The following is a 56,515-nucleotide window of genomic DNA, read 5'->3' as shown; positions in this document are numbered from 1 at the left end:
CGGCTCCTCCCCCGTGTTCCTGCTGGCCTCGGCGACCTCCGCCGAACCCGCTGTCGCCGCCCGCCGGCTGACCGGCCTGCCGGTGGTGGAGGTCGCCGACGACGCCTCCCCTCGCGGCGAGCTGGTCTTCGCCCTCTGGGAGCCCCCGCTCACCGACCTGCACGGCGAGAAGGGTGCACCCGTACGGCGTACCGCCACCGCGGAGACCGCCGACCTGCTGAGCGACCTCACGGTGCAGGGCGTGCGCTCGGTGGCCTTCGTACGGTCCCGGCGCGGCGCCGAGCTGATCTCGGTGATCGCCCAGGAGAAACTGGCCGACGTCGACCGCTCCCTGGTCCGGCGTGTCGCGGCCTACCGCGGCGGTTACCTGCCCGAGGAGCGCCGTGCCCTGGAGCGCGCCCTGCACTCCGGCGAACTCCTCGGCCTCGCCGCCACGACGGCCCTGGAGCTGGGCGTGGACGTCTCCGGCCTGGACGCGGTCGTGATCGCCGGCTATCCGGGGACACGGGCGTCCCTGTGGCAGCAGGCGGGCCGCGCGGGCCGCTCCGGTCAGGGCGCCCTCGCGATCCTCGTCGCCCGCGACGACCCGCTGGACACGTTCCTCGTCCACCATCCCGAGGCCCTGTTCCACCAACCCGTGGAATCCACCGTCCTCGACCCCGACAACCCCTACGTCCTCGCCCCGCACCTGTGCGCCGCCGCCGCGGAACTGCCGTTGACCGAGGACGACCTGGAGCTCTTCGGCCCCGCCTGCGCGGATGTGCTCCCGCAGCTGGAGGCCGCGAAGCTGCTCCGCCGGCGGACCAGCGCCTGGCACTGGACCCGCCGGGAGCGGGCCGCCGACCTGACCGACATCCGCGGCACCGGCGGCCGTCCGGTGCAGATCGTCGAGGCCGGTACGGGCCGCCTGCTGGGGACGGTCGACGCGAACGCCGCGCACTCCACGGTCCACGCGGGCGCCGTCCACCTGCATCAGGGCCGCACCTATCTGGTCCGCTCCCTCGACCTGGAGGACTCCGTCGCCCTCGTCGAGCAGGCCGACCCGCCGTACTCGACGGTCGCCCGCGACACCACGTCGATCTCCATCCTGGAGACGGACACCGAGGTGCCGTGGGGCACCGGCCGCCTGTGCTACGGCTCCGTCGAGGTCACCAACCAGGTGGTTTCCTACCTCCGCAGACGCCTCATCACCGGTGAAGTGCTCGGTGAGACCAAACTCGACCTCCCTCCTCGTACGCTGCGCACCCGCGCGGTGTGGTGGACGGTCACCGAGGACCAGCTCGACGAGGCCCGGATCATCCCGGAGATCCTCGGCGGCTCCCTGCACGCCGCCGAACACGCCTCGATCGGCATGCTGCCCCTCTTCGCGACCTGCGACCGCTGGGACATCGGCGGCGTCTCGGTCCCCCTGCACCCCGACACGCTGCTCCCGACGGTCTTCGTCTACGACGGCCACCCCGGTGGCGCGGGCTTCGCCGAGCGCGCCTTCCACACCGCACGCGCCTGGCTCGCCGCCACCCGCGAGGCCATCGCCTCCTGCGAGTGCGAGGCCGGCTGCCCGTCCTGCATCCAGTCCCCCAAGTGCGGCAACGGCAACGACCCCCTGCACAAGAGGGGCGCGGTACGCCTGCTCACGGTCCTCCTGCGGGGAGCGCCGGAGGAGCAGCCGGAACAGACCCGACCGAGCGAAGAGGCCGGCTGAGCCAACCAGGAGGATTCCGGGCCAGCTGGGCAGAGAGCCGCTGGGGCAGGCAGACCGGTTGAGCCAACGGGGTTCCGGGGCGGCTGGTGCAGAGCCGATCCGCTGCACGCGGACCGGTCGAGCCACCAGGGGATCGCGGGCCGGCGGGGGCGGCAGGTTGACGGGGTCACGCGGACCGGTTGGGCCAACAGGGGCCCGGGGCCGGCTGGGCGGCGCGCCGACGGGCGATGTGGTGCTCGCCGCCCGGGGCTGCCCGGACGGGCCCCAGTGGCTCAGCGGCCGACCCGCTCCGCACGGCCCGGCGCCGAGACCTGGGGCCCGGCCGGGGCGGCGGGTGACGACGCCTGGCGCGCGCCCCGGCCGGCAGGCGGCGGAGGCCGGAACCCGCCCGGCACCGGCACGGCAGACAGCTCGGCCTGTCGTCCGTTCGCCTCGGCAGGCGACACGCCGTGGGGCTCGTCCGGCACGTCAGGGGACTCGGGGGCCGCCGGCCCCACCGGTCCCGCCGGTCCGGCCCTCGCTCTGACCTCCGCTGTGAACGGCCCGCTTCCGGATGCCACCGACACGTCCGACGTCTCACCCAGGATCACGCACCGCACCAGCCGTACCCCCTGGGCCGCCGTCACCCGTTCGGCCCGGCCGCAGGCCGCCGCGCCACCCTCGGCCCAGTGGTCCGCCGCCGCGAGCGCCGCCAGGTCCGCGCCGCCGGCCGCCCGGTGCCGGACGACGACGGCATGCCCGAGTGCGAGGACCCCGCCGAACACCGCCAACAGCACGGCGATCGCCCCCAGACTCCAGACGGTGGCGGAACCCCGGTCGGACTCCCGGCACCGGTCAGGCCTTCCACGCCCACCGCCCCACGCCTTCTCAAGGTGTCTGCGACCCTGCTGCTTCGTCCGCTCCTCGACCCGCGGCGCGGGCGTCACCGCCCACCCCATGACGGCCCGCCGCCGGCCGTCGGCGCACCCCTGCCCGCCCCGGTGTCTCATGGCCCCGCCTCCCCCGCTCCCACCGTGTCCTCGACGAGTGCCACGGCCTCCTCCCGCACCTCGAAGGGCAGCCCGTTCAGCCCCGGTGGCTCGGCCACCACCGTCACGCGGACCCGTTCGCCCTCGTGTGCCACGGTCACCCGTGCTCCTCTCGGCGCCGCCTCCCGGGTCACCGTCACCACCCCGTCGGCCGGATCCTGCCGGGCGGCGGCCCGGGCGCCCGTACGGGCGGCGTCCACGCACTGGATCTGGGCCGCCACGACGAGCAGCCCCCAGACCAGCGCCATCGTGAACGCCACCAGCACGGACAGCACCACGGCCGCCTCCGCGGTCACGAATCCCCGGTCCCCGCCTCGCTCACATTCGCGCACTGAGGGCCTTCTTCACGATGCCCTGTAGCTCCGCCCGGACCTGGCCGCTGGTGACGACCTCGTACAGCAGCAATGCGAACCCGACGGCCGCGATGATGCCCATCGCGTACTCGGACGTCACCATTCCGGTGTCCTGCCGGCACGCCCTGCGCACCCGGACCGCTGCTTTCCTGATCTTCCTGTTCATCTCGACCCCCGTGAAGGTTCCGGTCTGTCCGTCGCCGTTCCCGGCACTTACCTGACATGTGTGTGCTGGCCCGCTCTCGTGCGCCTCATCTCCCTCTCATCACCCCGCCCGCCAGTCCGATCACGACGGGAAGTACGCCGATGGCGATGAAGGCGGGCAGGAAACACAGGCCGACCGGCGCGGAGATCAGTACGGCGGCCCGGCGTGCCCGGGCCGTCGCGGTGCGGGCCCAGTCCGCCCGTGCGTCCGAGGCGAGGCGGGCGACGGGGGCGGCCGCGGGGAGCCCGGTCTCGTCGGCCCGTTCCAGCAGCCGTGCCAGGGCACCGGCGCCGGGCAGCGCGGCCAGGCTGCGCCAGGCATCGGCCGGTTCACCACCGAGCCGTACCTCCGCCGCGCCCCGCGCCAGTGCTTGCCCGACGGGCCCGCCGAGGGCCTCGCCGACCGCCTGGGCGGCGATCACCGGACCGGCGCCGGCCGCGATGCAGGCGGCCAGCAGGTCGGCGGCGAGCGGAAGCCGGCGTGCGGCCCCGGCGGTGTCGGCCACCTCGTCCCGCCCGGTTGCGGCCTGGCGGTCCCGCCACCGCCACAGGACCACACCCAGACCGAGCCCCAGCAGGATCCCGGCGACTCCGCCGACCAGCACCCACACCCCGCACGCCGCACCGGCCGGCGGCAGCCATCGGCGTACGGCCCCCGGGATCGCGAACGATGCTCCGGCTACAGGCGCTTCGAAGCCCAGCAACTCGACCACCCGGCGTCGCGCCAGGCGCCGCCGCCGCGCCAACTCGAGTCTCCGGACCCCCCAGCCGAGCGCCAGCACCCCGGCCACAGCCATCCCCAGCCTGTGGACGACTTCCCCGCTCATACCGCCCGCCCTCTCCCCGTCCTTCGCACCATGTCCCGCATCACGACCACCTCGGACACCACCCCGCCCGCCGCCCGGCCCACCGACAGCCCCTTACCGCGGCCATGGCCACCCACCGGCCCAACCCGGCCTCCACCACCCGCCCAGCCCCCTCACACCGCCTCAGCGCCCCGCACGATCCGCGTCGCCCACCACATCCCGGCCGCCTCGAACACCGCCCCCACCGCCAGACAGCCGAGGCCGGCGCCGCTGTGCAGCAGGACCCGGAGCGGGTCCGCTCCCATGGCCGCGCCGAGCAGCAGGCCGAGGGCGGGCAGGGCGGCGAGCAGCACCGTGGTGGCCCGGGCGCCCGCCAACTGGGCGCGCAGGTCGGCACGCTGGTCGCGTTCGGCGCGCAGGGCACCGTCCAGCCGGTCCAGGCCGCCGGCGAGTCCGGCACCCTGGTCGACGGCCACCCGCCAGCACGCCGCGAGTCCGAGCAGGCCCTCGGCGCCCGGCTGCCGGGCCGCCGCGGTGAGGGCGTCGGGTACGTCCCCGCCGAACCGGGCCGCCGCGACCACGGCCGCCTGCGCGTCACCGAGTCCGTGGAATTCCCGCGCGGCCCGCAGCAGCGCCTCGCCCGGCTGCCGCCCCGCCCGTACCTCCCCGGCGAGCGCCCCGCACAAGGCGATCACCGCATCCGCCCGTCGCTCGCGGGTACGCCGGGCCTGCCGGGCCAGCCGCAGCCGGCGCAGCACCGGTACCCCGGCCGCCCCCGCGACGGCCGGAAGGACCGAGGCACCCAGCAGGCCGATCGCCAGCCCGGCCAGGAGTGCCCACCACTCGGGCCCCCACCGCGCGCGCATCCGCCGCAGTTCCGCGAGCGCCTGCTCCCAGGCGGGCGGCCCGGTCGCCACCACCCGGCCACCGGCGAACAGCAGTCGTGCCCGCCGCATCCCGTAATGCCGTCCGCCGAACAGCCAGGTCATCGCGCCGAGACAGAGCAGCGCCCCCATCGTCGTCCCACCAGTCACCTCGGTCACCTCTCTCGCTCGTCCCCGAACTCGTCCGCCGCACCGAGCAGTTGCCGCAGCTGCTCCCACCCCCGCTCCCGTACGAAGGCCCGCTCGCCCCACCGCAGGGCGGGCACCGTCCGCACCAGCCCGGTGCTGTCCCGGTCCAGCACATGCACCTCGGCGATCCGGCGCCGTCCGGACCTGTCCCGTGCGAGGTGCACCACCACGGAGAGGGCCGCCGCCAACTGGCTGTGCAGGGCGGCCCGGTCCAGGCCGGCGGCCGTGGCCAGCGCCTCCAGCCGGGCCGGTACGTCCGTCGCGGTGTTGGCGTGGACCGTGCCGCAGCCGCCGTCATGTCCCGTGTTGAGAGCCGCGAGCAGATGTACGACCTCGGCCCCGCGCACCTCGCCGACGACCAGCCGGTCCGGCCGCATCCGCAGCGCCTGCCGCACGAGGTCCTCCAGGGTGACGAGGCCGGCGCCCTCCTGGTTGGCGGGCCGGGTCTCCAGCCGGACGACGTGCGGGTGGTCCGGTTTCAGCTCGGCCGAGTCCTCGGCGAGCACGATCCGCTCACCCGGTCCGACCAGGCCCAGCAGGGCACTGAGCAGGGTCGTCTTGCCGCTCCCGGTGCCACCGCTGACGAGGAAGGACAGCCGGGCCGCGAGCAGCGCCCTGAGGATCCGGTCGCCGCCGGGCGGCACCGTGCCGGCCGTGACGAGTTCCTCGACCGTGAAGGCCCGCGGCCGCACCACCCGCAGGGCCAGGCAGGTGCAGCCGACGGCGACCGGGGGCAGCACCGCGTGCAGCCGGGTCCCGTCGGGCAGCCGGGCGTCCGCCCACGGCCGCGCGTCGTCCAGCCGGCGTCCGGCCACGGCTGCCAGCCGCTGCGCGAGGCGTCGTACCGCCGCCGCGTCGGGGAAGGCCACCGGGGTCAGTTCCAGGCCGCCGCCGCGGTCCACCCACACCCGGTCCGGGGCGGAGACCAGGACGTCGGTGACGTCCGGGTCGGCGAGCAGCGGCTCCAGGGGGCCGGTGCCCACGAGTTCGGATCTCAGCTGCTCGGCCGCGCCGAGGACTTCCGCGTCGCCGAGCACCCGGCCCTGTTCACGCAGGGCCTGGGCCACGCGCGCGGGGGTGGGTTCGGCGCCGCTTTCTGCGAGCCGGCGGCGGACGCCGTCGAGGAGGGCCGTCCCGTCGGTCCGTTCCAGTCGGGGGAGGCTCATCGGGCGCCTCCCGCCTCGACCAGAGCGCGCTCCCAGAAGTCCACACAGAACCGGGCGAGCGGGCCGCGTACGGTGGCGCCCGGGGGTTTCGCGCCGCCCTGCGGCCGCAGCAGCGCCGGTTCGACGGGCACCTCGCCGGCCAGCGGCAGGCCGAGCAGCCGGGCCACTTCTTGGTCGTCCAGACCGGGTGCGTACGGCCCGCGGACGGCCACCCGCAGGTCCCGTACGACCATCCCGACAGCGGAGGCGACCCGGCCGGCGGCGGCGACCGCGCGCAGTTCGGCGGGGACGACGAGCACGGCGACATCGAGCTGTGCCAGGGCTTCGGCGACCCCGTCGTCCAGGCGGCGGGGCAGGTCGACCACGACGGTGCCGCCGCGCCGCCGGGCGGCGGCCAGCACCGCGCGCACCGCCTGGGGCGGCACGGCGACGCAGTCACCGCGGTCCCAGCTGAGCACCCGCAGGGAGTGCAGCTCGGGCAGCGACTCCTCCAGGGCGCCACCGCCGACGCGTCCCCGGGAGGCCGCGAAGGCGGGCCAGCGCAGCCCTTCCACGCTCTCGCCGCCGAGGAGCACGTCGAGTCCGCCGCCGAGCGGATCGGCGTCCACGAGGAGGGTGCGCAGCCCCTCACGGGCGGAGGTGACGGCGAGCGCGCAGGCGAGGGTGGAGGCCCCGGCGCCGCCCCGGCCGCCGATCACTCCGACGGTGAGGGCGGGACGGCCGATGCCCTCGGCCACGTCGGCGATACGGTCGACCAGCCACTGCTCGCCGTCGGGGAGCATCAGAACGTGGTCCGCGCCGATCTGGACGGCTCGTTTCCAGACCCCCGAGTCGTCCTGGTCCCGGCCGACGAGCACCACCCCGGGCCGGCGCGCGGCCCCGCGCACCCGGCGGGCGGCGTCGTCACCGACCAGCACGAGCGGTGCCGATTCCCAGTCGTCACCGGATTCCGGTACGCCGTGGTGGACCTCGGGTGTGGCGCCTGCTGCCGCGCACAGGCGCAGCAGGTCGTCCAGCAGGGCGGCGTCCTCGGTGACGATGAGCGGCCGTCCGGGCCGCTCTCCGGTGCCGGGTGGCGGGTCGTGGGTGACGGTTCCGGTCACGGTGTTCCCCCTTCGCTGCGCGGGCCGCGCAGCCCCGTGCCACGCGATTCCCAAAGGTGCGGAGAACCGGCAAGCGGCCTCCCTATGAACGGCCGATAGGAGCCGGCCGTGCGCGCTCGGACAATCGGAACCGGCCAGGAACTCGCCGCGGCCGGAGCGCGCTGCAATCACGGTGCAGCGATCCGCGAAATGGTGGGGATCTTGGTCCAAAACTGTGGACAACGCGGACCCTGTGAATATCTGCGTCACCCATACCGGTGACCACTGTGCTGATCCGCGTGCGGTTTCCACAGCGCAGCGCGACGATTACCCGGCGTGAGCAATCATGGGCGCAGACAGAGCGCGGATACGGCGGCGGGAGGCCGGCCGTACGACCGCGGAAGGAAAGGGAAGGACGGGCAAAATGCGTCCGGACATGCGACGACCCCCGCCGGGGGGGAGAGCGGGGGTCGTCCCCACGGCCGACTCGGGGGGGAGGAGCCGGACCGGGTTAGCACGGTCGCGAACGATCCGTGACTTCCATGGTGTACCCGAGAGGCCTCTCAGGCAAACCCACGCGCCTCACCCTTACGCCGAATGGTGGGCGCCTATGCTCAGGGGCGTGGAAAACCACTCCTTGCCCCGCGCAGCAGCCTTCTTCGACCTGGACAAGACGGTCATTGCGAAGTCGAGCACGCTCACCTTCAGCAAGTCCTTCTACCAAGGCGGGCTGATCAACCGCCGGGCCGCGTTGCGTACCGCATATGCCCAGTTCGTCTTCCTGGCCGGCGGCCTGGACCACGACCAGATGGAGCGGATGCGCGAGTATCTGTCCGCGCTGTGCCGCGGCTGGAACGTCCAGCAGGTACGCGAGATCGTCGCCGAGACCCTGCACGAGCTGATCGACCCGATCATCTACGACGAGGCCGCCTCCCTCATCGAGGAGCACCACACGGCCGGCCGTGACGTGGTGATCGTGTCCACCTCGGGTGCCGAGGTGGTCGAGCCGATCGGCGAACTGCTGGGCGCGGACCGCGTGGTCGCGACCCGCATGGTCGTCGGCGAGGACGGCTGTTTCACCGGGGAGGTGGAGTACTACGCCTACGGCCCCACCAAGGCCGCGGCCATCAAGGAGCTGGCCGCGTCCGAGGGCTACGACCTCGACCGCTGCTACGCCTACAGCGATTCGGCGACCGACCTGCCGATGCTCCGCACGGTCGGGCACCCGCACGCCGTGAACCCGGACCGCGCACTGCGCCGTGAGGCACTCGCGCACGGCTGGCCGGTCCTGGAGTTCCGCCGCCCGGTCCCGCTCAAGAAGCGGCTGCCGGCGCTGTCCGTCCCGCCGCGCCCGGCACTGGTCGCGGCGGCGGCCGTGGCAGCGGCAGGGGCGACCGCGGGCCTCGTCTGGTACGCCAGCAGGCGCCGCGGCACCACCTGACCGACGCCCGATACGCCCCTGTTTGATACAGAAAATAAATAAGTGCGGCCAGAGGTTCCGCTCTGTCCCGGCTTGCAGTACAAAGGAGTCAAGGCCCGCGAGACCAGAGGACATCCGAGAGGATCCCCTACCACTACGCACTTGGCCCTACGGACCTTGCATGAACACCGCGCACCCACGCGACGTCGACCCGTCGATTACGGGCCAGCCGCACCAGGCGAGGGCAAAGTCCCCGGCCTGATGGGCATTTTTCGAGGACGCTTGGTAACCCGGTGAGCATGCCAGCGGCGGTACGAGAATTCGTACCGCCGCAACCCTTGTCCGGGGACGTTTCAGGCCGCGCCGCGTTGCAGCGCCTCGCACACCGCCGTCGACTCGCGGACCCCCAGCTCGACCGCCCGGCCGCAGTGGGCGATCCAGGCCGCCATGCCCTCGGGGGTGCCGGAGACGTACCCGTCCAGGGCGGCCAGGTAGGAGGCGCGGCCCAGTTCGGCGTGGCCGACCTCGGCCGGGCAGACCGCCTTCGGGTCCAGGCCGCTACCGATCAGCACGAGCCGCTCGGCCGCGCGCGCGACCAGGCCGTTGTGGGACACGAAGGGACGCAGTGCGAGCAGTTCGCCGTGCACCACGGCGGCCGTCACCAGGGCGGGTGCGGAGCTGCCGGCGATGATCAGGTCCGCGAGCCCCTCCAGCCGGCCCGACACCTCGGCGGCGTCCGGCAGCGGCAGTTCGACCAGCGGTTCGCCCACCGGCTCACCCGCCTGGCGCGGCCGGCCGACCTCGTCGCCACCGCTCGCAGCGGCCACCAGGTGCAGCCGGGCCAGCACCCGCAGCGGCGACTGACGCCAGACGGACAGCAGCTGTCCCGCCTCGGCGGTGAGCCGCAGGGCCGCTCCCACGACACGCGCCTCGGCGTCGGCACTGAAGTCGGTACGCCGCCGCACCTCCTCAAGGGCCCAGTCGGCGCCGGACAGCGCCGCCGAGCCGCGCGAGCCGCGCAGGGCCGCCTCGGAGGTGATCGCGTTGCTGCGGCGCCGCATGACCCGGTGCCCGTAGACCCGGTCCACGGCTTTGCGCACGGACTCCACGGACTCGGCCACGCCGGGCAGTGCGCCCAGGGCCGCGAGCGGATCGGCGGTCGCGCCTGTCGTACTCATGAGTACGACAGTACGCACCCCACCGGCCGACCCCACGAAGGAGTGGTCTTCTTCACGTCCACCTGACACGCAGGGCTAGTGCACGACTACGCTTGGTGAACATGAAAATTGCTTTCGTCGGGAAGGGCGGGAGCGGCAAGACCACTCTCTCTTCCCTCTTCGTCCGCCATCTCGTGGCCGCCGGCGCTCCGGTGGTCGCCATCGACGCGGACATCAATCAGCACCTCGGGCCGGCGCTCGGCCTCGACGAGCAGGAGGCGGCGGCGCTGCCCGCCATGGGCGAGCGGCTGTCGCTGATCAAGAACCATCTGCGCGGCGCCAACCCGCGCATCGCCTCCGCCGCGACGATGATCAAGACGACGCCGCCCGGCGAGGGTTCGCGGCTGGTGCGGGTCGCGGATCCGAACCCGATCTACGACGCCTGCGCGCGTCCGGTGGAACTCGACGGCGGTGCCGTCCGTCTGATGGTCACGGGTCCCTTCACGGACGCCGACCTGGGGGTCGCCTGCTACCACTCCAAGACGGGAGCGGTGGAGCTGTATCTGAACCACCTCGTCGACGGCCCCGACGAGTACGTGGTGGTCGACATGACGGCCGGCTCCGACTCCTTCGCCTCCGGCATGTTCACCCGCTTCGACATGACGTTCCTCGTCGCCGAGCCGACCCGGAAGGGCGTCTCCGTCTACCGCCAGTACAAGGAGTACGCCCGCGACTTCGGCGTGGCCCTGAAAGTCGTGGGCAACAAGATCCAGGAACAGGACGACATCGACTTCCTGCGCGCGGAGGTCGGTGACGACCTGCTCGTGACGGTCGGACGCTCGGACTGGGTGCGCGCCATGGAGAAGGGCCGCCCGCCCCGCTTCGATCTCCTGGAAGAGGCCAACGCCCGCGCCCTGCACACCCTGCGGACCGCCGCGGACGCCACCTACGAGCACCGCGACTGGGAGCGCTACACCCGGCAGATGGTGCACTTCCATCTGAAGAACGCCGAGTCGTGGGGCAACGAGCGCACCGGGGCCGACCTGGCGGCGCAGGTCGACCCCGGGTTCGTGCTCGGCGAAGGGGTGGCGACGCCCGCCTGAGGCGCTACGACCCGTCCGCCGGCGCCCCGGGCACGCCCTTGGGCGCCGGGGCGGGGCGGCCGGACAGCAGGGACGCCCAGCCCTGCCGGGGAGCCTCCCCCACACTCAGGGTGCGCAGGCGCGCGAGGGTCTGCGGGTCCTGGGCGTCCAGCCAGTCGGCCAACTGGTGGAAGGAGACACAGCGCACGTCGGGCTTGTTGCAGACCTCCTTCACCACGTCCTCGACGGCACGCATATAGGTGCCGCCGTTCCAGGACTCGAAGTGGTTGCCGATGATCAGGGGAGCGCGGTTGCCGTCGTAGGCCCGGTAGAAGCCCTTGAGGAGGCCGTCGCGCATCTGGTCGCCCCAGTAGTCGAACTTGTCCGGGTCGCCCTGGGTCTGGGTGCCGGACTGGTTGACCATGAAGTTGTAGTCCATGGTCAACTGCTCATAGGTGTGGCCCGGGAAGGGCACGAGCTGCATCGACAGATCCCACAGGCCCTGCTTCTTCTTGGGCCATACCTGGTTGTCGACCCCGCTGGAGTCGTAGCGGAAGCCCAGCTGACGGGCGGCCTTCATGAAGTTCTTCTGCCCTTCCAGGCAGGGGGTCCGGGCGCCGATCAGCTCCTTGTCGTAGTCGAAGGGCAGCGGGGCCGCCCGCCTCATGCCGGTGTTGGACTTCCAGGACTTCACGAAGTCCTTGGCCTGGGCGATCTCGCTCTTCCACTCCTCCACCGACCAGGTGCCGACACCGCCGTCGGGGCCGCAGAAGTGGCCGTTGAAGTGGGTCCCGATCTCGTTGCCCTCCAGCCAGGCCAGGCGTACCTGCCTGAGGGTGTCGCTGATGCCCTGCTCGTCGTTGAATCCGATGTCGGAGCGGCCGGACGCGTGCTGCGGCGGCTTGTACAGGTCGCGCTTCTCCTCCGGCAGCATGTACACGCCGCTGAGGAAGTACGTCATGGTCGCGTGGTTCTCCTTGGCGACCTTGCGGAAGTGCGAGAACAGCTTCTGGCTGTCCTCGCCCGCGCCGTCCCAGGAGAACACGACGAACTGCGGAGGCTTCTGACCGGGCTTCAGCCGTTCGGGGCTGGGCAGATACGGCTGGGCACCGGTGTACGCGGTGGATCCGTCGCCGATCAGCCGGAGCACGCTCTTGGGCGCGGGCGCCCCCTTCTGCGGGCCGGGCGCCCCTTCCTTCGTGCCGTCGGAGCCGGTCGCACAACCGGCGAGCGACGCCGCACAGGCCGCGGCGGCCACGGCGCCGACGGCGATCCTCTGGGTGGCGGCCATGTTCCGCCCACCTTCTTCCTTCTCTCAGGCAAACGCTGACGAGGGCCTTTTGTGCTGGTATGCCGGGCTTGTACCGGCAGCGGCGCCAAGGTCCCACGAGGCCGAGAAGGAATTAATACGACAAGCCGATGAAATGACCACTTCACCCTGACGCGCGATGCGCTACGCCATTTGCCCCAGAAAACTATGCCTCGCCTTTACGTGGCATTACGCTTCTTTTACCGACATAGCTCCATCCCGCCGCCGCACGCCGTGACCCACGGCCGCGACCGAGCCCCGCCCATCGCCGCGGGGTCCCATCCAGTCCGCGACCGCGCCGCCCCGGAGGAGACGGGAACATGCCGACCTGCGCACCCCCGAACATCCAGCACCCTCACCCACCGCACGGTCCCGCGCCGAAGCGCCGCCGTTCCACCGTCGAGGGCGCCGACCTGTCCGCGGCCGTCGCGGTCTTCCTGATCGCCCTGCCCCTCTCCCTCGGCATCGCCCTGGCCACCGGAGCCCCGCTCCAGGCCGGCCTCGTCGCCGCCGCGGTCGGCGGAGTCGTCGCCGGACGGCTCGGCGGCTGCCCGCTACAGGTGAGCGGTCCCGCCGCCGGACTCACCGTGGTCACCGCCGACTTGATCCACCACTACGGCTGGCGGGCGACCTGCGGGATCACGGTCCTCGCCGGGCTCGCCCAAGTCGGCCTCGGCTGCCTGCGGGTGGCGCGCGGGGCGCTCGCGGTCAGTCCGGCCGTGGTGCACGGGATGCTCGCCGGCATCGGCATCACCATCGCCGTCGCCCAGCTGCACATCGTGCTCGGCGGCACCCCGGACAGCTCCGTGCTCGCCAACCTGCGGGCGCTGCCCGCCCAGTTGGCCGGTCTGCATCCGGCCGCCGCGGCGATGAGCGTGCTCACCCTGGCTCTGCTGCTGGCCTGGCCGCGCCTGCCCGGCCGGGCCGGCCGTCTGCTGCGTAAGGTGCCGGCCGCCCTCGTCGCCGTCTCCGGTGCCGGCGCGACCGCCGCCCTCACCGGCCTGTCCCTGCCCCGGGTCGACCTGCCGTCCTGGCGCAGCCACGCCCTGGCCGGGCTGCCCGAAGGACCGGTGTCCGGCGTCGTCGCCGCCGTGCTCACCACCACTCTCGTGTGCAGCGTGCAGTCGCTGCTCGGCGCGGTGGCCGTGGACAAGATGGTCGCCGCCCGCCCCGGCCCCCACACCCGGCCCGGCCGCTCCGACCTGGACCGGGAACTGCTGGGCCAGGGGGCGGCGAACCTGATCTCCGGGGCGCTCGGCGGACTGCCCGTCGCGGGGGTGGCGGTGCGCAGCACCGCGAATGTGAAAGCGGGCGCCGTCAGCCGGAACTCCACGGTGCTGCACGGCGTTCTCGTAGTAGTCGCCGCGCTGCTGATGGTCCCGGTCCTGGAGGAGATCCCGCTCGCCTCCCTCGCCGCCCTGGTGATGGCCGTCGGCATCCAGATGGTGTCCCCGCACCACATCCGCACGGTGATCCGTCACCGCGAAGTGCCGGTCTACGCCGCGACCACACTCGGCGTGGTGGTCCTCGGTGTCCTGGAGGGCGTGTTCCTCGGGGTCGCCGTGGCGGTCGCCGTCGCCCTGCACCGCCTCGCCCGCACCCGCATCACCCACGAGGAGAAGGAAGGAGCCCATCACGTACGAGTCCGGGGCCAGTTGACCTTCCTCGCGGTGCCGCGGCTCAGCAGAACCCTGCACCTCGTGCCCCAGGGCGCCCACGCCGTCGTGGAGCTGGACGGTTCGTTCATGGACCACGCGGCGTACGAGTCACTCCAGGACTGGCGCGGTACTCACACCGCCCGTGGCGGTACGGCCGAGCTGGCAGGACGGCGCGGCGGGAGCCGGACCGCCGGGCAGGTCCCGGCAGCCGGGTGCCGGTGCCACCCGTGGACGCCCTGGCGCAACCACCGCTCCTGCTTCACCGGGCCCGCCGCCGCCCCGGCGGGACCGGGGGCCGGCCGGGGCGGCGGGGAACTGGCCCGTGGCATCAGCTCGTTCCAGCGGAACACCGCGCCGCTGGTGCGGGAGGAGCTGGCGCGGCTCGCCCGGGAGGGCCAGCGGCCCTCCCAGCTCTTCCTGGCCTGTGCCGACTCCCGGCTCGTCACGTCGATGATCACCGCCAGTGGTCCCGGTGACCTGTTCGTGGTCCGCAACGTAGGCAATCTGGTGCCGCCGCCCGGCGAGGGGCACGGGGACGACTCGGTGGCCGCCGCCATCGAGTACGCGGTGGACGTGCTCGGGGTGCGCTCCATCACGGTGTGCGGGCACTCCGGGTGCGGGGCGATGCAGGCACTGCTCTCCGCCGGCGCCGGCCAGGGGCTCGGCCCGCTGCACCGGTGGCTGCGGCACGGGCTGCCCAGCCTCGCGCGGACGGCCGGGGACCACCGCGGCCGGCCGGGACCGGCGGGGCGCGTCCCCGCGGACGCGGTGGAGCGGCTGTGCCTGGCCAACGTGGTCCAGCAGCTGGTGCACCTGCGGGCGCACGAGCCGGTCGCCCGGGCGCTGGCCAGGGGCGCGCTGGAACTGCACGGGATGTACTTCCACGTGGGCGAGGCACAGGCGTACCTGCTCACGGAGTCGGAGGGGGAGGTGGTCTTCGAGGAGGTCGAGGGCGGAATCGAGGGAGGTGAGGCGGCGCGCGGGCCGATGTGGGCGCCAACCACCGGACAGGTCTAAACCAATTTTGCCGTCGACCCTTGTCATCGGCCCCCCACGTCTGATGAGCTGTGGCCTGGGACACAACGGACACCCTTGGAAAGGGAGATGTCGTGAGCAACGAAAGCCTGGCCAACCTGCTCAAGGAAGAACGCAGGTTCGCGCCGCCCGCCGACCTGGCAGCGCAAGCCAACGTCACCGCGGAGGCGTACGAACAGGCCAAGGCTGACAGGCTCGGCTTCTGGGCCGAGCAGGCCCGCCGGCTGACCTGGGCCAAGGAACCGACCGAGACGCTGGACTGGTCGAACCCGCCGTTCGCCAAGTGGTTCGAGGACGGCGAGCTGAACGTCGCGTACAACTGCGTGGACCGGCATGTGGAGGCCGGGCACGGGGACCGTGTCGCGATCCATTTCGAGGGTGAGCCCGGCGACAGCCGCGCGATCACCTACGCCGAGCTGAAGGACGAGGTCTCCAGGGCCGCCAACGCCCTGCTGGAACTGGGCGTCCGCAAGGGCGACCGGGTCGCCGTCTACATGCCGATGATCCCCGAGGCCGCGATCGCGATGCTGGCCTCGGCCCGGATCGGCGCCGCCCACTCGGTCGTCTTCGGCGGCTTCTCGGCGGACGCGCTCGCCACCCGGATCCAGGACGCGGACGCCAAGGTCGTCATCACCAGTGACGGCGGCTACCGGCGCGGCAAGCCGTCCGCGCTCAAGCCGGCCGTGGACGAGGCGGTCCAGAAGGCGGGGAACGTCGAGCACGTGCTCGTGGTCCGCCGTACCGGGCAGGACGTGGCCTGGAACGGCGAGCGGGACGTGTGGTGGCACGAACTGGTCGGGCGGCAGTCCGACCAGCACACCCCGGAGGCGTTCGAGGCGGAGCACCCGCTGTTCATCCTCTACACCTCCGGTACGACGGGGAAGCCGAAGGGCATCCTGCACACCTCCGGCGGCTACCTCACCCAGGCGGCCTACACCCACTGGGCCGTGTTCGACCTCAAGCCGGAGACGGACGTGTACTGGTGCACGGCCGACGTCGGCTGGGTCACCGGGCACTCGTACATCGTCTACGGCCCGCTGGCCAACGGCGCGACGCAGGTGATGTACGAGGGCACGCCGGACACCCCGCACCAGGGCCGGTTCTGGGAGATCGTGCAGAAGTACAAGGTCACGATCCTCTACACGGCGCCGACCGCGATCCGGACGTTCATGAAGTGGGGCGACGACATCCCCGCCAAGTTCGACCTGTCCTCCCTGCGCGTCCTGGGCTCGGTCGGCGAGCCCATCAACCCGGAGGCCTGGATCTGGTACCGCAAGCACATCGGTGCCGACCGGACGCCCGTCGTGGACACCTGGTGGCAGACCGAGACCGGCGCGATGATGATCTCGCCGCTGCCGGGCGTCACCGCCACCAAGCCCGGTTCCGCGCAGCGCGCGCTGCCCGGCATCAGCGCCACGGTCGTGGACGACGAGGCGAACGAGGTGCCCGACGGCGGCGGCGGCTACCTGGTGCTGACCGAGCCGTGGCCGGCGATGCTCCGCACCATCTGGGGTGACGACCAGCGGTTCCTCGACACCTACTGGTCCCGCTTCGAGGGCAGGTACTTCGCCGGGGACGGCGCGAAGAAGGACGGCGACGGGGACATCTGGCTGCTCGGCCGGGTGGACGACGTCATGCTCGTGTCGGGCCACAACATCTCCACCACCGAGGTGGAGTCGGCGCTGGTCTCGCACCCGTCGGTCGCCGAGGCGGCCGTCGTCGGTGCCGCGGACGAGACCACCGGCCAGGCGATCGTCGCCTTCGTGATCCTGCGCGGCACGGCGTCGGAGGACGAGGCGCTCGTCCGTGCGCTGCGCGACCACGTCGGCGCCACGCTCGGCCCGATCGCCAAGCCGAAGCGGATCCTGCCGGTGGCGGAGCTGCCCAAGACCCGCTCGGGCAAGATCATGCGCCGTCTGCTGCGCGATGTGGCCGAGAACCGCGAGCTCGGCGACGTCACCACGCTGACGGACTCCACGGTCATGGACTTCATCCAGGCCAAGCTGCCGGCCGCGCCGAACGAGGACTGACCCGTACGGCCTCACGGCGGTGGGAAGGGGCGCCCGGTGCGACCACCGGGCGCCCCTTCCCGTCCGCCCCACGGGCCCCCGGAGTCACAGTCGGGTAAAATTGCAGCTCGGGTGTGCCGGGAAGTCTGGTCGGCAGGGCCGTCGGCGATCCCGCGACGGCCGTACTTCGCCGTACCGACTCGGAGGTCTGTCGTGACCGCGCCGCCCCATCCCCCGAACACACCCCGCAAGGCTCTCGGCCGCCTGTCCCTGCCCGAGCGGAACTTCGTGGCTCAGGCGCTGCGCACCGAGACCACCGGCGGTGTCCTGCTGCTCCTCGCCGCGATCGCGGCGCTGGCCTGGGCGAACATCCCCGCCCTGCGCCACAGCTACGACACCGTGAGCGACTTCCACTTCGGCCCCGGCGCCCTCGGCCTGCACCTCTCCGTCGCCCACTGGGCCGCCGACGGCCTGCTCGCGGTGTTCTTCTTCGTCGCCGGCATCGAACTCAAGCGTGAACTCGTCGCCGGAGACCTGCGCGATCCCAGGGCGGCCGTGCTGCCCGTCGTGGCCGCGCTGTGCGGGATGGCCGTACCCGCGCTCGTCTACACCCTGACCAGCCTCAGCGGCGGCGGCACCGCCCAGGGCTGGGCGGTGCCCACCGCCACCGACATCGCCTTCGCACTCGCCGTGCTGGCGGTCATCGGCACCTCGCTGCCCAGCGCCCTGCGCGCCTTCCTGCTCACCCTCGCGGTCGTCGACGACCTGTGCGCGATCCTGATCATCGCGGTCTTCTTCACCGACCGGTTGAACTTCGCCGCGCTCGGCGGGGCCGCCGCCGGCCTCGTGGTGTTCTGGCTGCTGCTGCGCAAGGGGGTACGCGGCTGGTACGTGTACGTACCGCTCGCGCTCGTCAACTGGGCGCTGATGTACAACAGCGGCGTGCACGCCACCATCGCCGGCGTGGCGATGGGCCTGATGCTGCGCTGCACCACCCGCGAGGGTGAGCGGCACTCGCCGGGCCAGCACATCGAGCACCTGGTGCGACCCCTGTCGGCCGGACTCGCCGTGCCACTGTTCGCGCTGTTCAGCGCCGGGGTGCCGGTGTCCGGCGGGGCCCTGCGGGACGTGTTCACCCGGCCGGAGACGCTCGGGGTCGTACTCGGCCTGGTCGTCGGTAAGACGGTCGGCATCTTCGGAGGCACCTGGCTGACCGTCCGCTTCACCCGGGCCCGGCTCGGCGAGGACCTCCGATGGGCCGACGTCTTCGCGGTGGCGTCCCTCGCCGGGATCGGCTTCACCGTCTCGCTGCTCATCGGCGAGCTGGCCTTCGGCGGCGACGCGGCACTGACGGCCGAGGCGAAGGCGGCCGTCCTCACCGGATCGCTGATCGCGGCGGCGTGGGCGACGGTGCTGCTGAAGATGCGCAACGCCCGCTACCGCGGGCTGTGCGAGGAAGAGGACCGCGACGAGGACCTCGACGGCATCCCGGACGTCTACGAGCAGGACGACCCGGCGTACCACCTGCGGATGGCCGAGATCCACGAGCGCAAGGCCGCCGAGCACCGGCGCCTGGCCGCCGAGCGGGCGGCCGAGGCGCGCCACGGGCTTGCGGAAGTACCGGGTGGGGCAGGCGAGGAGGGCGACCGTCCGGCATGATCTGACGAGACGGTACAAAACAAGACGGCCCACCGAGCACGGCGGCCGGCCGGCCACCCGGACACGTACGGCCGCACCCGGCCGTGCGAGCGCGACGGCCACCGGACACAGCCCGCTTGCGGCACGAGAGACCTTCAAGGGAGAACGCGATGAGCGCACCCGACGGCAGCCCGGTCGGCGCCGAACGCAGCATCGGCCAGTTGTTCGCCTCGGCGACGACCGAGATGTCCGCGCTGGTGCACGACGAGATCGCACTGGCCAAGGCCCAGCTGAAGCAGGACGTGAAGCGTGGCGCGGTCAGCGGCGGCGCCTTCTCGGTGGCGGGCGCGGTGCTGCTGTTCTCCCTGCCGATGCTCAACTTCGCCCTGGCGTACGGCATCCGCACCTGGAGCCACTGGAACCTGGCGATCTGCTTCGTGCTGTCCTTCGCGGCCAACGTGCTGGTCGCCGGCCTCCTCGCCCTGATCGGCGTGGTGTTCGCGAAGAAGGCCAAGAAGGGCCAGGGCCCGCAGAAGGCGGCCGCCTCGATGAAGGAGACGGCCGGCGTCCTCCAGAACGCCAAGCCGCACCCGCGCCCCGAACTGCCCGAGGACCGGGGGCCCGCGGCCATCGAGGCTGTGGCACGCTCGTCGTCATGACGGACCCCGCCGCCCCCTCGGCCGTACGGATCGAAGGTCCCTGGACGCACAGGGACGTCGCCGCGAACGGTGCGCGTTTCCACATCGCCGAACTCGGCGACGGCCCCCTGGTGCTGCTCCTGCACGGCTTCCCGCAGTTCTGGTGGACGTGGCGGCACCAGCTGACCGCGCTCGCCGACGCGGGCTACCGGGCGGTGGCGATGGACCTGCGGGGCGTCGGCGGCAGCGACCGCACGCCCCGCGGGTACGACCCCGCCAATCTGGCCCTCGACGTCACCGGAGTGATCCGCTCGCTCGGCGAACCGGACGCCGCGCTGGTCGGCCACGACCTCGGCGGATACCTGGCGTGGACGGCGGCGGCCATGCGGCCCAAGCTCGTCCGGCGCCTCGCCGTGGTGTCCATGCCGCACCCGCGGCGCTGGCGCGCGGCGATGCTCCGGGACGCCCGGCAGACGGCTGCCGGCTCCTACATCTGGGGGTTCCAGCGGCCGTGGATCCCCGAACGTCAACTCACCGCCGACAGTGGCGCCCTGACGGGCCGGCTGATCCGGGAGTGGTCCGGGCCGCGGCCGCCGGAGGACGCGGCCGTGGAGACCTACCAGCGGGCCATGTGCATCCCGTCCACCGCGCACTGCGCGATCGAGCCGTACCGCTGGCTGGTGCGCTCGCTGGCCCGCCCGGACGGCATGCAGTTCTACCGCCGGATGAAGCGGCCGGTGCGGGTACCGACCCTGCATCTGCACGGTTCGCTGGACCCGGTGGCCCGGACGCGCAGCGCGGCCGGTTCCGGTGAGTACGTCGAAGCCCCCTACCGCTGGCGGCTGTTCGACGGCCTCGGCCACTTCCCGCACGAGGAGGACCCGGCCGCCTTCTCGACCGAGCTGGTCAACTGGCTGAAGGACCCCGAACCCGACCGCTGAGGAGCCGGCGTCCGACCGGTGACCGCGCGGTGAAGAAACGATGCGCGGAGTATCCGGTTTCCTGAACACTTGTCCCCCGAACGGCTCATGCCCACCGCATAGGCCAATTGGGCGGCGCACAGGCGGTTATGGACCTTGGGGCGGGGGCACACGTCCGGGTATGGGCTGGACGCAGGACTACAGTGACGCACCCCGCACCCGCCGCTCGGCCACCGGCCTGAGCACGCCCCGGCGAGGCACCGCGCAGGTCGCGGAGGCGGACCTCCGAGTAGGCATTCCGCGCATCCTGCGCCGTCGGGCCCGCTGGGTCTCCGTGCGGCTGCGTCATCCGCGCGGCTGAGCGGCCGCCGCCCGCCTACAGGGCGCAGCTGTCCGTACCGACCTGCTCGTTCGCCGTGCGCCCCTGTCGGATGTCGGCCCGGATCTCGTCCGCCGTGAGGGCGTAGCCGGTGTCCGCGTCGTCGAGGGACTTGGCGAACACCACGCCGTACACCTTGCCGTCCGGCGTCAGCAGCGGGCCGCCGGAGTTGCCCTGGCGGACGGTCGCGTACAGCGAGTAGACGCCCCGGCGGACCGTGCCGCGGTGGTAGATGTCCGGGCCGTTGGCCGTGATGCGCCCGCGCACACGCGCGGCGCGCACGTCGTAGGCGCCGTTCTCCGGGAAGCCCGCGACGATCGCGCCGTCACCGCCGGAGGCGTCCCGCGCGGAGAACTTCAGCGCGGCCGTCCTCAGGTCCGGGACGTCGAGGACGGCGATGTCGCGCTTCCAGTCGTACAGGACGACCTTCGCGTCGTACGCGCGGCCCACACCGCCTATCTGCACGCTCGGCGCGTCCACGCCCCCGACGACGTGCGCGTTGGTCATCACCCGGCGGTCGGCGAACACGAAGCCGGTGCCCTCCAGGACCTTGCCGCAGCTCTGGGCCGTGCCGGTGACCTTGACGATGGAACGCTGGGCCGCACCGGCGACCGGGCTGCGCGCGAGGGCCGTGTCCGGGGGCTGTACGTCCTTGATCGGCTCGTTGGCGAACGGGCTGAAGACCTGCGGGAAGCCGTTCTGCGCGAGCACCGAGGAGAAGTCCGCGAACCAGGTGTCGGCCTGCGCCGGCAACGCCCGGGAGACGCCGAGGAGCACCTTGGAGCCGCGGACCTCCTTGCCGAGCGTCGGCAGGGTCGTACCGGCGAGCGCGGAGCCGATCAGCCAGGCGACCAGCAGCATGGCGACGACGTTCACCAGCGCGCCGCCGGTGGCGTCCAGGGCGCGCGCCGGTGACCAGGTGATCTGCCGGCGCAGCTTGTTGCCGAGGTGCGTGGTCAGCGCCTGGCCGACGGAGGCGCAGACGATGACGACGACCACGGCGACGACGGCCGCGGTCGTGCCGACGTCCCTCTTCTCGGTCACGGCGTCCCAGATCAGGGGCAGCGCGTACACCGCGACGAGGCCGCCGCCCAGGAAGCCGATCACCGACAGGATGCCGACGACGAAGCCCTGGCGGTAGCCCACCACCGCGAACCACACGGCCGCGACCAGCAACAGGATGTCCAGCACGTTCACCGCTTCAGGCCTCGCCTACTCACTCCGGTCCCCGCGGCCCGGCCGGGGGTCCGGCACGCCACGCAGTGGCTGAGGACACGGCGTCCCCGGAAGACACAGCACGGGATCACCCTGTCATGCGCGCCAGTCGAGCGGGACCTGCTTCTCCCGGTCCCAGGGACGCTCCCAGCCCGCGTAGTACAGCAGGCGGTCGATCACTCCGGCCGTGAAGCCCCAGACGAGGGCCGATTCGACCAGGAATGCCGGGCCGCGGTGGCCGCTGGGGTGCACGGCGGTGGCACGGTTGACGGGGTCCGTGAGATCCGCCACGGGCACCGTGAAGACCCGAGCGGTCTCGTTCGGGTCGACCACGCCGACCGGGCTGGGCTCGCGCCACCAGCCGAGCACCGGGGTGACGACGAAGCCGCTGACCGGGATGTACAGCCGGGGCAGCACGCCGAAGAGCTGCACACCGGACGGGTCGAGCCCGGTCTCCTCCTCGGCCTCACGCAGCGCGGCCCGCAGGGGTCCCTCGCCGTGCGGGTCGCCGTCCTGCGGGTCCAGCGCACCGCCCGGGAAGGACGGCTGACCGGCGTGCGAACGCAGCGAGCCCGCGCGCTCCATGAGCAGCAGCTCGGGGCCGCGCCGGCCCTCGCCGAACAGGATCAGGACGGCCGACTGCCGCCCCGAGCCGTTCTCCGGCGGCAGGAAGCGGCTCAGCTGGAGCGGCTGGACGGTCTCGGCGGCGCGCGCCACGGGATCCAGCCAGTCCGGCAGCCCTTCCTCGCTGAGCGCCACCGAACCGCCCTGCGTGTCACTGGTACTCGTCATCGCCACCCCCGTCGCTCTGCCCACTCCAACGCCCGAGGGGCCCGGGATCGTTCCGTCACGCGGCCCCCAGTGGCGGCGCCGGCCTGCCGCCCGCGTCCAGGTAGGCCTGCGGGGGCTTGAGCCGCTGGCCGGGGAAGCCGCCCTTCTCGTACTTCAGGAGCTTCTTCGCCTTCTCGGGGTCGGTCTCGCCCTCACCGTAGGCCGGGCAGAGCGGGGCGACGGGGCAGGCGCCGCAGGCGGGCTTGCGGGCGTGGCAGATGCGGCGGCCGTGCCAGATGACGTGGTGGGACAGGTCGGTCCAGTCGGCCTTCGGGAAGAGCGCGCCGATGGCGGCCTCGATCTTGTCGGGGTCGCTCTCGTCGGTCCACCGCCAGCGCCGGACCAGCCGCTGGAAGTGCGTGTCGACGGTGATCCCGGGCCGCCCGAACGCGTTGCCGAGGACGACGAAGGCCGTCTTGCGGCCGACGCCGGGCAGCTTGACCAGGTCCTCCAGCCTGCCGGGCACCTCGCCGCCGAAGTCCTCGGCGAGGGCCTTGGAGAGCCCTATGACCGACCTGGTCTTGGCCCGGAAGAAGCCGCAGGGGCGCAAAATCTCCTCGACCTCCTCCGGGTTGGCGGCGGCGAGATCCTCGGGGGTGGGGTACTTGGCGAAGAGCGCCGGGGTCGTCTGGTTGACCCTCAGGTCGGTGGTCTGGGCCGACAGCACGGTGGCGACGAGCAGCTGGAAGGGGTTCTCGAAGTCCAGCTCGGGGTGGGCGTACGGGTACACCTCGGCCAGCTCGCGGTTGATGCGGCGGGCACGGCGGACCAGGGCGGTCCGGGACTCACCGCCGGCCGGCCCTCCGGCGGAGGTGACCTTTTCCGCGGCCGCCTTCTCGGCGGGCTTCTTCACGCTCGCCGTCTTCTCGTTCTTCACGCTCGCCGTCTTCTCGGCGGCCTTCTTGGCGACCTTCTTGACAGGCGCGGCCTTCTTCGCGGCGTCGACAACCTTTTTAGCCGATTTGCCTGTTTTATTACTTTCCTCGGGGACCTGTTCGCCCACGGCGGAATCCCGACGTACAACCACCCGCCCAGCCCCCTTGGCCTGTGCTCTCACCGGCATTTTGGATACCCGACCAGCCTAGGGCCCGGCACCGTGATCCGTCCCGGACCCGGCTCACCGGCCCCCGATTGGACCCCTGACGCTTACCCCGGGACACGTGTGCGGCATCCTTGTGACAGATCACACTGTTTGGACCGTCCGGCAAAACGGGGAACACGGTCCCCTGGCACGCGGGGAGCACCATCCCCTGAGCAGGTCGACAAGGAGATAACTCGTGGACGACGTTCTGCGGCGCAACCCGCTCTTCGCGGCACTCGACGACGAGCAGGCCGCGGAGCTTCGCGCCTCCATGAGTGAGGTGACCCTGGCACGCGGCGACTCGCTGTTCCACGAAGGCGACCCCGGAGACCGGCTGTACGTCGTCACCGAGGGCAAGGTGAAGCTGCACCGCACCTCCCCCGACGGCCGCGAGAACATGCTCGCCGTCGTCGGACCCGGTGAGCTGATCGGCGAGCTGTCGCTGTTCGACCCCGGCCCCCGTACGGCCACGGCGACCGCGCTCACCGAGGTCAAGCTGCTCGGCCTCGGGCACGGCGACCTCCAGCCCTGGCTGAACGTCCGCCCGGAGGTGGCCGGCGCCCTGCTGCGCGCCGTCGCCCGCCGGCTGCGCAAGACCAACGACGCGATGTCCGACCTGGTCTTCTCGGACGTCCCCGGCCGCGTGGCCCGGGCCCTGCTGGACCTCTCCCGCCGCTTCGGCGTGCAGTCCGAGGAGGGCATCCACGTCGTCCACGACCTCACCCAGGAGGAGCTGGCCCAGCTGGTCGGTGCCTCCCGCGAGACCGTGAACAAGGCCCTGGCCGACTTCGCCCAGCGCGGGTGGCTGCGTCTGGAGGCGCGGGCCGTCATCCTGCTGGACGTCGAACGGCTGGCCAAGAGGTCGCGCTGACGCCGGGCTCCGTCCCACAGCCCCGGGGCCCGCTGCACGCGCGGACGGGCCCCGCTGCCGCATCCGGTGCGTGCCGCCCAGCCCCTCGCCCGGGTCCGCCGGACCGGTCGACGGGCGCCCACGCGCGCGTGCGCGGCATGCGGGCCCCACGGCCGGCTAGATCAGCCCGTGCTCGCTGAGGTAGTCCAGCTGGGCCCGCACCGACAGTTCCGCCGCCGGCCACAGCGAGCGGTCCACGTCGGCGTACACGTGGGCGACGACCTCGGCCGGGGCGCGGTAGCCGTTCTCGACCGCCGTCTCCACCTGCGCGAGCCGGTGGGCGCGGTGGGCGAGGTAGAACTCGACGGCGCCCTGGGCGTCGTCCAGGACCGGCCCGTGGCCCGGCAGGACGGTGTGCACGCCGTCGTCCACCGTCAGGGACCGCAGCCGCCGCAAGGAGTCCAGATAGTCGCCGAGCCGCCCGTCGGGGTGGGCCACGAGGGTCGTACCGCGGCCGAGGACGGTGTCACCCGTCAGCACGGCCCGGTCGGCCGGGAGATGGAAGGACAGCGAGTCGGCGGTGTGCCCGGGGGTCGGCACGACGCGCAGCTCCAGACCGCCGGTGGTGACCACGTCGCCGGCGGCCAGGCCCTCGTCACCGAGCCGCAGCGCCGGGTCCAGGGCACGCACGCGCGTACCGGTCAGCCCGGCGAAACGGGCGGCGCCCTCGGCGTGGTCGGGGTGGCCGTGGGTGAGCAGGATCAGGGCTATGCGCTTGCCGGCCTTCTCGGCCGTGTCCACGACGTTGCGCAGATGGCCGTCGTCCAGCGGACCCGGGTCGATCACCACCGCGAGATCGGAGTCGGGCTCGGCGACGAGCCAGGTGTTGGTGCCGTCCAGCGTCATCGCGGAGGCGTTGGGCGCGAGGACGTTGACGGCCCGTTCGGTGGCGGGCCCCGAGAGGACTCCGCCGCGGGGCTGGCCCGGCAGGGCTGCTGCGTCGGTCATGCGGGGCCTCCACCGGTCTTCTCAGCGGTCGTCGGAGCCGTCGTCGCGGCGACCGGGACGTGTTTGGTGAACTCGTCGTGCCCGGGCCAGGAGAGGACGATCTCGCCGTCTCGCAGGCGGGCCCGGGCCAGGACCGGGGTCATGTCGCGCGCGGGAGCGGCGGCGAGCGCCTCGGCGGCGGTGGCGTACGGCAGCAGCTGGCGCAGGGTGGCGATGGTGGGCGGCATCATCAGCAGCTCACCCCCGTCGTACCCGGCGGCGGCCTCCTCGGGGCGGATCCACACCGTGCGGTCGGCCTCGGTGGAGGCGTTGCGGGTGCGCTGCCCCTCGGGCAGGACGGCCACGAAGAACCAGGTGTCGTAGCGGCGGGCCTCGAACTCCGGGGTGATCCAGCGGGTCCAGGCACCCAGCAGGTCCGAGCGCAGCACCAGGCCGCGCCGGCCGAGGAACTCGGCGAAGGACAGCTCACGCGCCACCAGGGCCGCGCGGTCGGCCTCCCAGTCCTCGCCGGTGGTGTCGCCGACGACCGAGTCCGGGCCGGGTCCGGCGAGGAGCACACCGGCCTCCTCGTAGGTCTCGCGGACGGCCGCGCACACGATGGCCTGGGCACCCGCCTCGTCGACGCCGAGCCGCCGCGCCCACCACGCGCGCGTGGGGCCCGCCCAGCGGACCCGGCCGTCGTCGTCGCGCGGGTCGACACCGCCGCCGGGATACGCATACGCGCCTCCGGCGAAGGCCATGGAGGCGCGTCTGCGCAGCATGTGGACGGCCGGACCGGCGACGGTGTCCCGCAGGAGCAGCACCGTGGCCGCGCGCCGGGGGGACACCGGGGTGAGAGTGCCGTCCGCGAGGGCGCGGATGCGGTCCGGCCACTCCGGGGGGTACCACTGACCGTTCGCCATGGCCGGAGGCTATCCCGTGTAGGGCGAATGTTCGAGAGGTACCGAGGTCAGCAGCGCCCCGGCGGGATCACGGGGCCAGCTCGACCTGGATCTCGACCTCGACCGGCGCGTCCAGCGGCAGCACCGCGACACCGACCGCGCTGCGGGCGTGCACACCCTTGTCGCCGAGGACCTCGCCGAGCAGCTCGCTGGCGCCGTTGACGACACCGGGCTGCCCGGTGAAGTCGGACGCCGAGGCGACGAAGCCGACGACCTTCACGACGCGCACGACGCGGTCCAGGTCGCCGGCCACGGACTTCACGGCGGCCAGGGCGTTCAGCGCGCACGTGCGGGCCAGCTCCTTGGCCTCCTCCGGCGTGACCTCGGCGCCCACCTTGCCGGTGACCGGCAGCTTGCCCTGGACCATCGGCAGCTGGCCGGAGGTGTACACGTACACCCCGGACCGCACGGCCGGCTGGTACGCGGCCAGCGGCGGTACGACGTCCGGCAGGGTCAGTCCCAGTTCGGCCAGCCTGGCCTCGACCGCGCTCACGCCTGCTTCTCCCGCTTCAGGTAGGCCACGAGCTGTTCCGGATTGTTCGGCCCGGGCACGACCTGGACGAGCTCCCAGCCGTCCTCGCCCCAGGTGTCCAGAATCTGCTTCGTGGCATGGACGAGCAGCGGCACGGTTGCGTATTCCCACTTGGTCATGGAGCCGACTGTAGCCGCTGTGCCGGAAGGGGCCGGACCTCCCTTATCCACAGCCTCCCGCGTGGTTGTCGGCCGGACTGGTTAGGCTCGAGGACGTGAGCAGGCTCCAGGTCGTCAGCGGCAAGGGCGGGACCGGAAAGACGACGGTCGCCGCAGCCCTCGCGCTGGCCCTCGCGACCGAGGGGAAGCGGACGCTTCTCGTGGAGGTCGAGGGCCGGCAGGGCATCGCACAGCTCTTCGAGACGGAGGCGTTGCCGTATGAGGAGCGCAAGATCGCGGTCGCTCCGGGCGGCGGGGAGGTGTACGCCCTCGCCATAGACCCGGAACTGGCCCTTCTGGACTACCTCCAGATGTTCTACAAACTGGGCGGGGCGGGCAGAGCCCTGAAAAAGCTCGGCGCCATCGACTTCGCCACCACCATCGCCCCCGGCATCAGGGACGTCCTGCTGACCGGCAAGGCGTGCGAGGCGGTGCGCCGCAAGGACAAGAGCGGGCGGTTCATCTACGACTACGTCGTCATGGACGCCCCGCCGACCGGCCGCATCACCCGCTTCCTGAACGTCAACGACGAGGTGGCGGGCCTCGCCAAGATCGGCCCTATACACAATCAGGCGCAGGCCGTGATGAGGGTGCTGAAGTCGCCGGAGACGGCGGTGCACCTGGTGACGCTGCTGGAGGAGATGCCGGTCCAGGAGACCGCCGACGGCATCGCCGAACTGCGCGCGGCGCGGCTGCCGGTGGGCCGGGTCATCGTGAACATGGTCCGGCCGCAGGTGTTGGACGCGGACGACCTGGAACTCGTACGGGACGTGGAGCGTTCATCGGTTGCGCGGGCGCTCTCGGCCGCCGGTCTGGGCGGGGCCCGGCGGGGCGGGAACGCCGAGAGGCTGGTGGACCCGCTGCTGGCGCAGGCCGCGGAGTACGCCGAGCGGTACGCGCTGGAGCAGGAGCAGCGTGCGGCCCTCGGCGAGCTGGGCCTGCCGCTGGACGAACTGCCGCTGCTCGCCGAGGGCATGGACCTGGCGGGCCTGTACGAACTCGCCACCGAGCTGCGGAAGCAGGGGTTGTCATGAGTCCGGACCCGGCCGAGGAGCGGGAGGCCTCCGAGGAGTGGGAGACCTCCGAGGCGCGGTCCTCCGAGGCGCCGGAAACCCCCGGGGGGTCGGAGACTTCCGGGCGGCCGGAGACTTCCGGGCGGCCGGCGGAACCCGAGGGGCAGGGGGCTGTCGGGGTGGCGGACACCGGCCGCCGGCTCTCCCCCGCGCGCGTGCTCGACATCGATCCACTGCTGGACGACCCGAAGACCCGGATCGTGGTGTGCTGCGGCTCGGGCGGAGTGGGCAAGACGACGACCGCGGCGGCCCTCGGGCTGCGGGCCGCCGAGCGGGGCCGCAAGGTGGTCGTCCTGACCATCGACCCGGCCAGGCGGCTGGCCCAGTCGATGGGCATCGACTCGCTCGACAACGTGCCGCGCCGGGTGAAGGGCACGGAGGGCGACGGCGAGCTGCACGCCATGATGCTCGACATGAAGCGCACCTTCGACGAGGTCGTGGAGGCGCACGCGGACTCGGAGCGGGCCGCCGCGATCCTGGCGAACCCCTTCTACCAGTCGCTCTCGGCGGGCTTCGCGGGCACGCAGGAGTACATGGCGATGGAGAAGCTGGGCCAGCTGCGGGCGAGGGAGGAGTGGGACCTGATCGTCGTGGACACCCCGCCGTCCCGTTCGGCGCTGGACTTCCTGGACGCGCCCAAGCGGCTGGGCTCCTTCCTGGACGGTCGCCTCATCCGCCTGCTGACCGCTCCCGCCAAACTGGGCGGACGCGCGGGCATGAAGTTCCTGAACGTCGGCATGTCGATGATGACCGGCACACTGGGCAAGCTGCTGGGCGGCCAGCTGCTGAAGGACGTCCAGACGTTCGTGGCCGCGATGGACACCACCTTCGGCGGGTTCCGTACGCGCGCGGACACCACCTACAAACTGCTCCAGGCGCCCGGCACGGCGTTCCTGGTGGTGGCGGCCCCGGAGCGGGATGCGCTGCGCGAGGCCGCGTACTTCGTCGAGCGGCTGGCCGCGGAGCACATGCCCCTGGTCGGCCTGGTGCTCAACCGGGTGCACGGCAGCGGAGCCGGCGGGCTGTCGGCAGAACGTGCGCTCGCGGCCGCGGAAAATCTTGAGGACGCCCGCATTGTGGATCAGGGGGGCGGGAAAGCTGGACTTCGTAACTCTCCCGACCCGCACGGCAGTTCACCATCTCCCGCATCCGAGACCGCAGCCGCCGCCCCAGCCGCTGCCGCCGAGGAAGGCTCCCCCGCCGACGCGGAACGCTCCGTCGACCAACTCGCCGCGGCCCTGCTGCGGCTGCACGCCGAGCGCATGCAACTGCTCTCGCGCGAGCAGCGCACGCGTGACCGTTTCGCCGCCCGACACCCCGAGGTGGCGGTGGTGGAAGTGCCCGCACTGCCCGGCGACGTCCACGACCTCACGGGCCTGCGGAACATCGGCGACCGGCTGGCGGACGGGCGGCCGGCACACCCGTAGGCACACACGCCGCACCCACGGCAGGAGCACGCGCCGTGGGGGTTCTCGCCTCGCGTACCGAGGTACGCCGGCACGCGTGCGACGGTCGCGGGCGCCGTACGCAGCGCACGTCGTTCGGACATCGTTCGGACGCCGTTGCCGTACGCGACGGGCGTCGACGCCCGGGCACACGGCGGACGGAGGCCTACCGGGCGCGGTTGCCGTGGGGGGTCTGCCGGAACGGTGGATTCCGGATGTGCGCCCGGGGATGCCGTCAGCTCACCGCCGCATAGTCCTCGTAGACCTCGTCGTGGTCGAGGGACACGATCCCGACGCCCCGCTCGTACTCCGAGCGGGCGGTCTCCAGCAGCCTGCGCCAAGAAGTCACGGTGGGCCGCCGGCGCAGCAGTGCGCGGCGCTCCCGCTCCGTCATGCCTCCCCACACGCCGAACTCCACACGGTTGTCCAGCGCGTCCGCCAGGCACTCCGTGCGCACCGGGCATCCGGTGCACACCGCCTTGGCCCTGTTCTGCGCTGCTCCCTGAACGAACAGTTCATCCGGATCCGTAGTGCGGCAGGCAGCCTGCGCACTCCAGTCGGTTACCCAGCCCATACCGGCGCCGTCCTCTCCCGAATCGAGGCTCCCCCACGGCGGCAGCGGCATATGCACCGCCGCCAGTTGAGGACGTTACGGAAGGTCGACACAGCGCAACACCCCCTTCGGGCCCAATCTTGGATGGCCCGAACGGACTATGGGTAAGCGGCAGATCACCCGCGGGAGTGAGCTGGCGACAAGCGCGACCATCCCGGCAAAACGGGACAGCTGCGGTGCGCCACATCGGGCACCAGGTGACACACGAGGCGGTTTCGGGCGCGTCGGCCCCGGAAACGGGCGCGCGCCCTGGTGATTACGGGCTACGACCGGAACGATTCGGGGTCGCCGGACGTCGTACGCGTGTGACCGCATCGCTGTGACAGTCGAGAGCAGCTTAGGCCAACGCCTGCATGCGTGTCCGGCGAACGGGAAGGTGGACATCCCGGTTCGCCGTGTCGTGACACGGTCGCTCCTTAGGAACGCTCAACAGTACGGATTAGGCTGCCCCCATGCCAAAGAAGCGCTCGGGTGGCGGTCTGTCGCCAACGCAGCAGGCCGCCAAGTTCCTCGGTGTCAGTGTGCTCGCCGGAGCCGTGCTGGCGGGCATCGCGCTGCCCGCGGCCGGCGCGCTGGGTCTCGCGGCCAAGGGATCGGTGCAGAGCTTCGACGAGATCCCGGCCAACCTCAAGAGTCCCCAGCTCAGCCAGCGCACGACCATCCTGGACGACCGCGGGAAACAGATCGCGACCGTCTACTCCCGCGACCGCACGGTGGTCGACCTCAAGGACATCTCGCCGTACATGCAGAAGGCGATCGTCGCGATCGAGGACTCGCGCTTCTACCAGCACGGCGCGGTCGACCTCAAGGGTGTGCTGCGCGCCCTGAACAAGAACGCGCAGAGCGGCGGGGTCGCCCAGGGCGCCTCCACGCTCACCCAGCAGCTGGTGAAGAACTACTTCATCGAGGAGGCCGGTGACGATCCGACGAAGGTCGCCGAGGCCACCCAGCAGACCCTCGGGCGCAAGATCCGCGAGCTGAAGTACGCCATCCAGATCGAGGACAAGCTCGGCAAGAAGAAGATCCTCGAGAACTACCTGAACATCACCTTCTTCGGTGAGCAGGCCTACGGCGTCGAGGCCGCCGCCCAGCGTTACTTCTCCAAGCACGCCAAGAACCTGAATCTCCAGGAGTCGGCCCTCCTCGCCGGCATCGTGCAGTCACCGAGCCGCTACGACCCGGTGAACGACGAGGCCGAGGCCACCAAGCGGCGCAACACCGTGCTCCAGCGCATGGCGGAGGTCGGTGACATCTCCCAGAAGGAGGCCGACGAGGCCAAGCAGAAGCCGGTCGAGCTGGACCCCAGCCATCCCAAGAACGGCTGCATCACCGCCGTGAAGGGCGCCGGCTTCTTCTGTGACTACGTCCGCCAGATCCTCCTCACCGACAAGTCCTTCGGCAAGACCCGGGAGGCGCGGTCGAAGCTCTGGAACCGGGGCGGCCTGACGATCCGTACGACACTCGACCCGCAGGCCCAGCGCTCCGTGCAGGCGTCCCTCAAGGATCATGTCTACGAGAGCGACTCCGTGGCCACCGCCGCGACCATCGTGGAGCCCGGCACCGGCAAGATCCTCGCGATGGGCCAGTCCCGCCCGTACGGCGTCAACACCAAGAACCACGAGACGACGATCAACCTGTCCGTGAACCAGGACATGGGCGGCGGCGCCGGCTACCAGCCCGGTTCCACGTTCAAGCCGATCGTCGCCGCGGCGGCCATCGAGGGCGGGAAGCCCGCCACGCAGGAGTACTCGTCGCCGTACGAGATGGCGTACCCCAGCCCCGTGTCCGCGTGCAACGGCAAGACCTGGCACGACGACCCGAACCGCCCCACGAAGCTGACCAACGAGAACGAGTCGGAGCACGGCCCGTACGGTATGAAGGAGGCGACCGCGAAGTCGGTCAACACCTACTACGTGCAGCTGATAAGCGACATCGGCATCTGCCCGGTGATCGACATGGCCCACAGGATGGGCGTGCAGCGCGCGGACGGCCGCAAGGTCCAGCAGGCACCCTCCATCGCGCTCGGCACCCAGGAGATGTCCCCGCTGACGATGGCGAACGCGTACGCCACCTTCGCCGCGCGCGGGATGTACTGCACGCCGGTCGCCATCGACTCGATCACCCAGAAGGTGGGCAGCGAGCAGAAGTCCCTGGAGGTGCCGAAGTCGACCTGCTCGCGGGCGATGTCGGAGAACACCGCCGACACGGTGAGCACGCTCCTCAAGGGCGTGGTCGAGGACGGCACGGGTCAGGAGGCCGGTCTCGGCAGCCGCCCGAGCGCGGGCAAGACGGGTACGACGGACGAGCGCTACGCGGCCTGGTTCGTCGGCTACACCCCGAACATGGCCGGCGCGGTCTGGGTCGGCGACCCGCAGCACAAGCGCCGGATGGTCGACATCACCATCGGCGGCGTCCCGCACGCCAAGGTCTACGGCGGTGAGGTCCCCGGCCCCATCTGGCGCGACATGATGTCCGGCGCCCTGGAGGGCAAGCCCGCACCGGACTTCCATCTGATCGACATCCCCGACGACACCCACAACGGGGGTGATCAGGGAAAAGGGGACGGGGGGACGGACGACGGCAACAACGGGACCGCGCCGGGGCAGGTGACCGGCGGGCTGATCGCCGGTCTGACGGACGGGGGCACGACGGACGGCGGCGCAACGGGTGACCAGGGCACCGGCGGCACCCTGCCGACACCGACGTTCTCCCTCCCCGGCAACTTCATCCAGGGCCAGCTGAACGGCGGCAACAACGGCCACGGCCACGGCGGCCACCGGGGCTAGCCACGGCGCGACAGGGCCGTGCGGCACGTCCGTGCGACAGGACCGAGCGACGTGACCGTGCAGTACGACCACGAGGCCGCACCGGTGTTCCCGGGTGCGGCCTCGCGGTCATGATCGTGGTCGTGGTCGTGGTCGTGAAGCCGAGTGGTCCGGCCACGCGGCAGCGGCTCAGTCCTGCCAAGCGTCTTCCGCCGGCCCAGCCCTGGAGCAGCCGCTTCAGACGGCTCGACGCCGGCGCAGCCTCTCGACTCGGCTCAATCCTTGCGCAGCTTCTTCACGCCGCCGACCTCGCGCGGCCTCTTGACCGGCTCGACCCGGCGCGGCCACTTCACGCGGCTCAGCCCTGGAGTAGCTTCTTCACCGCGGTGGCGACCCGGCCGCCCTCGGCCAGACCCGCCACCTTCGGGTTCACGATCTTCATGACGGCGCCCATGGCCCGCGGCCCCTCGGCGCCGGCCGCCTTCGCCTCCGCCACGGCCTGGGCGACGATCGTGTTCAGCTCGTCGTCGGACAGCTGCTTGGGCAGGTACCCGGCGAGCAGCTCGCCCTCGGCCTTCTCCCGCTCGGCCTGCTCGGCACGGCCGCCCTGCGCGAAGGCCTCCGCGGCCTCACGGCGCTTCTTCGCCTCACGGGCGATCACCTTGAGCACCTCGTCGTCCGAAAGCTCCCGCTTCTCCTCGCCCGCGACCTCCTCCTTGGTGATCGCGGTGAGCGTCAGGCGGAGCGTCGAGGAACGCAGCTCGTCGCGCCCCTTGATCGCGGCGTTGAGGTCGTCGTGCAGCTTCGACTTGAGCGTGGTGGTCATGTGCCCGATTGTCGCAGGTGCCCCGCCCGGTACGCCCGCTCATTTATCCGGTGGCCGTTCTCGCCCCGGCCAACCGGTCTGACACGATGGGGACATGCGCGCGCGATACGGAATCCCCCTGGGCATCCTGGCGGCCGGCTCCGCCGGCCTGGTGTATGCGGCGGGCTTCGAGGCCCGGTCCTTCCGCCTGCGACGGGTCACCGTCCCGGTGCTGCCCCCGGGCATGCGCCCCCTGCGCGTCCTCCAGGTCTCCGACATCCACATGGTCGGCGGCCAGCGCAAGAAGCAGCGCTGGCTGCGGTCACTGGCCGGCCTGCGCCCGGACTTCGTGATCAACACGGGCGACAACCTGTCGGATCCCGAGGGCGTCCCCGAGGTCCTGGACGCGCTGGGCCCGCTGATGGAGTTCCCGGGCGCGTACGTCTTCGGGTCCAACGACTACTACGGCCCCAAGCTGCGCAACCCCGCCCGCTACCTGCTGGAGAGGACGAGCGGACGCCACGGGCTGAACGGCAACGCGCCGGCGGTGGGCGTCATCCACAACCCGTGGGAGGACCTGCGGGACGGTTTCGACGGGGCGGGCTGGCTCAACCTGACGAACACGCGGGGAGTCCTGAAGATCGAGGGCGTCTCCATCGAGCTGACCGGCCTGGACGACCCCCACATCAAGCGCGACCGCTACGCCCGGGTGGCCGGCGGCCCGTCGGGGACGTACGACTTCTCCCTCGGTGTGGTCCACGCGCCGTACCTGCGGGTCCTGGACGCGTTCACGGCGGACGCCTACCCCCTGGTCCTGGCCGGCCACACCCACGGCGGCCAGCTGTGCATCCCCTTCTACGGCGCCCTGGTCACCAACTGCGACCTGGACACGGACCGGGTGAAGGGCCTCTCCACCCACACGGCCGAGGGCCGCACGTCCTACCTCCACGTCTCAGCAGGCTGCGGCACCAACCGCTACACCCCGGTCCGCTTCGCCTGCCCGCCGGAGGCGACACTGCTGACGCTGGTGGGCAAGGAGTAGGGCGAGCGCCGGCCGGGGAGGCCGCCGTAACCCACGGGCGAGCCTCTTGCGGCACCGGATGGAGGACATCCCGCCCCGGGACCACCCGGAGGGACGCACCTCGCGCCTCCGGCGGGAATCGGCAACGCCGGGGAGGGCCGCCGCCGGCCGCCCCAGCCGGGCCGCGAGCCGCGGAGGCGACAGCGGCCGTCACCCACCCGGCCCAGCCCGTCTCGCCGCCCCCCTCCCCCGCTCCTAGCGTGAGGGCATGACCGCCCCGATACCCAGGGACATCCCGGACCTGCCCGCGATCCCGGGCCCGCCCCTGCTGCTGCCCGCCCCGGTCCCGGCCACTGCGGTGGTGGCCCCGGTCCGGCGCCCCCGGGCTGCGGTGTTCCGCCTCGCCACCGCCGCGCTGGCGGCCGGCGGAGTCGCTCTCGAACTCCTGCTGAGCACCCCGGCCCACGGCCTGAGCTACTTCAGCGTCCAGGCCGACGTCCTGCTGGCCGTGGTGATGTTCCTGTCGGCGAGGAGAGCCTGGCGGGGCCGCCGCCCGCTGCCCTCCGCCGTGACAGGCGCCGCCCTCCTCTACGTCCTGACCGCGGCGCTCGTCTACCACCTGCTCCTGGCCCACACGACGCCCCCGTTCTCCATGATCGGCGCGACGACGCCCCCGGAACGCTGGCACGCCCAGTGGGCGGCACTACAGATCCTCCACACGGTGATCCCGGCAGCGGCCCTGCTGGACTGGCTCCTGCTCACCCCCGCGGCCCGGCTGCACCTGCGCCAGACCGCGTCCTGGCTCGTCTACCCCCTGGCCTACCTGGCCTTCTCCCTCACCCGAGCGGCATTCCTCCCGCCCTCCCACCCGGCCCGCTACCTCTACCCCTTCCTCGACGCAGCCGCCCACGGCTACCGCAGCACCCTGGCCAACGCCCTCCTCCTGGGCCTCGCCATCTACGCCCTGTCCGTCCTCCTCGTGGCCCTGGACCACACCCGCCCGACCCCGGTCCGCCACCGCTGCTGAATCGGATTTCGCCTACAGCCACCGGTGGGCTAAAGTAAACGTCGTCGCCGCGAGAGCAGCGACATCGGGGTGTAGCGCAGCTTGGCAGCGCGCTTCGTTCGGGACGAAGAGGTCGTGGGTTCAAATCCCGCCACCCCGACAGCTAAGTAGCAGGTCAGAGGGCCCTTACCGAATCGGTAAGGGCCCTCTGGCTTTGCTGCGTGTCTAACTGCGTGACTATCGATTCCGAGTGTCTACGACCCTCGCGGATCGGTGCCGAAGATCCCGTCCATGACCACGGCGCCGGTCTGAATGACGGGCCGGATCTGCTTCCGGTACACCTCCTCGGTCACAGCGGTCCCAGAGTGCCCGACGAGCCGCGAAATCTCCTCCAGCGGGACCCCCCGGTCGGAGAGCAGGGACACGAAGCTGTGCCGCAGCTCCCGCGGAGTCCACTCATCGGCGTTGATCCCGTCGATGCCCTTGAGCGCCTGGCGGAAGGCGCGGCGGACGTTGGCGGCGTCGAGCGGCTTGCCCACTGCCGAGGAGAAGACGAGGCCGTGTTCCTCCCAGTCGTCACCAGCGGCGAGCCGGTCCCATCCCTGATCTTCGAACTGCTGCCAGAGGGTATCTACGCAGCGCGCCGGCAGGGCAAGTGTGCGCCGGGACTTGCGAGTCTTCGTGTCCCCACTCCGCCGAACCGAGCGCCAGACGGCGATGTGTGGAGGCTGCGGCGGGTCGAGGTCCGGCCGGCCTTTCAGGAAGACGTGATCCCAGGTGAGGGCACACAGTTCCTCGGTGCGGGCACCGGTCAGCAGTGCGACGACGATGTACGCGTACATCGAGGTCCCCTCGGCCCCCTTGAGCACGGCTTCCGCTTGGGCGAACGTGAGCGCCTTGGAAGGACGCCCCGCCCGTCCCTGAGGCACGGAGCACAGCTCCACGACGTTGCGCTTCACCTTGTCCCGCGCCATGGCCCGCTTGACCGCGCGATTGAGACAGGAGTGGATTCCCTGGAGCGTGCGCGTGCTGAGCGTCTTCGCTTTGGTGGCCAGCCAGCGATCCACGTCCTCCGCGCTCAGCTCGCGTAGCTTGCGCGCGCCGAGCGCGGGAATCACGTGCTTCTGGCTGAGGAGCGTCACGGTCTCAACGGTGCTGGGGTCGAGTCCCGCCAGGCCGTATGTCAGCCAGTCCGTCACGGCATCCTTGACCGTGTAGTTGGTGGGCGCGATGGCAAGACCGTCTTCGTGGTCCCGCAGTACCTCCTTGAGCTTGTTCTTCGCCTCCGTCTTGGTCTTGCCACTCCCCCGCTTGACGATCCGCTTGCCGCTCGGATCGAAGCCGAGGTTCGCCGTGGCGATCCACCGTTGTCTCTTCTCGTCCCAGTGCAGGCCGCCGTCACCGCGGCTCCGACGCGTGGTCATCAGGCCGCACGCTCCATCTGTCCCGCGATGAAGTCGCCCAGGGCAGCGGCGGGGATGCGCCGGCACCGGCCGATGGTGACCGAGGGCAGCCGCCGAGTACGCATCAGGTCGTAGACCGTCGACCGCCCGACCTTCAGTCGAGCCATGACCTCGGCCACGGTCAGCAGCTCGTCGTCACGCATGCGTGGGTTCTCCTTCTGTTCCAGGCGCGGGTTCGAGGGATTCGGTCAGCCAGGCTTCGGTGTCGGTGAGGCCACTCCCGGCGTAGACCCAGTGGGCGAGGACGAGGGTCGTGTCCTGCTCGTTCTGCGGGTCGGCGAGAGCTTGCGCGCGGCGCCATTCGGCACGTGCGTCGCGGAGGGCGCCGAGGGTGGTGGAGTAGCGGCGGGACTTGGTGGAGAAGTGGCCGCGGAAGCCGAGCATGTGGGCCCAGGCCCGTAGGCGGAGGTGTTCGAGGTCCTTGCGGGCGCCGAGGGTCCAGGCGGTGCGGACGAGCCGGCGGGCGTGGTCGCTGATGTCGAGCTGGGCCAGTTCGGCGAGGAACTTCAGCGGCCGGTCGAGAGCACCCGTGGCGGTCTCGGCGCCCTTGGTGGCGTACTTGGCGATGTACGCGGCTACGGCCCGCTCGGTCAGCTCCTGGCCGCCGTCGAAGTCGGCCGAGCGGATGGTGCGGACATCGAGTTGGCGGCCGAAGGCGAAGGCGTGCGCCCGGCCGTCGATGACCGGGCCGTCCACGCGGGCGGCGATGGCGGCGGCCCGGACGGCGTCGGTCAGCAGCTCGACGGTGGCCCAGACGGGAGGCGGGGTGTCGCCGCCGCCGGGGCCGTCGATGCGGACGACGGCGTGAAAGTGGACGGCTCCGCGCTTCTGGTACTCGGCCACCTTGGCGAAGGACACCCGGGCGTACTCGCGGAAGGCCCGCTGCGTGAGGCCGGCGCGCTTGGCGACCTCTCGGCGCAGGTAGGTCGAGAAGCGCCGCCACAGCGGACCGGCGTGCGCGTTCCAGAGCACGGCCGCTTCGTAGTCGTAGCGGTCCGGGTCGAGCGGAGTGCCCAGAGCTGGGTCGTCCTGGTCGTGGAAGGCGCCGCAGCGGCAGCGGCGGACCGAACCGGCCGGGCCGGTGGGGCGGTTGTGGACCGGGCCGAAGCTCGGCGCGGTGAAGGTGGCGAAGACGCGCGGGTGAGCGGCGACGCATTCGGGGACTCCCTTGCCACCGCGCAGTCCGGAGGTGATCAGGTGGAAGGTGTCGCGGCGGTAGACCTCGGCGCAGGCCGCGCACCGGGTCGTGCGGCGGTTGTTGCAGCGGACCAGGAGGTGACCGGCCGGGAGGCTGGAGGAGTGGAGGTGGAGGACGTTGCCGATCTCTCCGGTGCGGGTGTTCACGTCGTACTCGGTGCGGTGGCCGTCGAGGCGGATGGGGTGCGTGCAGCCGCCGAGGCCGGCGAGCTGGCGCAGGAGGGCGGGCATGGTGCCGAGGGCGGCCAGTTCGCCGAGTTCGTGGAGCGGAGGCGGAGTGGCGCGGGTGATGATGGCTTTCTCCTTCTGGTTCGGCTGGAGGGAGACAGCCCCCGGGGCGGCGGATGCTTGGCGGTATCGAGGCCGCCCCGGGGGTTCGGTGCGTCAGCGGCGGTGCTGGTCTCGCAGCAGGGAGCGCAGGACTACGGCGGCGACGGCAACGGAGACGGCCGTGACGGCGACGGCGGCCAGGACCGCGGTCAGCACGACACCACCGACGAGGACGGCCGCGACCGCTCCCGTGCTTACGGAGATCTGAGGGCCGGGACGCCGGGCGGGTGCCGGGTCGGCCACGGTGTGGGGGTACGTGGGCGGCGGCGTCGGGCTGTCGGGGTACTTGGGCAGGAACACGGCGAAGCTCTCCTTACCTAGTCGTCTAGTCATGTGAGCCGTTGACGATGTCCACGCCGGAGCGCGTGCCGGACTCGATGGCCGGGGCCATGAACGTGTGCGAGAGCCAGAAGCCGAAGAGGGCGATCAGGACGACGATCCACGTGCGGACGCCGAGGAACTTGACCGCTCCCCAAGCGAAGAAGCCGAGGACGGCGACAAGCGGGAGGCTGACGGTCACGGTTTTCGGATCCCTTCAGCGGACGGGGCAGCGGTGGGTACGGGCGGCCAGCTCGGCGGCGGCCCGGCTGTCGTAGTCGGCGGAGAAGCCGCAGCGCGGGGCCGTGCAGGCGGCGGTGTGCTTCTCCCGTCCGCGACCGTCGTAGGACGTGCCGACCTGGACGGGGCCGATGCGGGTGACGGAGCGGAAGCGGCGGTTGGCGCTCACGTGGGGTCTCCTTTCAGAGCTGGGCGGCGATGGCCTCGGCCATGGGCGGCGGGACGCCGAGGCGGGTGCGCAGGGTCGGGGTGTCGATAGCTGTTCCGGTACGGGCGTGGTGCTCGGCGGCGACCTTGCGGGCGTGTTCGACCAGAGCGGCCGGGACAGCGACGGGAACCGGGGTCGGTAGTGGCTCGAGTGTTGGTGTCACCGGGGGCTCCGGTGCGGGGCCGGGCGCGTCCTCCTCGTTCTCGATGTCCTCGACCTTCTCCTGGCCCACGTCGTCACTGGTCTCGTGGTGCGTGGTCGGCGACGAGTGGACGAGGAGGGTTCCGCCGAGGAAGGCGACCGCGGGCCATCCCGCGACGAGGATGCGAAGCCAGGCCGGCACGTTGTCCAGGTCGAGCAGCCCGGCGGTGGCGACGTTCGCACCCAGGGACGCGGCGAGATAAGGAACCAGCACCACCCAGCCGCTTTGGCCTCACCGGACCGCAGTCGGCGCCAGGCGGCGACGAGCAGCAGGTCGACCGAGACGGGATAGGCCCACGCCTTCCACCCGTCCTGTCCGGCCGCCGAGGCGACGTCGTGCAGGTGGGCGAAGGAAAGCGCGGCGGCGATGACCGCTTGGACGAGCACCGCGTCGACACGGGCCAGGTGGGCGCGCATGCTGCGGCTCCTTCCGGATTCGGGCATGGGAGGGGTGGGACATGGCGCGAGGCGGTCACGCCGACCGGGGGCAAGGCGGGTCGGGTCAGTCGGTCACCGGTCGGGGCCGCACGACCGGGCACGGTGTCTCGACGGGCCGCACGGGAACGTGAGGCCGGAAGCGGTTGAGCGCGGGCAGTTCGGGGACCAGGTGGGCCGATTCGCGGCAGGTCTCGGCCGCGTCACCGAGGGAGAGGTACGGCGTGCGGATACGGGACCAGCCGCCGGAGGTGTCACCGGCCACGGCGAGGCCGGGACGCTCGGGGGCGATGGCACAGGCGGCGGAAACCGCCTCGGGGGCGATGTCGCCCAGTGCCATCTTGGCGGAGGCTTCGTCGTTCACGCGGTGACAGACGCGGCCGGTCAACTGGGCCCGCAGCATGGTCGCGCCCTTGCCCAGCTCGGCGCCGAAGCGCTGCCCGCAGACCTCCAGATAGATGCCGGCGGCCCGACCGAGCTGAGCAAGCCGGATGAGCTGTGTGACCATCTCGTCCCGCCGCTCCTCGTCCTTCCTCGTGGCGACGAGGAACAGTTCGGCGACCTCGTCAACGAACAGCACGACGGGGACCGGGCGTTCGTGCTCGGGCAGGCCCCAGACGTCGGAGGTGATTTCCTCGTCCGGCGTGCTCGGCTCGATGCCCTGCCGGGACTTGATCAGGTCGTAGCGATCCTCCATTTCCTTGACGAGCACGGGCAGCAGCTCGGCGGCCTCGTCCGGGTCGGTGGCGAGCGCGGACAGCCGCGGAGCGAAAGGCGCCAGTTCCACGCCCCGCTTGCAGTCGATGCCGACCAGGGCGACGGGCTGACGGGCGAGCCCGGCGACCAGGTGCCGCAGATACATGGACTTGCCGGACAACGTGGCGCCGAGGGTGAGTTGGTGCGGCACGGTGCGGTAGTCGCGTACGAAGGGAGCGGCGTCCTCCCGCAGCGCGACCGACACCCGGAGAAGCCCCGAGGGCAGCTTTCGCGGCATGCGGACCCGCCGCAGCACGTCGAAGCCGACGAGCCGCAGGTCGACCACGCCCGGCTTGACCGTGGTCACGTATACGGCATGGACGCCCCAGGCGTGCCGTAGCCGTTCGGCGGAGGCGGCCACGTCGGCGGGTTCCTGCCCCGGGGCGAGCCTCAGGCGGACCCGCAGCCCCGTCGTGGTCGGCCGGACGATTCCCCGACGCGGCGGTACGGGCCGGACCTCACGGCGAGTGGCGGCCTTGACCGCCAGGGCCCGCAGCCGGGAGGGGGCCACGGTCAGGCCGCACGCCTCCATGACGGAGCCGTAGGAGCTGAGCAGCCGTACCGTGGACACCGGTAAGCCGACCGCGGACCAGTAGACGCCTGGGTGTCGCGCCCGGGCGTAGGCGGCCCCACCACCGAGTGCGGCGACGGGACCACCCACCTCCAAGAGCGTTGCCAGTTCGGTCATCAGGCCGTGGCCCCCACAGCGGCCGGGAAGGCGGCAGGAGTGACGGCGGCGGCCCGGAAGGCGATGCCGTGGCGCTGCTGCCCGTTGAACACGCTCTCCCACGGCCGGGCGACCAGGCCCGGCAACGAGACCGGGGCACCGAGGGCGAGCCCTTCCGACACCCCGCTCTCCGGAACGGTCACCTTGATCAGGGACGACTCCGCCTCCTCGATGTACACGACGCCGATCGTCATCAGCGCCTCACCGCTGATGGCGTCCTTCGCGATCTCGCCCGACTGCCGGTCGCGGACCTTGGGCTCGGGCGCCTCGGTCAGCAGGATGGTCGCGGCCGAGGTCTCCACACGGATGGTGCGCAAGGCTTCTCCCTATCTACTCGTCTAGACAAGATGCATTCTTCGAACCCGACTTCGCCGGGAACATGAACCACCTTGCCACACGGCTTGCCCACTCGTCTATACGAGTATGCGTGTCGAGGCGTACGAGTCCGAAGAAGTGGCCTCGCGCACCGTCGGTCAGGTCGCCGGAAGTTGGTAGGAGAGGACGTACGCGTCCGCCGCCATCACCGTGTCACAGACCTCCACGGCCCGCCCCGCGGTGTCGAAGGCGGTACGGATCAGGTGGATCACCGGCACACCGGAAGCCAGTTGCAGCGTCTTCACCTCGGACGGCGAGGGCATCCGGGCCCGGATCTCCTCCTCGAAGTGGTCGAGCTGGTGACCCAGCTCTTCCAGGCGGGCGTAGATGCCGCCAGGGCCAGGATTGGGCTCGGCGATCTGTGTACCACGGGCGATGTCGAGCGGAAGGTAGGAGGTGGCGAACTCGACCGGCCGGCCGTCGAGCAGGTACCGGCGACGCCGGGCGAGTACGCGCCGCACGGAACCGAGCCGGGTAGAGATGTCCTGGCTGGCCTTCTCCTCCTTGACCTCCAGGCTGTCGACCTTCGGGTGACCGCCGGCGGCGTCGGCCTCCACGATGAACGCGGACTTCCCCTGCTCACGGTGGCGCCGGGCGAACCGGTCGGAGGCGAGCCGACGCACGGGAGGCCGGGGACGAACGAAGACGCCCTTGCCGTGCTCGGCGTGCACCAAGCCCTCACCCTGGAGGATCGAGAAGGAGTTCCGGACCGTCATTCGGGAAACCCCGTAGTGCTCGACCAGCTCAGCCTCGGAGGGCAGCTTCTCCCCCTCCTTGAATCGCCCACGGTCGATGGCTTCACGCAGTTGGTCGGCGATCTGCCGGAAGACCGCACGATCACTGGTCGGGTCGAGGCCGCCGAGAATGCTCGGTAGGGACGCCATGCGTACTCCTTTAGGTATCTAGACGAGTGGGCGAGTCTTGTTGCTACGGTGGAGAGCCTAGTCAGCCGAGAGGGCCGAGGAACGTGAGCACTGAACGCCCGCACTCCGTGAGCGTCGCCGGGGTCATCATCGATGACCAAGGCCGGGCCCTCCTGATCAAGCGCCGCGACAACGGTAAGTGGGAGCCCCCGGGCGGGGTCCTCGAACGCGAGGAAACCATCCCCGAAGCCCTTCAGCGCGAGGTCCTCGAAGAGACCGGCATCAAGATCGCACTTCCCGCGACCCTGACCGGCATCTACAAGAACATGACGGGCCTGATCGTCTCCCTCGTCTTCCGCTGCCAGGCGGCCGACGGCACTCCGACCACCGGGGACGAGACCCGCGCTCTGCATTGGGCCACCCGCGAAGAAGTCATCGAACTCGCCGACGAGGCGTACGCGGTCCGCGTCCTTGACGCACTCGACGCGGCGTCCCCGCCGGCCATTCGCGCCCATGACGGCGTGAAACTCGTCTAGCCCGAACCCGCTGCACATGGCGGCCTACCAGCACGAAGGAACTTGTATGCACGAGTATACGAGTACAGCCCGGGTCTGGGGACTGTCTTGCCCAGGTTTCCCGGAAGAGGTCAGCCGGGCCCGCCGCTGGACGCGCGACATCCTGCGCGGCTCCCCTCTGGCCGACGACGCCGAGCTGATCGTGAGCGAGCTGAGCACCAACGCGATCCTTCACACGGCCAGCGGCATGCGGTCGGGCAGCTTTCATCTGGCACTCGCGGTCTCGTCGCAGGTGGTCGCCCTGTCGGTCATGGACGAGGGAAGCACCGGTACGGCGCCGAAGGTCGAGCACCAGGACGAGCGGGCCGAGCACGGCCGGGGCCTGAGCATGGTCAGCGCAATCGCTCACCGAGTCGTCGTCCACGACAGTCCCGGCGGGTACACCGTCACCGCGGAACTCTTCCCCCAGGCCCGGCCGGCGGGAGGGCACCCGTGCTGATGCCCGCTCTTCCCGTAGCGCTGAGAAGGGACAGCAGCCCGCTCCTCTGCCAGTGCCGAGCCGCCGCCTACCCGATGGACGAGGTCCGTTCCATCCCGTTGGGGTCACACGACACCACGAGCCCACGCCTGGCGCTGCGCTGGTTACGCGAGCGCACGCGGGACATCACCGACCAGCTCGACGCCCCGTACGCACAGCCGGGCCTGTACTGGCTGACGGACGAGGCCGAACACGAACGAGCCCTCGCCTACATGACCGGCGGCACGGGCTACCAACTCACCCTCTACGACGAGAGCACCCATTACGTGCTGCTGGCCTACCCGGTGGGAGCAAAGTCATGAACGGACCCACCCGCGGGTACTGGTGCGAATGCTGGACCGAGGATGCCGCCGGCACAGAAGGACCGACGCGCCTGGCGTCGTTCGATGCGTACTCGGCGGTCGAGGCGAACAACTGGGTGGCGACGATCCTGCGCACCATCTCACCAGCACTCGACACGGCCGCTTCCCAGGAAGCATGGACGCGACTCCACGACGACCGCATCGACACAAGGCGAGCCCTGTTGCGCCGGGAGCCCTGGACGGTATCCATCACGCACGTCGGCATGCGCATCACATGGACAGTCCGACCAGCACTCTTCCTGCCCCTCGCACACCGTCAGGGCGCTGAACTACCAACCTGCGCCCATACCTTCGTGCCCCACCGCACAGACTGAGTTACAACTTTCTCTACTGGTTCAAGGCGGCTCGCTCCGCTCCCCGCGCGCGGCCCGGCCCCCGGCCGGGCCTGCGCTCCTGTCTCCGCCCCGCTCCAGCCCGGCCGGCGCCCGTGCCGCGCTCACAGCAAGCAGCCGCCTGATGCTAGAGAAGGGGTACGTCTGGCTGGGGCGGTCGGCTCCGCGGCTTTAGGCAGCCACTTCGGCGCGAGCCTCGAAGATCATGGCCCCAACGTCGTGCTTTACCGGGCAGGTCCACAGACTGCCCGACGCACCGAAAGCTTACGGGACCATGATCACTCGCGCCAAAGCAGCGCCACCCCAAAGCCGTTCCGCAGACCTAGGTCTCAAGTTCAGCGTTCCGCCCTCAACGCTCCCAATAGCGATGTAGCATCACGCTCGCACAGCGGGGAGCGCTAGGGGGCAAAACATGAGGATTGCACGACTCACAGCCGAGAATATTGGCGGTTTGCGCGACTGCGATATAGATCTGCCCGACCATTAAATGATTGCGCTCGCTGGAGCTAACGGCACAGGAAAAAGCAAAATGCTTGCCTGCTTGCTTGCCCCATGGACGAGCACAATCCCTACACCAAGGGAACCCTCAGCCAAAAGATCCGTATCCGTCACACTCGAATTCGACGAAGCTGAAGTGACAGCCCTAACCGAATTCATTCAGCAATCCCACGCCGGCTGGACACCAAGTGAATCACTAAGCGAGGTGACATATCAAATTTGGGTGGAGCCGATCGTCGGTTCGGTCAACATTCACACACAGCCGGATATCCCATCCCTATGGAATTGCTTCAGAAACCAAAACTTCCTACAGCGGCATCCAAGCTTCAATCTCATCTTCCTTCCCGCAGAGAGGCGCCTAGTATCCAATCACAGCGCAGCGTTCGATCTGGCACAACTCGCCGAGCAAGTTGCGCTGGAGAAGACCTCCGAGGCGCGCAATACTGCGTACAGTGGACGTTTGGACGATGGAGAGTTTGAAAATTACGCTAAAGCCCTCTGCGTAGCTGGGGCTCTACCCAGTGAGGCGCACGATCAGGAGGATAACGAGGCGTCCAAATGGGACTCTTTCACAAGAGCAGTCAACCTGCTTCTTTATCCGAAATTCTTGATGCCTCTGACCCGTCAAAATCCTGACCGGTTGCGAGTGGGACTTCCTGGAGGCGGATTCCACTCGATTGATGAGCTATCAAGCGGTGAGCGACAGGCATTGGTAATTATCAGCCGCGTGTTCCGAGCAGGCGAAGGTCACAGCATAATCGCGATTGATGAACCGGATGCCTACTTGCATCCCGCATTGAGCACAAAACTTCTCGCGGCACTTAAAGTCGGGCTTCAGGAAGGAGGCAGACTCCTCCTAGCCACTCACAGCCCATCCATTCTGGACAGCATGCCTCCGCAAGCAATTTTTCGCCTTTACCACGACAAACCGCCCGCGATCGTGGAGACGGAGGGCGAAAGAATAGATCTTTATCGAGAAGCCGGCTTCAAAGAAAGTGCACTCACTCAAGCGAGTCTACTTGTTGCGACGGAAGGGGACTTCGATGAAGGAATTCTCCCTCAACTAGTCCCACTGTTGGGTAGTGCCGATATTCGCGGGCGTGGCGGTCGCGCGGAGGTAATCAAGGCGTTGGAATCACTGGCCGACTACGACGTGCCTATCATTGGGGTTGTCGACGCAGATGTTATGGCTCCAGTTCCCAATCAGAACATTGCGCCACGCTGCTTCATCTGGCCGACCGCTGACATTGAGGGCGTACTGCTTAGCGATGAAGCATTTTTGCAATCTGCCGTCGACGGTTGTCTAGTGAAGGCGCCTTTCCGTTCCGTTAAAAAGCTCAAAGAACTGCTATCGAAATTGCTGATCGACGCGAAAGATTCGGCAGTTGCCGAAATTGCCCAACGCCTCCTGAGGTCAAATGATTCTTTTGCCTGGCCCACACCCCGTGGGGATGCCGCTATTGCCAGGCTCCGGAAAGCCGCAGATCCAACGCCCAAGCTCTCAGCCGCAGATATCGAGCGAGCCATCACGCGAGCAGAAGAGGAATGGACTAAAGCGCTGCCAACCCCTTGGCCGCTGGTACGAGGCAAGTGGATTCTCGGCGAATTCGTCAGTGTCACTAGCGATTTCAAGCGTGGCCCAGCATTCCTTGAGGCGGTTGCATCGCGAAACCCGCGAGTACAAACTATGGAACGGTTTGAAACGTTCGCGAGGAAAGTCCTGGAAGGCGGTTCGTGATTCGAGCCCATTTTCGGCCTAATACCCCATATAGAGGGGTGACTGCAAGGATGGGGAGACGAAGGAAATGAGTTGGGGCCGACAGTTCCTGCTGTGGCTGATTGGCCTCAGCGCGGTGACGCTGGTCATCACGGTGTCGACATCGGAAGGGGGCCACGGAACCTCGGGCTTGGACAAGCGGAGCTACCTGCACGGTTACCACGACTCCTTTGGAGACGCCTACCTGCCGCGGAGCGATGAAGACCGGCAAACCGTCGAGGGGCGGTGTCAGGAGTTGTGGAGCAGGTTCCCGGGGACCGGCGACTACAACGAGAAGAGTTGGGTCACCGGGTGCGCCGATTTTGTCGAACAGAAGAAATCCCGCTTCTAGCCGGTGTGGGCGGAGCCAGCTAAATCCGCCGGCCCCCCTCCTGCCAGTTTGACGGTCTCCTCCAAGGGCCAGGCGCTCGGCTGTGTTGGAGCGGGACCGTCCGAGGGCGGTCGGCGAGCACGAGACGTCGTCCTCGCCCGGCCCCTTCTCCTCATCCGCGAGTGGGCAGAGAACAATTGAGAATGCATCCCCGGCCGTGAATGGTCAAGGTTCCGATGCGCCCGGGGCGACCGCACCAAACGCACCAGATCGAGCAGGAAACAGCACAACTTCCCGAGCTGAGGGTTCTGGCACAGTCGTCACGGGCCAGCTACCGCGGCTTGCTGTGGTCGACGACAAGCCCGATAGCGTGGCCGAGACCGGTAGGGTGCAGCGAGACACACGCGCGCCTGATCGGTCGGCTCACCCGCCGTCGTGGCTGACTTTCGTAGGCTGGGGTTCAGGCGGACCACATCGAAGGTGCCCGAAGTTAGTCGAGCGCGGCCCTGTATGCGGCGAGGCTGGGCCGTCCGAGGCCGCTCATACGAGCAGGCAAGCTTTGCATCTTATCCCCGAAACAGCTCCTCAAGCGAGCCATCATCTTCGCCATCGACCCAGCGGATTACCCTGAAATCCTTATTCATCTGGCTGGCGAAGCGGTTAAGCTGCGCCAGGACGCTCTCGCTTGGGAGTCGCATATTGGTGACAACTGCGAGCGTTTCAGCGTCGCTTGCCGTCAAGATCCCCAAAGCAGCATGGATCCTCGAAGAATCAATCCTCCGATCGGGACTTCCATATTTAACTTCCAGCGCGATCATCCGGCCCGGTAGCCTCACCACATAGTCAACCTGATAGGGGCCGAAACGCTCCGAGTATGTCACACTATCGGCATTAGCCAGGCGCCTGACTCGCTCCCCTACGAGCCGTTCGTAGCGGGCATACGATTCGCCCGCCAGACCACTGGAGACCGGAATCGCAACCGGATCGTAGGCTGCCGCAACAGCGATGGCCGCGTCAGCCTCCTCAGGCGATGCCATAGCAATTGCCGCAGCAGCAATCTTGCGGCGCGCGGCAAGAGTTACCTCATTCTCGCCGAACTTGGCACGAGTAATTCCGCTGCCAGTGACCGCCATAACGACGAGAATTGCGCCAATGGCGATTAGCGCTGTTGGTCCAGCTTCCACGCTTCTCTTGAATACAGCCACTGTACCGGCCGCAATCATCAGGAGGCCGATAGCCCCAGAAGTGAACCGCTCGATATTTGAGAGGGGGGCAGAGTCTTCACTGACTCGGAAAGACTCTTGTCCGTTTTCTCCTGCGTTCGCATCACCCGAAGACATGAGTGTGATCATATAGGCGGAACTCGTCATGTTCAGGCCGTTCACCTCAGCCGCTCGTCAGGCCAGTGGCGAGCTCGGCCTCGGGTGGCGGCGCCAGGCCATGATGACCTGCCGTAGAGCTTCGGCTTGGGGGAAGGGGACGAGACCTAGGGCGGCCCGTATCAGGCTCCGTCTCATTCAGCGCCGTTCACGGCCGTTCAGACGAGACCCCAAGCCGCCCCCTCGGCGGAGGTCAGCCGACCCTGAACGCAGGTGAACGCCGTCGTACGCGGCATCGCGAGCAACCAACGGACTTGGAAAGCGTGCACCCCCGAGCAACCCCCTTGGGCCGTCGTGCATCGCTGCGCGGAGCAGTGCGCCTTCCACAGAGGACATGCGCCCGGCAATCCTGCACTGGTCCGCACGACGGTCGAGACCGGGGGTGGGAGACGTGGCTCATACGCAGTCTAGGTGTGGAGCACTCACGGAGAAGGGCACTCGATGTCGGCGGCTGGCGATGGTCGGTGCGTCGCGATGCAACCTGCACCGTGGCGAGTGGTCGTCGTACACCATCAAGAAGCGCAAGGAAGCCGAACGCAAGGCGAAGAAGCGTCGCAAGTGACCACAGCCGGTGGGAGGTGACATCCATGGCTGACATCAACAACAGCGGACAGCAGCGGCGCGGTGCAGTCTGACACGGCCACAGCCGCCCCGCACAGCACGGGTGGGCAGGCGGTCAAATCGAACTCCTAAAGCGGTGGTCAGCCCCTATTTCACCCGTTGACGGTTGATGTTGTGGCCGGTTGGTCGAGCGTAGGCTGGAATTATGGTCACAACAGCAGGCGAGTACGCGATTGGCAAGCAGGTCGGTCGGTTGCTGGTGCGCACCGCTCGCCAGGGCGTGGCCGCAAGGGTTGGACATGACCTGCTCATCGAGGCCACCGAGTGGGAAGGCCACGTCACCGTGCCGGCGGACCCCGCGACCCAGCCGACGGTAGTGTCGGTACGCGTGGACCTGGGCGCGCTGAAGGTCCTGGAAGGCACCGGCGGGGTCAAGCCGCTCAGCGACGGCGACAGGCAACAGATCCAGCAAACGATGCACAAGCTGCTGCGTGTCGATCAGCACCGATATGCGACCTTCACCTCCACAGGCGTGGAGATCCACGACGGCAGCGCAACCGTTGAGGGAGATCTGACTCTGGTTGGGCAGACCCGTCCGCTCCGCTTGGATGTGCGACAGCTAGACGACGGAAGCGTCAAGGGTGCCGGGAGCGTGGTGCAGTCCCAATGGGGCATCAAGCCATACTCGGGCTTCTTCGGCGCCCTCAAACTTCGCGACGCCGTCGACATTGAGGTCACCACCGGTCTTCAGGAGATCGACGCACCAGGCTGACGGCAGCGACGGCAGTCCTGACGGCAACGACGGTGTACGACGGCGAACCCGTGCGACCGCCAGCGGAATGAGTCACAGCCGCCCAGGCCCAGTCCGAGGGGCGTGCCCGCATCTTCTAATCGCCTGGTCTTGTGGCTCAGCTCGGCGCAGCGGTACGGAGCCAACCGGCAAGCGTGGAGAAGTCGGCGTCCACGAGGCCTTTGGTCGGGTCGACGCGATGAAGAAGCGACGGCCCAGGATGTTGGGCAGCGACCCAGAGGCGGTCCATGGTGCTGATCTCGTCGTCGACCCAGAGGAACGGCCGGCGGTTGGCCCACTCGACAAGGGGACGAGTCTTCCAGTGCAGGCCGCGCGGGCTGTCGTCGGCGGAGACGTCCGGCCAATCCACGACGGGCAGCTTTGGCAGTCCGATGCGTGGGGCGACGGCCTCGTTCGCCTCTTCCATCCACGTCGAGGCCCACACGAGCTGACAGTCCAGGGCCATGAGACGCGTCCCGAGGCCGCGGTCAAGCCGTCCGAGCAGCGGGTTTCCGTGGTCAGAGGTCACCTGAGAGTCGTAGGCGGGAGCTGACAGGTGACTGGGTGAGGACCCGAACGGGATAAGGGGACCGTCGACGTCGAGGAAGAGGATGGGGCGCTCCGGCGGCACGATAGCCCGGCGAGGCGGGGAGTGACACTCGCGTTCCTGGGCCGTCTCTGGGCCGTGCGAGGGTGCCCGAGGCCGACCGACGGTGACCGGCAGTGACAGTCGAGCCTCGCCGTCAGCCGCAAAGCCCGAGGTCAGGGCCACGTGATGATACGGGTTTCCGCCCAGGGGTGGCGGTCGGGCAAGATGGGGTGTTTCTTGCCACTCGGCTCCGGAAACGCCGGCGCATCACCAGAGTCTCGTCGCTAGGCTCGGCCCCGTGAGCGAAGACGCCCGTCTCCTGGCGAACCACCGAGTCCACGTCGTACCCGTAGTCCTGGCTCTGGCCAATCCGCCATGGCAGCAGGAGGTGTGGCTTGACCCGTCGGTGTTCGAGAACCTGAACCACGTCTTTCACACGCTCTTCGATGACTTCTGCGATGCCGAGGAGCCCGAGCGATACCTCGGAGTCAGTCTGAGGACTGAGGAAGAGGTCGCCCTCATGCGTGAGCTGGGCATCATGCTCAACGCCGCGGCGGCCGAGGCACCCAACGACACCGATGCGGAGTACCTACAGGCACCCTCTTGGCCAAAGGTCGTGGCGGTCGCGGGTCGTCTCGCTCAGGTCATGGTCGCGAACGACCTGAAGGAACTCACTGCGCTGCACGACGCGGATCTGAGCACCTCAACGTGAGCCGCAGCGTTGAGTGTCTAACTGCGTGACAACGCGGACAGACAGCGGTGGACGAGCACGGACACTCACGGACCGTCGCAGCAGGTCAGATGAGCACTGGCCCAAGGTCGGCGGGCTGCGCGAGTTGCTTCGGGACGAAGAGGTCGTGGGTTCAAGTCCCGCCACCCCGACGCCGTAATACCAGGTCAGGCCCGGTGCTGGGAGATCAGCACCGGGCCCGATTTGCTGTGCGGCCCCGTTTTGGGAGCCGGCTTCGGGAAGCGACTCCCCGGTGGCTCCCAGCCAGTGACGTTCCGCCTTCGGGCGCGCTGTGACCCCGCAAGATTCATCCCACGGCTTGTGCTGAGGAGACAACAGACGGTACGACGATCGGCATGCGCCGATGGTCTCCGCTGAATGACCGGCAGCTCGCACTCCTCACCCGCATCGGGGACGGAACCGACCCCGTCACGTCGGACAGTCCCGGGCTCGCGCTCACCGCCCGCGCACTCAAAGAGCGGTGCCTGATCACCATGCCCGAAAAGAGTGGGAAGTGGCAGGCGGATATCACTGACGCGGGACGCACGGCACCCCCCGCCAAGCGGGCCACCAGCGCGGAGCGGCACATGTCCGAACGCGAGGGACGTGAACGCCCCGCCACGCGAGGATCTACGGGAGACCGTACGACGCGCGGTCGCCGGCGCGACCAGCGAGGAGGAGTTCTTCGACCGGCTGGCGGCCGCCGGTCTGCTGATCCGCAAGCGCGTCGCGCCCTCCGGCGATCTGCTCGGCTACAAGGTCGCGCTGCCCGACGACCGCAACGGTGAGAAAGAACCGGTGTTCTACGCAGGCTCCACGCTCGCACCCGATCTGTCCCTACCCCGAATCCGTGAGCGCTGGGCCATTCCCGCCCAGGTTGCCGTCTCGGCGGACGACTCCCGGCCGGAGCAGCCAGCCCCCGCCGGACGTGACAGGTCCCGCGTTCGCGCGGCGCCGAGCCTTCGCCGCCACCTGGCATGCACTACTGATCGCCGACCATGGTGACGATGGCCCCGGAGCCGCCCAGTTGGACCCCGGTTAGCTGTGGGCGGGCTCGCTTGCCGTCCCGTCTCTGGCCGATCGTGTACGCCAGGAACGTCGGCGAACTTCGATGGTCGACGTCCAAGGGAACGCTGAAGGGCGTCGGGTCCGGGTCCAGCGCGCCAGTTCACCGCGCAGCGCTACGCCCCTGGGAGTGGATCACCGCAGCCGCGGCAGATCGCCGAGGCAGGCACCCGCATGCAGTCCTGTCGACCTTCTCTATGGCCGGACCGTGCGGTGAACCGTACGGCCATGACGTGCTTCCTGTCCGTCGGTGCGATGACGAGCTGGTGTCCTCCCGGTCACCCCCTCAGTTCGCGTCCCCCCAGATGGCTCGCAGGTCCTCGCAGCGCACGGTGATCGACGCGTCAGTGAGCGCGATTTCATGCACGCAACCCCCGCCCTCGTCCGGGAGGATCTCGTCGAGAAGCACGGTGTCGACCAGCATCCAGTCGATGGCATGCGCATAATCGATGGAGAAGTGGGTCACCCCTGAATAGCTGATGCGTAGCCCCGCGTCGTGCTTCCACTGATTCGGGGCGAATTCCAGCGTCATCCCCCCACTTTTGTCGGTGGCAAGATGAATTCCAGACAGTTCCAGATCCTTGACACAGCGGCTATTTCCATGCCCCAATGCATAATGCGCCGGATCGGACGCGAATTGCCTGGCCCCGATAGGCAGCCGATCTCGAAAGTTCGGGAGCTCGGCCAGGTAGGGCCTCGGATCGACGTAGAACCCGCCATCATCCCAAACGGCCGTGACGTACTTCATTTGCAACCTTCCGCGGCAAGAGGTGGTCGCCTCCATTTGCCCCCGCTGATATCTTCTGTCCCCTTGGGGCCGATCCGGCCTACTTTTCGCAACTCGTAGATCATCCGACCCTTGATGGCATTCTCCACGGCGGGCGGGACTTCGACTTCCGCCGCTTTGATGCCGTGCTTATTGAACCAGCCCTGGCTGTTGAAGAGTCCGACTTCGCGCATCGACTTGTCGTAGACGTGAATTTCCACGTCCATGCCCTTGTTTCCCACAGGGAAGGGGTCACGTCGGCCTGTGTACCCCTGCCCGAAATTCAGCGGGTTCTGCGGCCCCGTCGGACCCTTTCCTGCCAGGCCGAGGTCGTCGCTCCAGCTCAACGGGTTCGGTACATAGGCGTGGTGATCGGGTGCGGGGACGAGACCCAGCGGGTCCGCGCTGATGTACCGCGCTATCTCGGGGTCGTAGTACCGGTACAGGTTGTAGTGCAGACCCGTCTCCGGGTCGGCGTACTGTCCTGGGAAACGCAGTGGGCAGTCGACCGGTGGCGTCGCTTCGTCCAAGGCCGGAAGAGGGGTACCCCACAGGCTGGTACGACGCTGCCAGACCAGATCTCCTGTCGCGGAGACCAGCTCCGTGGGTGTGCCGAGGGAGTCAGTGACGACGGCGTGGAACCGAGCGCCTGACTCGGGATCCGATTCCTCCGCCAACTGCGCCAGGAACGACGTGTCTGCGGCCGCCACGGTCGGCTTGTGGCGCGTCTGGGCGACCGGGCGAGGGCTGTCCGGCGCGTAGTCCCAGGTTGTCACCCAGCCGTCTGCCGTGGCCTGCTCTGCCAGGCACAGGTCGTCCCAGGCGAAGACCGTACGGTCGGCCGCCGAGCCGTCGTCGGCGACCCGATGCTTGGAGATGCGTCGGCCGAGCGGGTCGTAGGCGTACCGCCACTGAATCCCGTCTGGGGTGATCACCTCCGTGAGGCGGTCCTCGGCGTTCCACCTGTAGGTCCAGGTACGGGTCTGGCCGTTCAGGAGCTCGCGGGTCCTGCGTACGAGGCGGCCCTCGCCATCGTGCTCATAGGAGGTGCGGCCGGCCTTGCGGACGAGCGTGCCCTCGAATCGCCGCTCACCGGATGCCTCATGGGCGGGCGACTCGGCGTGCGTCAGGTGGCCCGCCGGCGCGTACGCGTAGGTCTCGCTCCAGCCATGAGCGCGCGTACGGGTGACGCGACCCATGTCGTCCAGGACGAAGCGGCGGGTACCGGACGTCAGCTCCCGGACTTCGGTGAGATGGCCGTCCGCTCGATGGGCGTACGTCCGGTGCTGTAGGAGGCGGTCAGGGGAACTGGCGGTGAGGGTCTGCACGCTCAGCAGACCCGCCGCGGTCCACGCCTGGGTGAGCGACACCTCCGTACCGAGGTTGCGCTGTGTCTCACGGCCGGCAGCGTCATGGGAGAAGTCCAGCGCGCCCACGGACGACCGCATGGTGAGCGGGTGCCCCGCCAGGTCATAGGTCCAATCGGAGACCAGCCCAGAAGGTGTCGTACGCCGGGTCCGGCGACCGACGGCATCGTGGACATAGCTCGTCGTCCGGCCGTTCACGGTCTCCGACAGCACTCGGCCGAGTGGGTCACGCTCCACTGCGAGCCCGGCATCCGCGTTCCCCGCACGGCACAGGTTGCCGTCGGAGCCGTAAGCGAACGTGGTGACGTCCCCCGTGTCGGTGTGCTGTTCCACTACCCGGCCGAGCGGGTCCCGCACGAAGCGCAGGGTCTGTCCGGCGCCGTTGGTGCGCGCGGCCAGGTTGCCGGCGGCATCGCGCCTGTAGGTGAGGGTACGACCGTTGAAGTCCGTCTCCGCTGTCAACCGGCCCGCGTCGTCATAGGTGTACGACCAGGTCAAGCCCTGCGGGTTCGTGACGGCGGTCAGGCGGAGTTCGGTGTCGTAGGCGAACGTGTACCGTGCGCCGCCCGGCTCGGTACGGGTGGCCGGTACGCCGAAGTGGCTCACCGAATAGTGGGTCGCCTTACCGGCGAGGTCGGTGTGACAGAGCAGGTTGCCCTCGGCGTCCCAAGTCCAGGATTCACGCGTCCCGTCGGTCAGTTCGCGCCATGCCGGCTTCCCTTCCGTCGTCCAGCCCACTCGGGTGGCGTTGCCGAGGGGGTCGGTCACCTCGATGACCCGGCCGAAGGGATCGCGACTGATTGTCGTCGTGTGGCGCAGTTCGTCTGTCACAGCTACGGGCAGGCCCGCAGCGTCATATTCCACGGTGCGGGTGTGCCCCAGGCCGTTGGTGATCGCGACCGGACGGCCCTTGTCATCAATGACGTAGCGGGTCTCGGCGCCAAGCGGGTCAACAGTGCTCAGCAGATTGCCCCGCGCGTCGTAGGAGTAGCGCCAGAGGGCGCCGCCCGGCTCGGTCACCTCGGTCGGCAGGCCGAGCGCGTTGTACCGCGCCTGTGCCCGTGTGCCGTCGGGAAGGGTCAGTTCGACCAGGTTGCCGGTGTCGTCGTAGGTGTAGTGGGTGGTGTGGCCCAGTGGGTCGGTGACGGTCAGGGGCTTGTCGCCGTACTCGTCCCATTCCGTGCGCGTGACGTGGCCGAGCGGGTTCGTCTCCTCCACCACCTGGCCCTCGGCGTTGTAGCGGTGGATCGAGGTATGGCCCTGGGAGTCGGTGTAGGTCGTGGTGCGGGTGGTGTCGTCGTAGGTGAGGGTGCCGGAGAGGATGCCGTCGATGCCCTCGGTGCGCACCACGCGGCCGCGGTCGTCGTAGACGTAGGAGAACCAGGTGCCGTTGCGGTCGGTCCAGCGGGTGACGCGGCCCTCGGTGTCGTAGGTGAAGCGCAGGGGCTCGCCGCTGGAGTTGATGACCTCGGTGAGGTTGCCGGAGGTGTCGTAGCCGTAGCGCATGACGAGGGTGCCCTCGTCGGGCGCGGCGCTCGGGTGGTAGCGCGAGGGCGGCTCGTCGAGCAGACGCAGGGCGGTGATGCGGGGGCCGTGGGTGTCGACGGCGACGTAGTAGCCGCCGGAGTGGCGGATGCCGAAGGGGATGCCGTCGTCGTCGCGTTCGATGTCGATGCGGTTGGCGTTGCGGTCGGTCCAGGAGTCCAGGGCCAGGTGGAAGACGCCGAAGGAGGGTGAGGGGACAGGGGCGGCGAAGGTGCGGGTCACGCCCGTGGCGGGGTCGGTGACCGTCATGGCGCCGTCCGGTTTGCCGTCCCATT

The 56,515-nt window shown here is 70.1% G+C and carries 53 protein-coding genes, 1 tRNA gene and 4 pseudogenes (1 of these 58 cut by a window edge); 26 read left to right on the top strand and 32 right to left on the bottom strand.

What is annotated here, in order from left to right; all coding sequences use genetic code 11:
• A protein-coding gene (locus AB0F03_RS24330; protein WP_361995487.1) for a DEAD/DEAH box helicase crosses the window boundary here: on the top strand, positions 1-1,702 show its 3' portion. Its footprint begins 788 nt before the window's first position; 1,702 of the gene's 2,490 nt are visible here — the last part of the coding sequence; its start codon lies off the left edge, out of view; its stop codon occupies positions 1,700-1,702.
• A 497-nt stretch (positions 1,703-2,199) separates the two neighbouring features.
• Here the strand turns inward: AB0F03_RS24330 and AB0F03_RS24325 are convergent.
• The 7 genes and pseudogenes from AB0F03_RS24325 to ssd form a co-directional block, all read right to left on the bottom strand.
• Positions 2,200-2,523, bottom strand: a pseudogene (locus AB0F03_RS24325) (Rv3654c family TadE-like protein); the annotation flags it as partial.
• A 164-nt stretch (positions 2,524-2,687) separates the two neighbouring features.
• Positions 2,688-3,026 carry a TadE family type IV pilus minor pilin gene (locus AB0F03_RS24320; RefSeq protein WP_361995485.1) on the bottom strand — a complete coding sequence of 113 codons (339 nt, stop codon included), beginning with the start codon at positions 3,024-3,026 and terminating at the stop codon, positions 2,688-2,690.
• A 22-nt stretch (positions 3,027-3,048) separates the two neighbouring features.
• Positions 3,049-3,249 carry a DUF4244 domain-containing protein gene (locus AB0F03_RS24315; RefSeq protein ID WP_121787640.1) on the bottom strand — a complete coding sequence of 67 codons (201 nt, stop codon included), beginning with the start codon at positions 3,247-3,249 and terminating at the stop codon, positions 3,049-3,051.
• Positions 3,250-3,334: 85 nt separating this feature from the next.
• Complete coding sequence (locus AB0F03_RS24310; protein WP_361995483.1) at positions 3,335-4,114, bottom strand: type II secretion system F family protein; 780 nt, start codon at positions 4,112-4,114, stop codon at positions 3,335-3,337.
• 152 nt (positions 4,115-4,266) lie between these two features.
• Positions 4,267-5,109 carry a type II secretion system F family protein gene (locus AB0F03_RS24305; RefSeq protein ID WP_361995689.1) on the bottom strand — a complete coding sequence of 281 codons (843 nt, stop codon included), beginning with the start codon at positions 5,107-5,109 and terminating at the stop codon, positions 4,267-4,269.
• 23 nt (positions 5,110-5,132) lie between these two features.
• A complete protein-coding gene (locus tag AB0F03_RS24300) occupies positions 5,133-6,332 on the bottom strand; it encodes a TadA family conjugal transfer-associated ATPase (protein ID WP_361995481.1) in 1,200 nt (399 codons plus the stop codon).
• Positions 6,329-7,435 (bottom strand): septum site-determining protein Ssd, encoded by a 1,107-nt coding sequence (gene ssd / locus AB0F03_RS24295; RefSeq protein ID WP_361995480.1) that lies wholly within the window; start codon positions 7,433-7,435, stop codon positions 6,329-6,331. The genes AB0F03_RS24300 and ssd overlap by 4 nt, the downstream gene beginning before the upstream one ends.
• 589 nt (positions 7,436-8,024) lie before the next feature.
• On the opposite strand from ssd, the gene AB0F03_RS24290 reads away from it, so the two are divergent.
• Positions 8,025-8,855, top strand: a complete 831-nt coding sequence (locus tag AB0F03_RS24290; protein ID WP_361995478.1) for an HAD-IB family hydrolase — start codon at positions 8,025-8,027, stop codon at positions 8,853-8,855.
• A 332-nt stretch (positions 8,856-9,187) separates the two neighbouring features.
• Here the strand turns inward: AB0F03_RS24290 and AB0F03_RS24285 are convergent, their stop codons facing one another.
• Positions 9,188-10,012, bottom strand: a complete 825-nt coding sequence (locus tag AB0F03_RS24285; protein WP_361995476.1) for an oxidoreductase — start codon at positions 10,010-10,012, stop codon at positions 9,188-9,190.
• Positions 10,013-10,113: 101 nt separating this feature from the next.
• On the opposite strand from AB0F03_RS24285, the gene AB0F03_RS24280 reads away from it, so the two are divergent.
• Complete coding sequence (locus tag AB0F03_RS24280) at positions 10,114-11,094, top strand: ATP-binding protein (RefSeq protein WP_361995474.1); 981 nt, start codon at positions 10,114-10,116, stop codon at positions 11,092-11,094.
• A 4-nt stretch (positions 11,095-11,098) separates the two neighbouring features.
• On the opposite strand, the gene AB0F03_RS24275 is transcribed toward AB0F03_RS24280, so the two are convergent.
• Positions 11,099-12,364: a hypothetical protein gene (locus AB0F03_RS24275; protein WP_361995472.1), complete on the bottom strand. Its 1,266-nt coding sequence runs from the start codon at positions 12,362-12,364 to the stop codon at positions 11,099-11,101.
• A gap of 338 nt (positions 12,365-12,702) precedes the next feature.
• Here AB0F03_RS24275 and AB0F03_RS24270 point away from each other — a divergent pair, with 338 nt between their 5' ends.
• The 6 genes from AB0F03_RS24270 (at position 12,703) to AB0F03_RS24245 (ending at position 20,641) form a co-directional block, all read left to right on the top strand.
• Positions 12,703-15,057 carry a SulP family inorganic anion transporter gene (locus AB0F03_RS24270; RefSeq protein ID WP_361995471.1) on the top strand — a complete coding sequence of 785 codons (2,355 nt, stop codon included), beginning with the start codon at positions 12,703-12,705 and terminating at the stop codon, positions 15,055-15,057.
• A 92-nt stretch (positions 15,058-15,149) separates the two neighbouring features.
• Positions 15,150-17,105, top strand: coding sequence for an acetate--CoA ligase (gene acs, locus AB0F03_RS24265; RefSeq protein ID WP_361995469.1), 1,956 nt, complete (start codon positions 15,150-15,152; stop codon positions 17,103-17,105).
• A gap of 192 nt (positions 17,106-17,297) precedes the next feature.
• Complete coding sequence (nhaA, locus tag AB0F03_RS24260) at positions 17,298-18,743, top strand: Na+/H+ antiporter NhaA (RefSeq protein WP_361995467.1); 1,446 nt, start codon at positions 17,298-17,300, stop codon at positions 18,741-18,743.
• A 149-nt stretch (positions 18,744-18,892) separates the two neighbouring features.
• The gene (locus tag AB0F03_RS24255; RefSeq protein ID WP_361995465.1) at positions 18,893-19,381 is read left to right on the top strand and encodes a phage holin family protein; all 489 of its coding nucleotides are present in this window, start codon (positions 18,893-18,895) and stop codon (positions 19,379-19,381) included.
• A complete protein-coding gene (locus AB0F03_RS24250) occupies positions 19,378-20,301 on the top strand; it encodes an alpha/beta hydrolase (protein WP_361995464.1) in 924 nt (307 codons plus the stop codon). Before AB0F03_RS24255 ends, AB0F03_RS24250 begins: the two co-directional genes overlap by 4 nt.
• 160 nt (positions 20,302-20,461) lie before the next feature.
• Positions 20,462-20,641 carry a hypothetical protein gene (locus AB0F03_RS24245; protein WP_356821438.1) on the top strand — a complete coding sequence of 60 codons (180 nt, stop codon included), beginning with the start codon at positions 20,462-20,464 and terminating at the stop codon, positions 20,639-20,641.
• A 15-nt stretch (positions 20,642-20,656) separates the two neighbouring features.
• Here the strand turns inward: AB0F03_RS24245 and AB0F03_RS24240 are convergent, their stop codons facing one another.
• From AB0F03_RS24240 to nth, 3 genes are all read right to left on the bottom strand, one after another.
• Positions 20,657-21,856 carry a MarP family serine protease gene (locus AB0F03_RS24240; RefSeq protein ID WP_361995461.1) on the bottom strand — a complete coding sequence of 400 codons (1,200 nt, stop codon included), beginning with the start codon at positions 21,854-21,856 and terminating at the stop codon, positions 20,657-20,659.
• Positions 21,857-21,970: 114 nt separating this feature from the next.
• Positions 21,971-22,666, bottom strand: coding sequence for a CoA pyrophosphatase (locus AB0F03_RS24235; protein WP_361995460.1), 696 nt, complete (start codon positions 22,664-22,666; stop codon positions 21,971-21,973).
• Positions 22,667-22,721: 55 nt separating this feature from the next.
• The gene (nth, locus tag AB0F03_RS24230) at positions 22,722-23,768 is read right to left on the bottom strand and encodes an endonuclease III (RefSeq protein ID WP_361995458.1); all 1,047 of its coding nucleotides are present in this window, start codon (positions 23,766-23,768) and stop codon (positions 22,722-22,724) included.
• 214 nt (positions 23,769-23,982) lie between these two features.
• Between nth and AB0F03_RS24225 the strand changes: the two genes are divergently transcribed.
• The gene (locus AB0F03_RS24225) at positions 23,983-24,657 is read left to right on the top strand and encodes a Crp/Fnr family transcriptional regulator (RefSeq protein WP_030734182.1); all 675 of its coding nucleotides are present in this window, start codon (positions 23,983-23,985) and stop codon (positions 24,655-24,657) included.
• 156 nt (positions 24,658-24,813) lie between these two features.
• Here AB0F03_RS24225 and AB0F03_RS24220 read toward each other — a convergent pair whose 3' ends face one another.
• From AB0F03_RS24220 to AB0F03_RS24205, 4 genes are all read right to left on the bottom strand, one after another.
• Positions 24,814-25,644 carry an MBL fold metallo-hydrolase gene (locus AB0F03_RS24220; protein ID WP_361995456.1) on the bottom strand — a complete coding sequence of 277 codons (831 nt, stop codon included), beginning with the start codon at positions 25,642-25,644 and terminating at the stop codon, positions 24,814-24,816.
• Entirely contained in the window at positions 25,641-26,546 is a 906-nt protein-coding gene (locus AB0F03_RS24215; protein ID WP_361995454.1) for an NUDIX hydrolase, read from the bottom strand. Before AB0F03_RS24215 ends, AB0F03_RS24220 begins: the two co-directional genes overlap by 4 nt.
• A 67-nt stretch (positions 26,547-26,613) precedes the next feature.
• Entirely contained in the window at positions 26,614-27,078 is a 465-nt protein-coding gene (locus tag AB0F03_RS24210) for a RidA family protein (RefSeq protein WP_361995452.1), read from the bottom strand.
• Positions 27,075-27,236 (bottom strand): DUF4177 domain-containing protein, encoded by a 162-nt coding sequence (locus AB0F03_RS24205; RefSeq protein WP_003975360.1) that lies wholly within the window; start codon positions 27,234-27,236, stop codon positions 27,075-27,077. The genes AB0F03_RS24210 and AB0F03_RS24205 overlap by 4 nt, the downstream gene beginning before the upstream one ends.
• Positions 27,237-27,331: 95 nt before the next feature.
• On the opposite strand from AB0F03_RS24205, the gene AB0F03_RS24200 reads away from it, so the two are divergent.
• Entirely contained in the window at positions 27,332-28,309 is a 978-nt protein-coding gene (locus tag AB0F03_RS24200) for an ArsA-related P-loop ATPase (RefSeq protein ID WP_361995450.1), read from the top strand.
• Positions 28,306-29,775, top strand: coding sequence for an ArsA family ATPase (locus tag AB0F03_RS24195; protein ID WP_361995449.1), 1,470 nt, complete (start codon positions 28,306-28,308; stop codon positions 29,773-29,775). The genes AB0F03_RS24200 and AB0F03_RS24195 overlap by 4 nt, the downstream gene beginning before the upstream one ends.
• Positions 29,776-30,028: 253 nt before the next feature.
• Here AB0F03_RS24195 and wblA read toward each other — a convergent pair whose 3' ends face one another.
• Complete coding sequence (wblA, locus tag AB0F03_RS24190; RefSeq protein ID WP_361995448.1) at positions 30,029-30,367, bottom strand: transcriptional regulator WblA; 339 nt, start codon at positions 30,365-30,367, stop codon at positions 30,029-30,031.
• Positions 30,368-30,858: 491 nt separating this feature from the next.
• Here wblA and AB0F03_RS24185 point away from each other — a divergent pair, with 491 nt between their 5' ends.
• Entirely contained in the window at positions 30,859-33,192 is a 2,334-nt protein-coding gene (locus tag AB0F03_RS24185) for a transglycosylase domain-containing protein (RefSeq protein WP_361995446.1), read from the top strand.
• 337 nt (positions 33,193-33,529) lie between these two features.
• Here AB0F03_RS24185 and AB0F03_RS24180 read toward each other — a convergent pair whose 3' ends face one another.
• Entirely contained in the window at positions 33,530-33,997 is a 468-nt protein-coding gene (locus AB0F03_RS24180) for a GatB/YqeY domain-containing protein (RefSeq protein ID WP_361995444.1), read from the bottom strand.
• 94 nt (positions 33,998-34,091) lie between these two features.
• Here AB0F03_RS24180 and AB0F03_RS24175 point away from each other — a divergent pair, with 94 nt between their 5' ends.
• From AB0F03_RS24175 to AB0F03_RS24165, 3 genes are all read left to right on the top strand, one after another.
• On the top strand, positions 34,092-35,018 hold the full coding sequence (locus tag AB0F03_RS24175; protein ID WP_361995442.1) for a metallophosphoesterase: 927 nt from the start codon (positions 34,092-34,094) through the stop codon (positions 35,016-35,018).
• A 247-nt stretch (positions 35,019-35,265) separates the two neighbouring features.
• Positions 35,266-36,024 carry a Pr6Pr family membrane protein gene (locus tag AB0F03_RS24170; RefSeq protein ID WP_361995441.1) on the top strand — a complete coding sequence of 253 codons (759 nt, stop codon included), beginning with the start codon at positions 35,266-35,268 and terminating at the stop codon, positions 36,022-36,024.
• 65 nt (positions 36,025-36,089) lie between these two features.
• Positions 36,090-36,163, top strand: a tRNA-Pro gene (locus AB0F03_RS24165).
• Positions 36,164-36,257: 94 nt separating this feature from the next.
• Here the strand turns inward: AB0F03_RS24165 and AB0F03_RS24160 are convergent.
• The 10 genes and pseudogenes from AB0F03_RS24160 to AB0F03_RS24115 all read right to left on the bottom strand — a co-directional run bounded on the left by AB0F03_RS24160 (position 36,258) and on the right by AB0F03_RS24115 (position 43,137).
• Complete coding sequence (locus AB0F03_RS24160) at positions 36,258-37,427, bottom strand: site-specific integrase (RefSeq protein ID WP_361995439.1); 1,170 nt, start codon at positions 37,425-37,427, stop codon at positions 36,258-36,260.
• Positions 37,427-37,609: a helix-turn-helix domain-containing protein gene (locus AB0F03_RS24155; protein ID WP_361995437.1), complete on the bottom strand. Its 183-nt coding sequence runs from the start codon at positions 37,607-37,609 to the stop codon at positions 37,427-37,429. The genes AB0F03_RS24160 and AB0F03_RS24155 overlap by 1 nt, the downstream gene beginning before the upstream one ends.
• Positions 37,602-38,894: a replication initiator gene (locus AB0F03_RS24150; protein WP_361995435.1), complete on the bottom strand. Its 1,293-nt coding sequence runs from the start codon at positions 38,892-38,894 to the stop codon at positions 37,602-37,604. Before AB0F03_RS24150 ends, AB0F03_RS24155 begins: the two co-directional genes overlap by 8 nt.
• A 153-nt stretch (positions 38,895-39,047) precedes the next feature.
• Positions 39,048-39,293 carry a SpdD protein gene (locus AB0F03_RS24145; protein WP_361995433.1) on the bottom strand — a complete coding sequence of 82 codons (246 nt, stop codon included), beginning with the start codon at positions 39,291-39,293 and terminating at the stop codon, positions 39,048-39,050.
• A gap of 25 nt (positions 39,294-39,318) precedes the next feature.
• Entirely contained in the window at positions 39,319-39,513 is a 195-nt protein-coding gene (locus AB0F03_RS24140; protein WP_094054604.1) for a hypothetical protein, read from the bottom strand.
• Between the two features lie 15 nt (positions 39,514-39,528).
• Positions 39,529-39,720: a mobile element transfer protein gene (locus tag AB0F03_RS24135; protein WP_004986816.1), complete on the bottom strand. Its 192-nt coding sequence runs from the start codon at positions 39,718-39,720 to the stop codon at positions 39,529-39,531.
• Positions 39,721-39,733: 13 nt separating this feature from the next.
• A pseudogene (locus tag AB0F03_RS24130) lies at positions 39,734-40,377 on the bottom strand (DUF2637 domain-containing protein).
• A gap of 85 nt (positions 40,378-40,462) precedes the next feature.
• A complete protein-coding gene (locus AB0F03_RS24125; protein WP_361995431.1) occupies positions 40,463-41,839 on the bottom strand; it encodes an FtsK/SpoIIIE domain-containing protein in 1,377 nt (458 codons plus the stop codon).
• Entirely contained in the window at positions 41,839-42,195 is a 357-nt protein-coding gene (locus AB0F03_RS24120; protein WP_361995429.1) for a hypothetical protein, read from the bottom strand. The genes AB0F03_RS24125 and AB0F03_RS24120 overlap by 1 nt, the downstream gene beginning before the upstream one ends.
• A 156-nt stretch (positions 42,196-42,351) precedes the next feature.
• Positions 42,352-43,137 (bottom strand): GntR family transcriptional regulator, encoded by a 786-nt coding sequence (locus tag AB0F03_RS24115; RefSeq protein WP_361995427.1) that lies wholly within the window; start codon positions 43,135-43,137, stop codon positions 42,352-42,354.
• A 107-nt stretch (positions 43,138-43,244) separates the two neighbouring features.
• On the opposite strand from AB0F03_RS24115, the gene AB0F03_RS24110 reads away from it, so the two are divergent.
• From AB0F03_RS24110 to AB0F03_RS24085, 6 genes are all read left to right on the top strand, one after another.
• Entirely contained in the window at positions 43,245-43,652 is a 408-nt protein-coding gene (locus AB0F03_RS24110) for an NUDIX hydrolase (RefSeq protein ID WP_361995687.1), read from the top strand.
• Positions 43,653-43,698: 46 nt separating this feature from the next.
• Positions 43,699-44,130: an ATP-binding protein gene (locus AB0F03_RS24105; RefSeq protein ID WP_361995425.1), complete on the top strand. Its 432-nt coding sequence runs from the start codon at positions 43,699-43,701 to the stop codon at positions 44,128-44,130.
• Positions 44,130-44,471, top strand: a complete 342-nt coding sequence (locus tag AB0F03_RS24100; protein WP_361995424.1) for a hypothetical protein — start codon at positions 44,130-44,132, stop codon at positions 44,469-44,471. Before AB0F03_RS24105 ends, AB0F03_RS24100 begins: the two co-directional genes overlap by 1 nt.
• On the top strand, positions 44,468-44,845 hold the full coding sequence (locus AB0F03_RS24095) for a hypothetical protein (RefSeq protein ID WP_361995422.1): 378 nt from the start codon (positions 44,468-44,470) through the stop codon (positions 44,843-44,845). The genes AB0F03_RS24100 and AB0F03_RS24095 overlap by 4 nt, the downstream gene beginning before the upstream one ends.
• A gap of 739 nt (positions 44,846-45,584) precedes the next feature.
• Complete coding sequence (locus AB0F03_RS24090; protein WP_361995420.1) at positions 45,585-47,099, top strand: AAA family ATPase; 1,515 nt, start codon at positions 45,585-45,587, stop codon at positions 47,097-47,099.
• A gap of 67 nt (positions 47,100-47,166) precedes the next feature.
• Positions 47,167-47,469 (top strand): hypothetical protein, encoded by a 303-nt coding sequence (locus AB0F03_RS24085; protein WP_361995418.1) that lies wholly within the window; start codon positions 47,167-47,169, stop codon positions 47,467-47,469.
• Positions 47,470-48,014: 545 nt separating this feature from the next.
• Here the strand turns inward: AB0F03_RS24085 and AB0F03_RS24080 are convergent.
• Positions 48,015-48,833, bottom strand: coding sequence for a hypothetical protein (locus AB0F03_RS24080; RefSeq protein WP_361995416.1), 819 nt, complete (start codon positions 48,831-48,833; stop codon positions 48,015-48,017).
• A gap of 760 nt (positions 48,834-49,593) precedes the next feature.
• Here AB0F03_RS24080 and AB0F03_RS24075 point away from each other — a divergent pair.
• The gene (locus AB0F03_RS24075; RefSeq protein ID WP_361995414.1) at positions 49,594-50,160 is read left to right on the top strand and encodes a YceI family protein; all 567 of its coding nucleotides are present in this window, start codon (positions 49,594-49,596) and stop codon (positions 50,158-50,160) included.
• A 136-nt stretch (positions 50,161-50,296) separates the two neighbouring features.
• Here the strand turns inward: AB0F03_RS24075 and AB0F03_RS24070 are convergent, their stop codons facing one another.
• Positions 50,297-50,812 carry an HAD domain-containing protein gene (locus tag AB0F03_RS24070; protein WP_361995685.1) on the bottom strand — a complete coding sequence of 172 codons (516 nt, stop codon included), beginning with the start codon at positions 50,810-50,812 and terminating at the stop codon, positions 50,297-50,299.
• Between the two features lie 253 nt (positions 50,813-51,065).
• Between AB0F03_RS24070 and AB0F03_RS24065 the strand changes: the two genes are divergently transcribed.
• From AB0F03_RS24065 to AB0F03_RS24055, 3 genes and pseudogenes are all read left to right on the top strand, one after another.
• Entirely contained in the window at positions 51,066-51,479 is a 414-nt protein-coding gene (locus AB0F03_RS24065; protein ID WP_361995412.1) for a hypothetical protein, read from the top strand.
• Between the two features lie 374 nt (positions 51,480-51,853).
• A pseudogene (locus AB0F03_RS24060) lies at positions 51,854-52,042 on the top strand (PE-PGRS family protein); the annotation flags it as partial.
• Positions 52,043-52,527 (top strand): annotated as a pseudogene (locus tag AB0F03_RS24055) (mobilization protein); the annotation flags it as partial. It lies immediately after the preceding pseudogene.
• 321 nt (positions 52,528-52,848) lie between these two features.
• On the opposite strand, the gene AB0F03_RS24050 reads toward AB0F03_RS24055, so the two are convergent.
• Entirely contained in the window at positions 52,849-53,310 is a 462-nt protein-coding gene (locus AB0F03_RS24050; RefSeq protein WP_361995410.1) for a hypothetical protein, read from the bottom strand.
• The coding region (locus AB0F03_RS24045) for an RHS repeat-associated core domain-containing protein (protein WP_361995408.1) at positions 53,307-56,515 on the bottom strand (3,209 nt) is incomplete at its 5' end. The genes AB0F03_RS24050 and AB0F03_RS24045, both read right to left, overlap by 4 nt.

It is taken from the genome of Streptomyces sp. NPDC028722, assembly GCF_040637655.1.
In the GTDB taxonomy this organism is placed as follows: domain Bacteria; phylum Actinomycetota; class Actinomycetes; order Streptomycetales; family Streptomycetaceae; genus Streptomyces.
This window is presented reverse-complemented; position numbering and strand designations above follow the sequence as displayed.

Bases quoted from the DNA above. Each gene is read 5' to 3' on its own strand.
- AB0F03_RS24315 (WP_121787640.1), bottom strand. From the start codon at position 3,249: ATGAACAGGAAGATCAGGAAAGCAGCGGTCCGGGTGCGCAGGGCGTGC.
- AB0F03_RS24310 (WP_361995483.1), bottom strand. From the start codon at position 4,114: ATGAGCGGGGAAGTCGTCCACAGGCTGGGGATGGCTGTGGCCGGGGTG.
- AB0F03_RS24305 (WP_361995689.1), bottom strand. From the start codon at position 5,109: ATGGGGGCGCTGCTCTGTCTCGGCGCGATGACCTGGCTGTTCGGCGGA.
- AB0F03_RS24300 (WP_361995481.1), bottom strand. From the start codon at position 6,332: ATGAGCCTCCCCCGACTGGAACGGACCGACGGGACGGCCCTCCTCGAC.
- AB0F03_RS24290 (WP_361995478.1), top strand. From the start codon at position 8,025: ATGCTCAGGGGCGTGGAAAACCACTCCTTGCCCCGCGCAGCAGCCTTC.
- AB0F03_RS24285 (WP_361995476.1), bottom strand. From the start codon at position 10,012: ATGAGTACGACAGGCGCGACCGCCGATCCGCTCGCGGCCCTGGGCGCA.
- AB0F03_RS24280 (WP_361995474.1), top strand. From the start codon at position 10,114: ATGAAAATTGCTTTCGTCGGGAAGGGCGGGAGCGGCAAGACCACTCTC.
- AB0F03_RS24275 (WP_361995472.1), bottom strand. From the start codon at position 12,364: ATGGCCGCCACCCAGAGGATCGCCGTCGGCGCCGTGGCCGCCGCGGCC.
- AB0F03_RS24270 (WP_361995471.1), top strand. From the start codon at position 12,703: ATGCCGACCTGCGCACCCCCGAACATCCAGCACCCTCACCCACCGCAC.
- AB0F03_RS24255 (WP_361995465.1), top strand. From the start codon at position 18,893: ATGAGCGCACCCGACGGCAGCCCGGTCGGCGCCGAACGCAGCATCGGC.
- AB0F03_RS24250 (WP_361995464.1), top strand. From the start codon at position 19,378: ATGACGGACCCCGCCGCCCCCTCGGCCGTACGGATCGAAGGTCCCTGG.
- AB0F03_RS24245 (WP_356821438.1), top strand. From the start codon at position 20,462: ATGGGCTGGACGCAGGACTACAGTGACGCACCCCGCACCCGCCGCTCG.
- AB0F03_RS24235 (WP_361995460.1), bottom strand. From the start codon at position 22,666: ATGACGAGTACCAGTGACACGCAGGGCGGTTCGGTGGCGCTCAGCGAG.
- nth (WP_361995458.1), bottom strand. From the start codon at position 23,768: ATGCCGGTGAGAGCACAGGCCAAGGGGGCTGGGCGGGTGGTTGTACGT.
- AB0F03_RS24220 (WP_361995456.1), bottom strand. From the start codon at position 25,644: ATGACCGACGCAGCAGCCCTGCCGGGCCAGCCCCGCGGCGGAGTCCTC.
- AB0F03_RS24215 (WP_361995454.1), bottom strand. From the start codon at position 26,546: ATGGCGAACGGTCAGTGGTACCCCCCGGAGTGGCCGGACCGCATCCGC.
- AB0F03_RS24205 (WP_003975360.1), bottom strand. From the start codon at position 27,236: ATGACCAAGTGGGAATACGCAACCGTGCCGCTGCTCGTCCATGCCACG.
- AB0F03_RS24195 (WP_361995449.1), top strand. From the start codon at position 28,306: ATGAGTCCGGACCCGGCCGAGGAGCGGGAGGCCTCCGAGGAGTGGGAG.
- wblA (WP_361995448.1), bottom strand. From the start codon at position 30,367: ATGGGCTGGGTAACCGACTGGAGTGCGCAGGCTGCCTGCCGCACTACG.
- AB0F03_RS24185 (WP_361995446.1), top strand. From the start codon at position 30,859: ATGCCAAAGAAGCGCTCGGGTGGCGGTCTGTCGCCAACGCAGCAGGCC.
- AB0F03_RS24180 (WP_361995444.1), bottom strand. From the start codon at position 33,997: ATGACCACCACGCTCAAGTCGAAGCTGCACGACGACCTCAACGCCGCG.
- AB0F03_RS24175 (WP_361995442.1), top strand. From the start codon at position 34,092: ATGCGCGCGCGATACGGAATCCCCCTGGGCATCCTGGCGGCCGGCTCC.
- AB0F03_RS24170 (WP_361995441.1), top strand. From the start codon at position 35,266: ATGACCGCCCCGATACCCAGGGACATCCCGGACCTGCCCGCGATCCCG.
- AB0F03_RS24160 (WP_361995439.1), bottom strand. From the start codon at position 37,427: ATGACCACGCGTCGGAGCCGCGGTGACGGCGGCCTGCACTGGGACGAG.
- AB0F03_RS24155 (WP_361995437.1), bottom strand. From the start codon at position 37,609: ATGCGTGACGACGAGCTGCTGACCGTGGCCGAGGTCATGGCTCGACTG.
- AB0F03_RS24150 (WP_361995435.1), bottom strand. From the start codon at position 38,894: ATGCCCGCCCTCCTGCGCCAGCTCGCCGGCCTCGGCGGCTGCACGCAC.
- AB0F03_RS24125 (WP_361995431.1), bottom strand. From the start codon at position 41,839: ATGACCGAACTGGCAACGCTCTTGGAGGTGGGTGGTCCCGTCGCCGCA.
- AB0F03_RS24115 (WP_361995427.1), bottom strand. From the start codon at position 43,137: ATGGCGTCCCTACCGAGCATTCTCGGCGGCCTCGACCCGACCAGTGAT.
- AB0F03_RS24105 (WP_361995425.1), top strand. From the start codon at position 43,699: ATGCACGAGTATACGAGTACAGCCCGGGTCTGGGGACTGTCTTGCCCA.
- AB0F03_RS24100 (WP_361995424.1), top strand. From the start codon at position 44,130: ATGCCCGCTCTTCCCGTAGCGCTGAGAAGGGACAGCAGCCCGCTCCTC.
- AB0F03_RS24095 (WP_361995422.1), top strand. From the start codon at position 44,468: ATGAACGGACCCACCCGCGGGTACTGGTGCGAATGCTGGACCGAGGAT.
- AB0F03_RS24085 (WP_361995418.1), top strand. From the start codon at position 47,167: ATGAGTTGGGGCCGACAGTTCCTGCTGTGGCTGATTGGCCTCAGCGCG.
- AB0F03_RS24075 (WP_361995414.1), top strand. From the start codon at position 49,594: ATGGTCACAACAGCAGGCGAGTACGCGATTGGCAAGCAGGTCGGTCGG.
- AB0F03_RS24050 (WP_361995410.1), bottom strand. From the start codon at position 53,310: ATGAAGTACGTCACGGCCGTTTGGGATGATGGCGGGTTCTACGTCGAT.